This window comes from Mesorhizobium sp. BR1-1-2, from assembly GCF_020165435.1.
Lineage (GTDB): Bacteria > Pseudomonadota > Alphaproteobacteria > Rhizobiales > Rhizobiaceae > Mesorhizobium.
Genome location: NZ_JAIUID010000023.1, coordinates 1 through 55,441 on the forward strand (window position 1 = coordinate 1; position 55,441 = coordinate 55,441).

Consider the following 55,441-nt stretch of genomic DNA (forward strand, 5'->3'; position numbering starts at 1 on the left):
TTCTCGACCTGGCCGGCGACAAGGCCGTCGATGCTCGAGCGGCTTTCGGCCAGCTTGGCGAGATCGTCCTCAAGCGCTTTCGACAAGGTCGAACGGTCCTGGACCAGCTTGTTCATGTGGTCGGCAATGACGCTGTTCACATTCTGCAAGTCGGCCTCGAGAACCCGCGACAACTGCCCACGGTCCTCGGCCAGCCTTTCGGACTGGCTCGATATGACACCCTTGATCGCGTTGAGGTCGGATTCCAGCGCCCGCCTGAGAATATCGCGGCCTTCGGCCAGTTTCTCGACCTGACCGGCGACCAGACCGTCGATGCTCGAGCGGCTCTCGGCGAGCTTGGCAAGGTCGGCTTCAAGGGTCTGCGACAGCAGGCTGCGATCTTCGGCCAGGCGGCCCGAATGATCTTCGATCAGCCCGCGTATGCTGGATAGATCGTCCTCCAGCGAACGGCCAAGCTGCGAACGGTCTTCCGCCAGTTTCGCCGAATGCGCCTCGATGAGGTCCTTGATGCCGGCGATGTCGTTCTCCAGCGCCTTGGCGAGTACCGCGCGGCCCTCGGCGATCTTCTCGACCTGACCGGCGACAAGGCCATCGATGTCGGCGCGCGTGTCCACGAGCTTGCCGAGGTCGGCTTCGAGCGCTCGCGAGAGAATGCTGCGGCCCTCGGCCAGTTTGCCAACATGTCCAGCAACCATTTCGTCAATGATTGTACGGGCTTGAACCAACTTTCCGGAGTCTTCGTTGAGAGCCTGGGAGAGCCGGTTGCGACCTTCTTCCAGCCTTTCGAGGTGGCTGCCGAGCGAAGCGTCGATGGCAGCGCGCGATTCGTTGACCTTGCGCAGGTCTTCTTCGAGAGCGCGCGCGATCAGGCTGCGGCCCTCGGCCAGCTTCTGCACCTGGTCGGTCACCGCGGCATCGATACCGGCACGGCTCTCGGCGAACTTGGCCAGGTCGGCCTGCATCGCGGCCGCCATGCGCTCGCGGCTCTCGGAAAGGCTGCGGCTGTGATTTTCGACCGCTTCCTCTATGCCCACGCGGGCATCGGCAAGCCGCTGGATATCGGCATCGAACGAGCGCGAGACGACGTGGCGCGCCGCTTCCATGCGTCCGGCGAAATCGCTGGCGCGCGCTTCGAGCATGGATGAGGTCGAGGTGACGATATCGGCCATGTCGGCGCCGATCTGGGTCTTGCCCTGGTCGATCATCGCCGTCAGCGTGTCCTTGCTCTCGGCGAAGGTGTGGGCGATTTCGCGCGCACGTTCGACCAGCGTTTCGTTGATCTGCCGGGCGCGGGCTTCGAGCGCTGCGTTGAGCTTCTGCGTGCCGGTGTCGAGGGCCTCGGCACGGGTCTGGAACTCGCTGATCAGCGCTTGGCCGCGCTCGGCGAGTGTGCGCTCGATGCCGTTGAGGCTGGCCTCGAATTCCGAATTGAGTGTGCGCGCGGCGCCCCCAAGCAACGACACCATGCCGTTGGTTCGATCGTCGAGCAGGTCGGTCAGCGACCGGGTCAGGCCGTCTGTCGTGTCCGTCAGCTTGGCGATGCGCGTGTCGAGCAGGCTGGCGAAAGCCTCGCCGGAAGTCGAAAGCTTGTCGGTTATGGTGTCGAGCCGGCCTTCCACCGAATCGAAGATCGACAGCGAGCTTTCGTTGATGCGGTCGATAAGCGTGTCGCCGGAATTGGTGATGGTCATCGACAGTTTGGTCGATGCATTGAGAATGCTGTCGCGGATGAGGTCGCTGGCAGCGCCGATTTCGTCCTTGAGCGTGTCGTGCGCGCCGGCGATCGAGGCGCGAACCCGCTCCGCATGGCTGACAACCGCCTCGCGCTCGCTGCCGAGCCCGTCGACGAGCGAGCGGATGCGGGTTTCGTTTTCCGAATAGGAGCGCTCGATCTGGTTGACCTCGCTGTGGACCAGCGTTTCCAGTTCGACGGCGCGGGCCAGCGTGCGTTCGATGCCTTCGCCCATGGCGGCCACCTCGCGGCGGACGGCCTGGCCGATCATCATGACGCGATCCTGGGCCATGTTTTCCGGCTCGGTGAGGCGGAAGGCCACTTCCGTCATCGACTGGGCGGCGATGCGCATGTCCTGGGCGCGGCGAATCATGGCGGCGAAGGCCCAGAACAGGATGACCGGCACGATGGCCGCGACAGCAAGGCCGATCAGCTCGGGACGGGCAAAGAACTGGTCGAGCGTGCGGATCCTCCAGATGCTCGGCCCGAAGAGGAGGTTCGCCAATCCGCCCGCGCCGGCGATCCAGGCCAGCGACACGAAGGCGATAACCCAGTAGATCGTGTTCGAGGCGCGCCGGTTGAGGCTGTGCAGAAGCGTCTTATAGTCCTTCTGGCGATCGTCATTGGCCGGCGAGAAGCCGGCGGGCTGACCGCCATTGCGTGTTTCGACGGGGCGCAGTTCGGCGGGTCTGGTCTTTGGCGCGGGATTCGCGGCCTGGGCTTGGTTCACGACGGGTGCCTGCGTCTGATTGCGTCCCTCGCGCGCCAATTCGTCGGCGGCCTGGGATATCTGCGCTTCCAGATCTTCCATCGAGGCCGCGATATCGAGGTCGCCGCTGCCGGTGTCGCCGCCGAGGTCGAGATCGAGTGCCTTCTCGAGTTCCCTGGCCACATCATTGTCCAGAGATCTGGTCGTCGTTGTTTTCTTCGCCATGCCTTCGCTACCCTGTACTAGCTGCCGCGGGCTTATGATTCTGGTTGTCGCACCCACGCGCAGGAGGCTGAAAATGGACCCCTCGTATCGTAATGACACAGGGGGGTAAAGAAAACATGCATTCCGCGGGATACGTAAAACTTTAAATATAAGGTTAACGGAAGCGTGATTCCGACGCCGCTTTCGCAACATTTTTCCCGGCCATTCATTAACCCGTTGTCCATTGGATTCGCCTAGTTTTTTCAGGCGGCCGAAGAAGCGGAGTACGAGTTCATGCGTGGCGAAAGCGGCATTGCCTTCTCAATGCCCGGGGGCGATGTATCGGGAACGAGGCGGTCCCGACCGGTCGATTTGGCACACCTTGCGCGGCAGACGATGGGCGACCGCAGCCTCGAACAGGAGGTGCTGGCGCTCTTTGTACAACAGGCGCTGTCGGTGCGCGACAGGATAGTCGATGCAGACATCAAGGACCGGCTGCTCCTGGCGCACGGCCTGAAGGGCTCGGCGCGCGGCGTCGGAGCCTTCGCCATTGCCGATTGCGCCACCGAGATAGAACGGCAGCCGGAAGACAGCCAGACGCTTACGCGACTGGGCAAGCTGATCGACGAAGTGCGCGATTTCATCGCCGCCATCAACCGCTAGACCGGTTTGCGGAAAAACGTCACCGTGCGGCGCTTTCTCGCCGCAGTTGACTTGTGTGCCCGAGTGATTATCTCGGCGGAAACTCCCTCAGGTGACAAATGACCAAACTGACCTTCATTGCCCATGACGGCACACATTTCGACGTGGATGCCGAGAACGGCTCGACGGTCATGGAAAACGCCATCCGCAATGCCGTGCCGGGTATCGAAGCGGAGTGCGGCGGCGCCTGCGCCTGTGCAACCTGCCATGTCTATGTCGACGAGGCCTGGACGGCGGAAGTCGGCGAGCCGGAAGCGATGGAAGAGGACATGCTGGACTTCGCCTACGACGTCCAGCCGAATTCGCGGCTGTCGTGCCAGATCAAGGTGCGCGACGCGCTCGACGGACTGGTGGTTCGGGTGCCCGAGCGCCAAGGCTAAAAGCCGATTTTGCCCGAGGCAATGAATCCGGTAGGGGGCTCCTTAGGGGCCTTCGCCGGCTGTTGATGGCGCCTTGAATGGAAAACCCGCCTGTGCGGCGGGCCCTGGCGCAACTCAACACCATAACCGAATATCTACCATAGCTGCCTTCACCCAGTCAAGAAAAAATTCCTATCGTGAGAAGCTGCCTGCCGTGAAAAGCTGGCGGGGCTGCCGGACTTGCGGTCGTCAAGCCTTGTAGCCCGAGTTCGGAGCCTGATTTTTGCCGCTACCGCTTGGCAGCAAGCCGGTGGTCATGCAGTCTCACGCCAATCCAGCAGCGAGGCGCGCATCATGACCGGCATCACCAGGACAGACGTACTCATTGTCGGGGCAGGGCCGGTCGGCCTGTTCGCCGTGTTCGAGCTCGGCCTGTTCGACATGAAGTGCCACCTGATCGACATTCTCGACCGGCCCGGCGGCCAATGCGCGGAACTCTATCCGGAAAAGCCGATCTATGACATTCCCGGCTGGCCTTCGATCTCGGCGCAAGGCCTGGTCGACAAGCTGCTCGAGCAGATCGCGCCGTTCAAGCCCGATTTCACCTACAATCGCATGGTCTCCAGCCTGGAGAGACTGGAGGACGGCGGCTTTCGCGTCACCACCGACGAGAATGAGGTGTTCGAGGCCAAGGTGGTGGTGATCGCCGCCGGCGGCGGCTCCTTCCAGCCAAAACGCCCGCCCATCCCGGGCATCGAGCCCTATGAGGGCAAGAGCGTCTTCTATTCGGTGCGCCGGATGGAAGATTTTCGCGGCCACGACCTCGTTATCGTTGGCGGCGGCGATTCGGCGCTGGACTGGACGCTCAATTTACAGCCTGTGGCAAAAAGCGTGACGCTGGTCCACCGGCGCCCGGAGTTCCGCGCCGCGCCCGACAGCGTCAACAAGATGTACGCCATGCAGGAGATGAAGCAGCTGGATTTCCAGGTCGGGCAAGTGACCGGCTTGACCGGCGCCGACGGCCAATTGTCGTCCGCCCTGATCAAGGGGCCGGAGGGCGACATCGAAGTTCCTTGCTCGCGGATGCTGCCCTTCTTCGGCCTGACCATGAAGCTCGGACCGATCGCGGAGTGGGGGATCAACCTTCACGAGAACCTGATTCCGGTCGACACCGAGAAGTTCCAGACGTCGGTCCCGGGCATCTTCGCGGTCGGCGACATCAATTGGTATCCAGGCAAGCTGAAGCTGATCCTGTCGGGCTTTCACGAGGTCGCGCTGATGGCGCAGGCCGCCAAGCGTATCGTCAGCCCGGGCGAACGCATCGTTTTCCAGTACACGACCTCCTCCTCCAGCCTGCAGAAGAAGCTCGGCGTGGTGGAGGCCTCCTGACGCGTATTGCTTCAGTCCGCCAGCACGGGGGCCTCGGGATGGCCGCGCAGCGGTTTTTCCGGCATCAGGCTTAGCGTCAGCAGCGCCATGATCAACATCACCACGGCGGCGAGGAAGATCAGCCCGAAGGCGGCAGCTTCAGCACCGGCGCCGGTCGCCTGCGCGCCTTCGCCCGCCAGCGGCAGCCCATTGCCCAGTGCGACCGCACCGAGGATCGCAACGCCGAGCGCGCTGCCCAGCGAGCGCAGGAACGTCAGCACGCCGGTGGCGACGCCGAGGTGCCTGGGGTCGACGGCGTTCTGAACAGACACCGTGGCCACTGGAAAGGTGGTTCCGCTGCCCAGCCCGACGCACGTCGTCAGGATCTCGACAACCAGCAGCGAGGCGTGCCCCGCCACCAGGCTGAGAACGCCGAGGCATAGAACGGCGAAGCCCAATCCGACCATGGCGATCCGCTTGTAATGGACGAAACGCGGAATGGTGCGCCCGCTGAATGTCGCGCCCGCCACCGTGCCGAGCATCAGCCCCAGGAGGGCGGTTCCGGATTCGCTCGCCGACAGGCCGATGACGGACTGGAGATAGACCGGCAGGTAGACAGACAGGCCGATATTGGCCGCCTGCAGAAGGAACATGGAGAGCGTGCCGGCAAGGACGATCGGGTTGCTCAGTACCTCGAGCGAAATCAGCGGCTCGGTTGCGCGCAGCAGGCGCAGCGCAAAGGCGCCCCACAAGATCAAGGAACCGGCGACCAGCCCGAGGATCGCCGTCGAGAGCCAGGGATATTCGCTGCCACCCCAGTTCAGCGCCAGAAGCAGCAGGGCCGTGGCGGCGACGAGAAGCAGCGCGCCGAGCCCGTCTATGCGGTGCTGTCTTGCCGCGACCGGAAGCTTGCGCAGTGGCTTGTTGATGATGGCCATGGCCACGATGCCGAGCGGAATGTTGATCCAGAAGATCAGCGACCAATGGAGATGTTCGGCGAACGTGCCGCCGAGCAACGGCCCGGCGATGCTGGCGACCGCCCAGGTGCCCGAGATCCAGGCCGCGTAGCGTGCCCGTTCGCGTGGCGGCACGAGGTCGCCGATGACGGTCTGCGCCAGGGCGAAAAGCCCGCCGCCGCCGGCGCCCTGGATCGCGCGGCCGATCACCAGCACGAACATGTTGGGCGCCATGGCGCTGACCAGCGAGCCGGCGAGGAAGATGAGGATCGCGCCGTACACGGTCGGCCGGCGGCCGTAGACGTCGGAGATCTTGCCGTAGAGCGGCGCCATGGCGGTTGCGGTCAGGAGATATCCGGTCACGATCCAGGGCAGGTACTCGGCGTGGCCGAGCGCTCGCGCGATGGTCGGCATGGCCGGCGCCACAATGGTCTGGTCAAGTGCTGCCAGCAGCATCGACAGGAGAACGCCGCCGATAATGGCGTTCTTTTCGCTTTCCGTCAGCGGCGCGCTCGCGGCCGCCACGGCCTGCTTGTCGACAGCCTGGTCCATAGTCCTTCGTCCATATGCTTGCGCGCCGTCCGGTGCATCGGCTGGGCTTGCCGGGTTGCATGCGCGGCGCGATCGGTCGTGATGCTCGTGATTGAAAGGTCGTGCCCTTGCCAACCCTTGATATGTCGTCCCGTATAGGCCGATTTCGACCGTTGCCCGAAAATTTTTCGAAGCTGGCACTACGCTTCGGCCCGGTTGGCTCGCATCGCCGCCTTAGGCGACATGCATCAGGACATTCAGGTCGGCGGCAACCGGCCGTTCCCGATGCGCTCGACGCGATAACGCAGGAGCCGCAGGATGCGGCTTTCGAAATTGATGCTTTCGACACGATCGAACTGCACCTGGGCACGGTCGTGTCTGGCCAGAATGGCGGCGGTGATCTGGGCGGCCTTGGCCTTCGCCGCATCGCAGTCCTTCTGCGGGTATGCGGCTTTCAGCGCGTCTTCCAGTTCGCGGGCGTGATTCTTGGCGATCTCGACATGGCGTTCCTCATGGCGCTTGATATCGGCCGACAGCGTGTCCCAGAACAGCCGCACATCCGCGTCGGCCTTGCGCGGACGGCGCCATTCGGGAAGGATGACCTTGACCTTGACGGTCACGGCGGCGTCGGCGATCCGGCAGGAGCCGGACTGCCCGGCATAGCTGATGCGCGTGGTGAAGGCCATCTGCGTGGCGCCGGGATGCCGCGAGCCCGTGCTCTTCACCTGCGGACCGCGTTTGGAAAGCTGTGCCTCGATGTCTTCCAGCGTCCTGCCGCCAACGGCGAAGTAGCTATATGTCTTGACGAGATTGGCCGCACCCGCCGGAACGGCGGTGGCGGCAAGCAGCAATGCGCAAAGCAGGGTTCGTGTCATCAGGTTGCCTCTCGACCTACCTTGCTTTACGGCCATTGCCGGCGCAACGGAATTGATATGGTGCGGATCACACATGGTTGATGAGCCACACGGTTGATGAGCCCCATGGTTGATGAGCAATGACGGCGAGGCGATGGCAGTTGGCGCACGGACGTCATCTCGACCTTGGCGACAAGGCCGTGGTGGTCGGCATTCTCAATGTCACGCCCGACAGTTTTTCCGACGGCGGTCTGTTCGATGCCGCCGAAACCGCGCTGGTCCAGGCGCACCGCATGCTGGGCGAAGGCGCTCTGGTCGTCGATGTCGGCGGTGAATCGACCAGGCCGGGCGCATCCGCGATCACGGCAGGCGAGGAGCAGGCGCGCATCCTGCCGGTGATCGAGGCGCTGGCGGGTTCCGGCGAAGTGCTGATTTCGGTCGACACCTATCGCGCCGAGACCGCGCGGCTGGCCGTCGCGGCCGGGGCGCATATCGTCAACGACGTCTGGGGCTTGCAGCGCGAGCCGGACATTGCGCGTGTCGCAGCCGAAACCGGCGCGGGGCTCATCATCATGCATACCGGGCGGGATCGCCGGAAACTGCCCGACGTCATCGCGGACCAGTTCGCGTTCCTCGAAAAATCACTGGAAATCGCCCGCCGGTACGGCATCGCCGACGATCATATCGTTCTCGATGCCGGCTTCGGCTTCGCCAAGGAGACCGCCGAGGATAACCTCGACCTGATGGCGCGGTTTTCCGAGCTCAACGCCCTCGGATTTCCGCTGATGGCCGGAACCTCGCGAAAACGCTTCATCGGCACCGTCACGGGCCGCGATGCCGCCGAAAGAGGGGCCGGGACTGCGGCAACGAGCGTCATACTGAGATTGAAGGGCGCCGACCTGTTTCGCGTCCACGATGTCGCAATCAACGTGGACGCGCTGGCCGTGGCGGATGCTATGCTGGCGCGCGAAACCGCTGCTTCGGAACGCTGAACCATGTATGTCATCCGCCTGAAGAACTGCGCCTTCTTTGCCCGGCACGGCGTGCTGGACGAGGAGGAGGCGCTCGGCCAGCGCTTCTATGTCGACGCCTCGCTCACCGTGGAGCCCGGGCGCGCGCTGGTCGATGATGCCATCGGGGAAACCGTCAATTACGGCGTTGCCTTCACGGTGATCGAGGAGATCATCACCGGACACAGGCGCTTCCTGATCGAGGCGCTGGCCCTGGAAGTCGCAAAAGCCCTGACAGAACGCTTCCCGCAGATCAGGAAAGCCGAAATCACGGTCCGCAAGCCGAATGCGCCGGTGCCCGGCGTGCTCGATTACGTCGAGGTGACCGTTGTCTGGCCGCAGTAACACCGTCTATCTCAGCCTTGGCGGCAATCTCGGCGATCCGGCAAGTTCGATGGCGGCGGCGCTGCGCCTGCTCGACGCCGATCCCGCCACTCGCGTGGCCTCGGTGTCCTCGCTCTACCGCACGCCGCCCTGGGGCAAGCTCGACCAGCCCGACTTCCTGAATGCCGCCGCGGAACTCTCGACCCGGCTCTCGCCGCGAGCATTGCTCGACCTGTGCCTCGATGCCGAGCGCAAGCTCAAACGCGTGCGCGAGGAGCGCTGGGGGCCGCGCCTGATCGATATCGACATCCTGGTTTTCGGCGACCGCATCATCCACGAAACCGGCCTGGAAGTGCCGCATCCGCGCATGCTTGAACGTGCCTTCGTGCTGGCGCCGCTGGCCGAGATCGCGCCCGATCTTGCCGTAAGCGGGCGAAGCGTCTCGGAGCGGCTGGCCGCCGTCGATGCGGCCGGCATCGAACGCCTGCCGTCGGGCCGCGACTGGTGGCTGGCTAGAGCAGGGTCAGCCTGAGAACCCGCCATCGTCCAGAAAGGCTTTTTCCTCCGGCGTGGTTTCGCGGCCGAGCATCTTGTTGCGGTGCGGAAAACGGCCGAAGCGCCGGATGATGTCGAGGTGTTCCTCGGCGTATTTGAGGTAGTCCGGCGCATTGGCCGCGGTGAGTTCGACCGACCGTTCCTGGTCGGCGAGCAATTCCGAATGTTCGAACGGCAGATACAGGAACACCCGCAGCTCCGGTTCGAGCGCCAGGTCCTGGCCGGCCGCTACCGCTTTTCGGGCGAAATGCTTCGCCAGCGGGTCGGTGGCGTACATGTGGCCGGTGCCGCGAAAGCAGTTGCGCGGAAACTGATCGAGCAGGATCATCAACGCCAGCGAGCCTTCGGCATGCTCCGACCAGTCGTCGCATTCGCGCCGTGCAGCCGCGTAGTGCAGCTCAAGAAAGCGATTGCGGAAATCGCCGTCGAAAACATCGCTTTTTTCGAACCATGCGTCCGCTCCGGCATCACGCCAGAATCTGGTTACCGACAGGGCTCTGCTGTCCAAATCCATGCTTTTCTCCTATCGATCCGCCGGCTCGGACTTGTGCAGAACGCCGGCCGTTTCCTCGTTGAGCGCCTGGCCGGGACGGCGCGGCGTGGAGAGCGGCGTCGGGATCGGCGTGCCGATATTGCCCTTCAGGAAGCGCTGTCCGGAGCGGATGCCTTCGGCGAGTTGCGTCTCGAAGCGGGCGGTGTCGCGGCGGCGGACGTCCTCTACCACCTCGGCGACGTCTTCCGGGTCGACGCCAAGGGCCTCCAGCGTCGAACCGCCAAAAACCAGCGCCGATTCGAATGTTTCACGCAGCTGGTAGTCGACGCCGGTACGGATGAGCTGTAGCGCGGTGCCTCGGTCAAAGGCGCGCGCCAGCACGGTGAGCAAGGGAAACTCGGCTTTGACGAGCTCGGCAATGCGCACGGCTGCATCGGGTTTGTCGACGCAGATGAGCACGGCGCGTGCACGCCCGGCACCGGCGGCGTGCAGGATGTCCAGCCGCGTGCCGTCGCCGTAATAGACCTTGAAGCCGAAATCGGCCGCCGCCTGGATCATCTCGACATCGTTGTCGATGATCGACACGTCGATGCCGCGCAGCAGCAATGGCTGGCTGGCGATCTGGCCGAAGCGGCCGAATCCGATGATCAGCACGCTGCCGGTCAGCCCTTCGGCGACGTCGACGCCATCCAGCGACAGCTCGTCGCGCGGCGTCAGATACCGCAACGCGACGATCGCCAGCGGCGTCAGCACCATGGAGATGATGACGATGGCCGTCAGCGTCGCGTTGGCCTGGCCGTCGATGATGCCGACGGAAGCGGCAGCCGAATAGAGGACGAAGGCGAATTCGCCGCCTTGCGCCATGAAGACGGCGCGTTCCAGCGCCTCGCGATGGCCCGACTTCAGGATGCGGGCGACGATGTAGATGCCGAGCGCCTTCATGACCATGTAGGCAACGACATAGACGGCGATCAGCCGCCAGTTCTGAACCACCACATGCAGATCGAGCGACATGCCCACGGCGAGAAAGAACAGGCCGAGCAGGATGCCGCGAAACGGTTCGATGTCGGCTTCGAGCTGGTGGCGGAAGGTCGATTCGGACAGCAGCACGCCGGCCAGGAACGCGCCCATCGCCATCGACAGGCCGCTGAGCTGCATGGCAAGCGCGGATCCGAGAACGACCAGAAGGGCGGCCGCCGTCATCACCTCGCGGGCGCGGGCATCCGCCAGGATGCGGAAGAAAGGGTTGAGCAGAAAGCGTCCGGCCAGCACCAGGCCGATGATCGCGGCAAGGCCGATGCCGACCTCGGCCAGCCGCTCCGACAGGCCGGTGTCGGTGCCCCCTGGCGCCAGGAACGCGATCAGGGCCAGCAGCGGCACGATGGCCAGATCCTCCAGCAGCAGGATGGAGACGATGCGCTGGCCCTTGGGCGAGGCGATTTCGCCGCGCTCTTCCAGAAGCTGCATGACGATCGCCGTCGAGGTCAGCACGAAGCCGGCTCCGGCGACGAAGGATTGCGCGATGGAAAAGCCCCCGGCTATTCCCACACCGGTCAGCAAGACCGCGCAGACCCCGACCTGAAGCGCGCCCAGGCCGAAGATCTCGCGTCGCAAGCCCCAGAGCCGCGACGGCTGCATCTCCAGCCCGATAATGAACAGGAACATGACGACGCCGAGCTCGGCGACGTGGAGGATGGCTCCCGATTCGGAAAACACACCGATGCCGAACGGGCCGATCACCACGCCCGCGGCCAGATAGCCGAGAATCGAGCCCAGGCCCATACGCTTGAAGATGGGAACGGCGACAACACCAGCGGCGAGCAGCGCCACCACCTGAACAAGCTCGCTGCCCGCTGCCTCTGCCGCCATTTCCCGCCATTCCGCTCGTTTGAGGACCGCAGCCTGTGCGGTCGGGTCAAGACGCCTCGATCGGGCGCCAGTGTCCCAAGGATAGGGGCTTCGGTGAGCATGTAACAGCCCGAATCCCGCCGGCGGGTAATGTTGCAGGCACGTTACGCAAGTTGAGCGCGAGACCGCGTTGCATCCGGCTGCAATCGGAGGTTAAGCACGCTCGGCTTCGGCCAGTGGAGGGTGTGACGATCAAGTCGCGCCCTTTTTGAGGAGATGACTGACATGAAGAAGTTTTTGCTTGTTGCCGTCGGCCTGGCGGTGCTTGCCGGTTCGGCTTGCTCCAAGGCGCCTGAGTGCACTGCCGAGGTCGCGACCAAGAAGGCGCAGGACATGGCCGCCGCGCTGCAGGAGGCGGTTACCAAGGATCCGTCCAAGGCGGCCGATCTGACGGCCAAGGTGCAAGAGGTGACGACCAAATATCAGGGCACCACGACCCTGGCCGACGCCTGCAAGGCCTATGACGAGGTGACGGCGGCGATCAAGGGCTGATCGTCCTCGACGTCTTCAAAGGAGGCTGCGGCGATGGGCCGCCGCCTCTTTTTCGTGGTTGGTTACAGGCGGTTGATACCCGCTCAGTTCGGCGCGATGGAGCCGACTTCGATCGCGTCGACCCGCTTCAGGCTCATGCCGATCACCGGCACCAGCTGGTCCGCGACGCGGACGGCAACTGTCACCGTCATCGAATTGTCGTCGGGGATGCGGGCCTGCATGACGCCGCGCAGCTGGTTGCGGTTGATGGTGAACACCACCTTGCGGGCGTCGACCACATTGCCGCCGATGATATCGAGGCCGGCACCGGCCGCGCCGCCCATGAAGGAGCCCTTATAATCGCGACCCTTGCGCTCGATCTTGGCCGACATCGGCTGGGTGAACATGCCGACCCGGCAGCCGCCGTCGAGCGTCATGCCCATCTTGCCGTCGGGCGTCGAGCCGGTGAAGCTGCAATTGAACTTCGTGCCCTTGTATTTGCCGGCGACGATCTCGCCCGGGCCCACCCATTTGCCTTCGGCGGACCGGAAGAACTGCTTGTCCGGCTCCGCCGCGGACGCCTGTGCGGCAATGCCGGCGACAGTGGTGATCGCGACCGCCAGGGGCAACAGGCTGGACAGAATTACGCTTTTCATCGACGACACCCGGCAACAAAGAGGCTGTTTTGGAACCAGTGCGACCATGAACAAGATTGGTTAATGCTTCGTCACTGCCAGGGTCGTCGTTCACTTGCCAGGCGGGGTGTTCTCCCTTTCCTTCCTGCTTGCGAACGATGTCAGCGCGGAGAGGAAATCGCCCAGTCCCGGCCGTTTTGCCGTACTGAAGGGCAGGGGGCGCGCCGTCTCCATCGCGGCGATGCCGATGCGCGCCGTCATCATGCCGTTGACGACGCCTTCGCCGAGCTTGGCCGAGAGGCGCGCGGCCAGGCCGTGGCCGACGATCTGCTGGACGAAACTGTCGCCGACGGCGATCGAACCGGTGACCGCCAGATGCGCCAGCACGCTGCGCGCCAGGCGAAAGAAACCCAGCGTTCCCGGCCGCCCGCCGTAGAGTTCCGAAAGGCGCCGGATGAGGCGCCCGGCCTCGAACACGACATAGGCCACGTCCACGAGGGCACGGGGACTGACGGCCGTCACCAGCGACACGCGTTTGGCGGCTTCCAGGATCATGATCTTGGCCCTGGCGTCGAGAGGACCCAGGATCTCCGCTTCAGCGAGACGCACCAGATTGGCGCCATCAATGATCTCGTCGCGCAGATCGGCCAGCGCGCGCCTGCCGGCAGCCGTTTCGGGTTTGGCTGCGACGAACGCCGACAGTTCGTCGACCACCAATCGCGCCGCCTTGGGATCGTCGCGCGCAATCGCATCGAGCGCACGCTTCTGCAGCTTTTCGACCTCGGCAAGCCGGGCGATCGCCAGGAACTCGCGAATCAGGATCACCACCAGCGCCAGCAGGGCGATGGCCGCCATCCCGGCGGCCAGCCAACCCAGCCACTCGGCGCGCGCGAACAGATCGCGAATGAGCCGATCGGTCCACAGGCCGACGGCCAGCGAAACCAGCACCCCGAACGCGCCGAAGAAGATGGAGCCAAGCAATGAACGTTCCCTGCGAGCGACCGCCGGCGGCGGTTCGGCGGCAACGATGTCCGGCTCGTCGAACACGTCGATCTCCGACGGGATGACCAGCGCGACATCGCTCTTCACCGCGCGGGGCTTGCGCTGTGTGTCGGTCTGGACACGGCGCGCCTCCGGCGCCCCGGCCTGGGCACGGCGTGTCTGCGCCGCGTCCTGCTGCGATGTGGCCTCCGGTTCGATGCGGAATGCCGCCGGCTTGCGGGGCGCGGTCATGCCAGATGGTCTCCAATCAGGAACTGCAAGGCACGGTCGAGCCGGATATGCGGCAGCGACAGCGTGACGCCCTCGGCCGTGCGCTCGAGTTTTGGCGGGCGAAAACGCACGAAGCGGATTGCCGGGTCGGTATTGTCCTGCCTGTGAGCTCCCTCGGGGGCTTCGAAGACGGCATCAATTTTCTCCGGTAAATCACCGGGAAATATGGCTGTTTCAGCTTTCCCGTCAAAGGTGTCGCCATTGATCGTCTCGCCCGCGAGCGGTGTGCCGATGATGACCGGCAATGTCTCGCGGCCCTGTTTGACGGTGCCTTCCCGTGTTGCGCGCACCGCCGCCATGGCGACGACGTCGACGCCGGCGCCGGTGAAATTCGCCCGCGCCACGGCGCGGTCTGCCAGCCGCCGCACGATCGCCTGCAAGCGGTCATGGCTGTCGTGATGCAGGTGATCGGCCTTGGTGGCGGCGATCAGGATACGATCGATGCGCCGCGAGAAAAGATCGGTGAGGAAGCTCCCGCGTCCAGGACGGAAACAGGCCAGGATCTCGGTCACCGCGCGCTCCAGGTCGGCCATGGCTCCGGGGCCGGCGTTCAGCGCCTGCATGGCGTCGATCAGCACGATCTGGCGGTCGAGCCGGGTGATGTGTTCGCGGAAGAACGGTTTGACGACGTGGGTCTTGTAGGCCTCGTAGCGCCTTTCCATCATGGCGTGCAGCGAGCCGCTGCGCGGGCGCTTGTCGCCCAGGCCGGCCAGAGGCGCGAAGGTCAATGCGGGCGAGCCTTCGAGATCGCCAGGCATCAGGAAACGGCCCGGCGGCAAGGTCGAAAGCGCCCGCTCGTCGAGCTTGCAGGCTTTGAGATAGGCTGCGAAATCCTCGGCCAGGCGGCGCGCCGTCATCTCTTCGGCATCGGCGTTCGGGTCGATCTCGGCCGATAGCGCCCGCCAGGCCCGGGACAGGTCCTCGCGTACCGGCAACGCAGCCATTTCAAAGGCTTCGCGCGAAAAATCGGCGAAGGATTTGGCGAGCAGTGGCAGGTCGAGCAGCCATTCGCCGGGATAGTCGACGATGTCGACCGACAGTTTTCCGGAGGAAAACATCCTGTTCCAGCCGGAGGCCGATTCATATTCGATGGTCAGCCGCAATTCGGAGATGGCGCGTGTCGAATCGGGCCAGACCCGGTCGTTCACCAAGGCGGCGATATGGTCCTCGTACTGAAATCGCGGCACCGCGTCGTCGGGCTGCTCTTCGAGGAAAGCGCGCGCGATGCGCCCGGATTTCTGCGCCTCGAACAGCGGCAGGCGCCCGCCGTGAATAAGGTTGTGGACCAGGGCCGAGATGAAAACCGTCTTGCCCGCCCTGGAAAGCCCCGTGACGCCCAGCCGCAGCGACGGCGAAAAAAGCCCGCTGGCGCGGCCCGAAAGCGTGTCGAGGGCAATTCTCGCCTCGTCGGTGAAAGTGGTCAGCGATGATGCCAAAATTGTTTCTCGAGGCTGCGACAGGTCCGATATAGGCGTTGCCGTGCTGGTTTGGAATGGCGTCAGAGGTCGGCCGGCGTCAGGAATGCCTCGAGATAGCCGGCACCCTGGGCGGCCGCGGCAAGGTCGCCGCTGAAGCGCACGACCGCCAGGCCCGAGGTCGGGAAACCATAATTGAGCATGGCGCGGGCGCTTTCCTCGCCATCGCCGGACACCGCCATGGCGAGATCCTCCATCATCGGATTGTGGCCGACGAGCAGCATCGAACCCACCCCACCATTGTCCCGGATGAGGCTGAGGTACGCGGCCGCGTCCTCGCCATAGAGCGCGTCGACGAACAGAACCCGGCCGGTGTCGGCCCGACCGGCCACGCCTTCCAGCGTCTCCTTCGCGCGCCGGGCTGTGGAGCAAAGCGTCAGATCGGGTACATAGGCGCGCGACCGCATGGCGATGCCCATCGCCTCGGCATCAGCGCGGCCGGACGCATCGAGCGGGCGATCGAAATCACGCATGCCGGGCAGCGCCCATCCGGCCCTGGCGTGCCTCAACAGATAAAGCCTGCTCACCCAACCTCCACCGTGCCAACAGCCCGAACCGTGCCGTGATTAGCCACAAGAACGGCGCGGCGCACAATGGCAGTCGTTTTTCGGACATGACGAATCATCAGCCGGCGGCCGCCAGTTCCAAGGATTCAGTGCCTAAGACCAGCCCGAATCACCCCAATCGCGCTCATCGAGGCAGATTAACAATTGCGTGAATCGGTAATCGATTGCGCTTGTGCAGGCGTTTGACCGCGAATATATAGGCGCCAAATTTGGGGCTGTTTGGGTGAGTCGAATGAACGATGCCGTTACCGCCGATTACGTACCCTCCGAAGACGAGCCGTTCATGAACGAGCGGCAGAAATCCTACTTCCGCTCAAAGCTCGTCACCTGGAAGAATGACATATTGCGCGAAGCGCGCGAAACTCTCGAAATCCTGCAGCAGGAAAACGCCAATCATCCCGATCTAGCCGACCGCGCCTCTTCGGAAACCGACCGCGCCATCGAACTCCGGGCGCGTGACCGCCAGCGGAAACTCATCGCAAAGATCGATTCGGCCTTACAGCGGATCGAGGAAGGCACTTACGGCTATTGCGAGGAGACCGGCGAACCGATCGCGCTGAAGCGGCTGGATGCTCGCCCGATCGCAACCTTGTCGATCGAAGCGCAGGAGCGGCACGAGCGCCGTGAGAAGGTCTATCGCGACGACTAGTCTGCGGTCTGCATTCAAGAAGATTTCAGCGATATCGCTGTCGAAATGGCCGGTTTTCCGGCCATTTCTTTTTCAGACCCGGGTGATGCGCTCAAACCCCGATCGGTTTTTCGGGCCGGGCGCAAGCTCATCTTTTCTGGCTGGAGAGTTCGCCCAGAAGCCTGGTCATCTCATCGTCGAGCGACGGCGGTGTTTTTGCCACCGGCTTATTCGCCGGGCTGCTCGAGCGGGGCTGGTCGAGCGAAACCTCGAGTTCCTTCATCAGCGTTTCGTCGATGCTTTCCTGCCCCGGTGGTGGTGAAGCCGGAGGCGGGGCATGCCGGACGGCATTGGCGTTTGCGGAGCCGTAGGAAGGCAGCGGCATGACATTGGTCGGCTGATAGCCCTGCGCAGCAGCCGGCTTCGGCGGCTCCGGAGCGCGCTGACGGGCGGGCGGCGTTGCGTTCACCGGCTGCGGAGCAGGTGCCTGTCTCGCCGGCGCCGGGGTGGGCTGAGGCGGACGCGGCTTTGCCACCGCGACAGGCTGCTGCGAGCCGCCATCTCCGGTCAGCGCGGGACGGCGTGGCGCAGAAAGGCGGATGTCACGCTCGACGACGACATCGGTCGGGCCGCCGATCAAAAGCAGATGCTCGATGTCGTCGCGGCGCACCAGCACCAGGCGGCGATGGCTGTCGACGGCGGTGGCGTCCATGACCGCAAGCCGCGTCTTGCGGTTCCGGCCGCCCGCGACAAAGGTGCCGAAGGTCAGGTTGCGGACGAGTTTGACGATGATGAGGACGATGACCAGCAGGACCAGCGCCGCGAAGGTCCACAGCAGTGCCGCTACATAGCCGGGGCCCGCTACGCTATCCAGCCATTGCAGCATTGGTTCCCCCTGATCGGTTTGGAAGTGACGCGACACTAGACCGTTGCGGCAGGCTACCGCAAGTTGCCTTTCACGCTTCATGAACAGCTTGAAACACAGGAGGGCCGGCCGACATCATTTTTATCTGACATTTGCGGCGCGGGCCTTTTCGCGACCAGGAGAATATGATTCAACCCGACAGGGGCGGGCGTCGGCACATATTTGCGGCGAGTATCGGAACACCGGACTTCAAGAGCAGGGGGCACATGGCCAAGGAAGCGCGCGGCGATTTCTATCCGGTACCGATCGTCGATCAGAACACGCGGCCCGGCGCCGTCACCCGGCTCGTCATCTTCATTGCCGTCCTGACGGGGGCCGCGATCGTTTTCGGCCTGTTCCGCGAGCGGCTCGGCGACCCTTTCCTGCTGGGGATGCTCGGCGTGCTGGCGATGATCGGCGTCGGCTTCCTGTTCGCCACGGCAATCGGCTTCGTGCAGATCACGCCGCGCTCGACGGGCGACGAACTGTCGAAGGCATTCGTCGATTCGATGTCGCAGGGCCTTCTGGTGACGGACACCAAGGGCCGCGTGGTCTATGCCAACCGCGCCTATGCCGATATGACCGGAGCCTCTTCCGCGGCCGACCTGAAGACGGTCGAAGGGCTGCTTTCGGATGTTCCGGAAGCTTCGGTCACCATCTACCGACTGGCCTCCGGCCTGCGTGACGGCCAGCCGGGCGACGGCGAGTTTCGGCTCGCGCAGTCGATCAAGCCCGGCGCTGAGCCCGGCGCGCGCTGGTATCGCGCCCGCGCCCGCACCTTCAGCGTGCCGGGCCAGCGGCTGCCGATGCTCGCCTGGCAACTTGCCGATATTTCGCAGGAACGCGCCGAGCAGGAGCGTTTCTTCCTGGACCTGCAGAAGGCGATCGATCATCTCGACCACGCGCCCGCCGGCTTCTTTTCCGCCGACCAGGAAGGCCGCGTCACCTACATCAACGCCACGCTCGCCGAATGGCTGGGTATCGACCTTGCCAGCTTCACGCCCGGCGCCGTCTCCCTGCCGGAGATCGTCGCCGGCGACGGCATGGCGCTGGTGCGCTCGGTCAAGGCCGACCCCGGCACGACGCGCAACGCGGTCATCGATCTCGACCTCACGACGATGACGGGCGAGGCGCTGCCGGTGCGCTTCATGCATCGCGTTTCAGCCAGCCGCGAAGGTCTCAACGGTCCGACGCGCACGATCGTGCTCAACCGCACGCAAGGCGAGGACGCCTCGGCGGACCTGCGCGCCTCGGAAGTGCGCTTTACCCGCTTCTTCAATTCGACGCCGATGGCAATCGCCGGCGTCGACGCCAGCGGGCGCATCCTGCGCACCAATGCGCCGTTCCTTTCGCTGTTTTCATCGGTCGTCGACCGGGACGCCGTCGACCGCCGCATGCGGCTCGACACGGTCATCCACGAACGTGACCGCCCGGCCTTTGCCGCGGCCTTCGAAAAGGCAAGGCAGCGGCAGGCCGATATCGAGCCGATCGACACGCTCCTCCCCGGCAACGAGGAGCGCCACATCCGTTTCTACGTCAATGCGGTCGCCGACGGCACAGGCGGCGAGGGGGCCGAGGAGTCGGCCATCGTCTACGCCGTCGAGACGACGGAGCAGAAGGCGCTTGAAGGGCAGATGGCGCAAAGCCAGAAGATGCAGGCGGTCGGCCAGCTTGCCGGCGGCATCGCGCACGACTTCAACAATGTGCTGACCGCCATCATCATGGCGTCTGACCTGCTTCTGACCAACCATCGGCCGTCGGACCCATCCTTCCCCGACATCATGAACATCAAGCAGAATGCCAACCGGGCAGCCTCGCTGGTGCGGCAGTTGCTGGCGTTTTCGCGCAAGCAGACGCTGCGGCCGGAAGTGCTGAACCTCACCGACGTGCTCGCCGATCTCAGGATGTTGCTCGCCCGTCTGGTCGGCAACGACATTAAGCTGAAGATCGACCACGGTCGCGATCTTTGGCCGGTCAAGGTCGATATCGGCCAGTTCGAGCAGGTGGTGGTCAACCTGGCGGTCAACGCGCGCGATGCAATGCCGGCGGGCGGCGACCTCACGGTGCGCACCCGCAATGTGACCGCCGAGGAGTGCAAGACCTTCCCCTACCGCGAACTCACTCCGGCAGACTATGTGGTGGCCGAGGTCGAAGACACCGGCAGCGGCATCGCGCCCGACGTGCTGAAGAAGATATTCGAACCGTTCTTCACCACCAAGGAGGTCGGCAAGGGCACCGGCCTTGGCCTGTCCATGGTCTACGGCATCATCAAGCAGACCGGCGGCTTTATCTTCTGCGATTCCGAGGTCGGCAAGGGTTCGGTCTTCCGCATTTTCCTGCCGCGCCACATCGCCGAGGCGAAGAAGGCAGACGAATCCGGGGAAGCACCGGCAGCGGTGCCTGCCAAGTCGGCCGAGACAGGCAAGGATTTGTCGGGGTCGGCCACTGTGCTGCTGGTCGAGGACGAGGATGCGGTGCGCATGGGCGGCATGCGGGCACTGACCTCGCGCGGCTATACCGTGCACGAGGCGTCCTCCGGGGTCGAGGCGCTGGAAGTGTTCGAAGCGCTCGGCGGCAAGGTCGACATCGTGGTTTCGGATGTGGTGATGCCGGAGATGGACGGGCCGACGCTGCTCGGCGAGCTGCGCAAGCGCCAGCCGGACATCAAATTCGTCTTCGTGTCCGGCTATGCCGAGGATGCTTTCGCCAGGAACCTGCCGGCGGACGCGCATTTCGGATTCCTGCCGAAACCGTTTTCGCTCAAGCAGTTGGCGACGATCGTCAAGGACATGCTGGAGTCTTAAGCCGTGAACCCATAAGTCGCGAATGGCCGAGATTGGTGGTTCCCCGGAGGGCAGCTTAGGAGGCGGAATCGCCGAATAGCGGCCGTTCAGCAAATCCGAGCAGCAAGGTTTTTGCGATCTCTCGCGCCTTCGAGGCAAGCGCCTCATCCGGCAGTTCGCCGGCGGTCCAGAACGACAGAACCCCACGAAAGGCAAATGCGAGCTGCTCCGGCAAACTGCGCAGCGCCTCCTGCCTGCTGGCCGCGACCAAGCCTTCGCCCGCTCCAAGGGCCAGCGACCACAAGGTTGCGGAGTGCGCCAGGACCTTTCCGGGGGACGGGCCGGCCGTGCCGATCCACCCCATCACGGCCCGGTTTATCTCCGGCTCCTCCAGCATCACCTCGACCGCCGTATCGATGGCCAACAGCACGCGGCCGGCGGCATCGGCAGGCGGTGACATCCCGGCAAAGCGCTGGGCCATCGTATCGATCCGCCGCCGCGAAAGGGCGTGCATGATCGCGGCCTTGCTCCCGAACTGATTGAACGGCGTCGCGAAACTGACGCCGGCTTCGGTGGCGAGGTCGCGCATCGAGAAATCGGCCTTACCCTGTCGGAGCAGTCGCTCCGCCGCATCGATCACACGCTGGCGAAGCGGCTCACCCCGCGTGGCGGTCGGAGCGACCTTGGTCTTGTTCGGTGTCATGCTGCTATCTATATCATGATATAGTTTCAATCATAGCCTGGAGTTGAATCATGACTTCCACCCCTAAGACATTCCTTATAACCGGTGTAAGCTCCGGGCTGGGGCGAGCATTTGCAAGAGGCGCGCTTGAAGCGGGCCATCGGGTGATCGGCACCGTGCGGCGGGAGGCCGACGCCGAGATCTTCGCCGCGCTCGCGCCCGATCGCGCCCACCCGCTCTTGCTGGACATGACCGATTTCGAGACGGTCCCGACGGCTGTCACCGCGGCCGAACGGCAGGCGGGTCCAATCGACGTGCTGGTGAATAACGCCGGTTACGGCCATGAGGGCGTGCTGGAGGAGTCCTCCATGGACGATCTCCAGCGCCAGTTCGCCGCCAACGTCTTCGGGCCGGTCGCGATGATCAAGGCGGTGCTGCCGGGCATGCGCGAGCGGCGTTGCGGCCATATCATCAACGTCACGTCCATGGGCGGCTTCATCACCATGCCCGGGATCGCCTTCTATTGCGGAAGCAAATTCGCGCTCGAAGGCATTTCCGAAGCGCTCGGCAAGGAAGTGGCAGGCTTTGGAATTCGGGTGACGGCGCTCGCTCCCGGCCAATTCCGCACGGATTGGGCAGGACGCTCGATGGATCGCACGCCGCGCTGCATTGCCGACTATGACGCGGTCATGGACCCGGTGCGCGCCGCGCGACAGGCCAAGAGCGGCAACCAACCGGGCAATCCGGCCAAGGCCGCGCAGGCGTTGCTCGTGCTGGTCGATGCTGCGAACCCCCCGGTACGGCTGTTCCTGGGCGACGACGCGCTGGGGCTGGTCGACCAGAAGCTCGACGCGATGCGGGACGAAATCAGCGCGTGGGAGGAGCTTTCGCGCTCAACCGGCTTCGTATCATGAGCGCTTCGAATGCGTCGGCTGATGAAGACGCGCCGCGCGTCTTCATCAGCCTGCAATTGGGGCGGCTCGGCCTGACCGGCGGCCGAACATCCCGCCGAAAGCAACCAAGTGAAGCCTTGCTTCAGCAAGCGGCTCTATCGCGAGCGCAACCTGATCGAGCGGTTCTTCTCTGAGCTGAAGCACTTCCGGCGTGTCGCCACCCGCTACGACAAGCTCGCCGCCAACTTCCTCGCCATGGTCCAGCTCGCCTCGATGCGGCTGTGGCTCCGTGCTTATGAGTCTACGTCCTAGAACAGTTCAGCTTTGATGGAGTCGCCGACCGCTTTAACTCTTTGTTTTCGTGATATTGTCGCCCTGAAACGAAGTTTCCGTGTATTAGCGTTCCCGAATGCCTCTTGCGCAATACTGCGACAAGGCCATGATTGTGGATGAAACGGCAGGGACGAGCTGTTGACGCCACATATCGAAGCCAGCAAGGGTGACTACGCCGACATTGTGCTGTTGCCGGGCGACCCCCAGCGCGCCGAATGGATGGCCATGACATTCCTGGAGGCCCCACGCTGCATCAACCGCCGACGCGGTGCCCTTGGCTTCACTGGCCAGTTTCGTGGTCAGCCGATCAGCATCCAGGCGACAGGCATCGGCGGGTCTTCCTTTCTGATCTATGCGCATGAGCTGCTTGACGGCTACGGCGTGCGGACTTTGATCCGTACCGGCACCTGCGGCGGGCTGACCGCTGACGTAAAACTGCGCAGCCTCGTCATCTCGCAATCGGTGCGGCCCGAAAGCGCCCGAAGCGGTCAAGTTTTCGGCCTCTATGACGCTGCTGCCGGGCCGGACCCGGCGCTGTTTGCTCGCGCATTGGCGAAGGCGGCCGAACTCGGCATCGACCATCGTGCCGGGCTGACGGCATGCAGCGACGTCTTCCACCATCCGGAGGGACGCGCCCGTTTTGCAGATGCGCAGGCAGCCGGCGCGCTTGCCGTGGACATGGAGACCAGTGCGCTTTATCGGATCTCCAGGCATTTCGGCGCCCGTGCGCTATCGATCTGCACGGTGGTCGACAATATCGACAGCGGCGAACAGACCCAATATGCAGAGCGCCAGGATCTTTTTGCCGACATGACGCGGCTGGCGTTGGAAATCGCCGCCGCCGAGCGGCCCGGTGCGTGACAGGCCCGCCGAGCCGTTCCAATTCCTGGTGCAATTCCGAACGGACATTTCAGTCCTTCGTGCAGGTCGAGGCGGTGAAGGCGCCGTCGGGCTGTCTCATGATGATGTCGAATGAGGGCGGGCCCTGACCATCCAGAGTCGCCTGAGTGAGCGACAACGAGTTGCCGCCGGCGGTGTAGCCGCCGAGCGGTCCCAGCCAGGAGATGACCCCGTTTGCGTCCATCTGGTAATTGTAGCCCTGCTGGGCCGTCCCGAAGGTGACTGGGCCGGTATAGACATTTCCCTTGATGGTGATGTCGCCGAGGTTGAGGAACATGCCGAGCAGGTAGACCTCGCAATGATAAATGCCGTCGGGCATCTTGCCGTCGCTGAAGTCGGCTCGCGCCGCCCCGGTCGCCGCCGCCAGAAACAATAGGCCGGTAGAGATGCGTGAAATTCCGGATGCCATGACGTCGCTCGGTTGAGGAGCGAACTTGCCCCATTTGTGTGCCGTGCCGCAATATTGTCGCGTGCTGCCCTCTTGCGGAGATCAAAATCTAGGCATTTGGAAAAATTGGACGAAAATTAGGCAAAACCCGTGTGCGCTGCGCAAATTTCTCTCAACCAATTTTTAACCGGCCCTCACGATTTCTCTAAGTACGATATGTCAACCCACTGATAATATTGAGCATTAACTTCTCCCGCGAGACCGCCTCGGCGATTGGCATGGGGGTTGCTTCGTAGTGTTGCGTTGCAATCAATCAGCTTGGGAGTGTCAGGCATGAGGGGTAATTTCTCGACAATAACAAAAATGTTTTCGGCGGGGGTGGTCGCTGCCGGCCTGTCGATGTCGGCGCCCGCGAAGGCGGCCGACGACACGATCAAGGTCGGCATCCTCCATTCGCTGTCCGGCACGATGGCGATTTCGGAGACGACGCTGAAGGATGCCATGCTGATGCTCATCGACGAGCAGAACGCCAAGGGCGGCCTGCTCGGCAAAAAGCTCGAAGCGGTCGTCGTCGATCCGGCGTCCAACTGGCCGCTCTTCGCCGAGAAGGCGCGCGAGCTGATCTCCAAGGACAAGGTCGCGGCGGTGTTCGGCTGCTGGACCTCGGTGTCGCGCAAATCGGTGCTGCCGGTGTTTTCGGAACTCGACAACATCCTGTTCTATCCCGTCCAGTATGAGGGCGAGGAGAGCGAGCGCAACGTGTTCTATACGGGCGCGGCGCCGAACCAGCAGGCCATTCCGGCCGTCGACTATCTGATGAGCGAGGATGGCGGCTCGGTGAAGCGATGGGTGCTGGAAGGCACGGACTATGTCTATCCCCGCACCACCAACAAGATCCTCGAGGCCTATCTGAAGGCCAAGGGTGTCGCGGCGGAAGACATCATGGTCAACTACACGCCGTTCGGTTTCTCCGACTGGCAGACCGAAGTCTCGGCGATCAAGAAGTTCGGCTCGGCCGGCAAGAAGACCGCCGTCGTCTCCACCGTCAACGGCGACGCCAACGTGCCGTTCTATAAGGAACTGGGCAACCAGGGCATCAAGGCCGAGGACATCCCGGTCATGGCCTTTTCTGTCGGCGAGGAGGAGCTTGCCGGTCTCGACACGGCGCCGCTGGTCGGCCATCTCGCCGCCTGGAACTATTTCGAGAGCGTCGACACGCCCGAGAACAAGAAGTTCATCGCCGACTGGCACAAGTTCATCAAGAACGACAAGCGCACCACCAACGACCCGATGGAGGCCCACTATATCGGCTTCAACATGTGGGTGAAGGCGGTCGAGAAGGCCGGCACCACCGATCCGGACAAGGTGATCGACGCCATGGTCGGCGTCTCGGTACCGAACCTGACCGGCGGCTATTCGACGATGATGCCGAACCATCACATCACCAAGCCGGTGCTGATCGGTGAAATCCAGGCAGACGGCCAGTTCGAGACGGTCTCGCGCACGCCGGGGCTGGTGATGGGCGACGAGTGGTCGGATTACCTGCCCGATTCCAAAGACCTGATCTCCGATTGGCGGGCGCCTCTGTCCTGCGGCAACTTCAATGTCGCCACCGGCAAATGCGGCGGCAAGGGCACAAACTGATCCGCCCGGGCTGGACCTTCAGGTCCATGACTCGGTCTGGACTTCTAAGTCCATGCCCCCGGTCTGGACTGTTAAGTCCATGACCCGGTCTGGACTGTTAAGTCCATGCCCATGACCGCGAGCGTCCGGACGGTTCCTCCGCCGTCCGGACGTCCAACTCAACCCAGAAGAGTCGCCTGACGCCGATGAACCTTTTCCGCGCACTTGGCCTGACGCTGCTGTTCTTGCTGGCGACGCTGTCGTCGTCGGGCGCTGGCGAAGCCGATCTGCGTGGCATCATCGCCAAGTTCGCCGCCGCCAAGGGTTTTTCGGAGACGGGAGCTGTCGTTCACGACCTGGCGGCCACAGGCGATCCGGCGGTGGAGCGGCCGCTTGCGGCGCTGGCCGATGGTAATCTTTACGTCCGCAAGGTCGATTCCCTGGTCTTCGTCGGCAAGGAAGTCGGCGAACGGGTCCAGCTTTTCGACCCGCTGAGCGGTGAATCATCCGGTGAAGCGGCCAAGGACGACATCACCAAGATCAAGGTCAACAACACGCTGCGCCGCGCCATCCGCGATGCGCTGGGCACGCTGACGCTCGGCGCCAAGGATCCGGCCGTGCGGCTCGCCGCCGCCGACACCATGTTCAAGACGCCCGATGCCGCAAACATCGAGCCGCTCGATGCCGCGATCGCCAATGAGACGGTCGCCAGTGTCAAGACCTTGCTGGAACAGGCTCGTGCCGCGTCGATTCTGAGCTCGGATCGGCCGGAGGCCGACAAGCTCGCGGCAATCGCCCTGATCGGCGCGCGCGGCGACCGCGATGCGGTATCGCTGCTTACCTCGGTAGAGGCCAATGCCTCGGGCGCAGCAAAGGAAGCCGCGGCAGCGGCAATCGCCAACATCGATTCGACACTGGCCCTGTGGGACGCCGGACAGAACATCTGGTACGGCATTTCGCTGGGCTCGGTGCTGCTGCTGGCGGCGATCGGGCTTGCCATCACCTTCGGCGTCATGGGCGTCATCAATATGGCGCATGGCGAGATGGTGATGCTCGGCGCCTACACGACCTTCGTCGTCCAGCAGGTGATCCGCACGTCCTTTCCCGGCCTGTTCGACTGGTCGCTGGTGATCGCACTGCCGCTTGCCTTCCTGGTCGCGGGGCTTGTCGGCTTCGCCATCGAGCGCGGCGTTATCCGCTTCCTCTACGGCCGGCCGCTGGAGACGCTGCTGGCGACATGGGGCGTTTCGCTGATCCTGCAGCAGGCAGTGCGCTCGATCTTCGGGCCAACCAACCAGGAGGTCGGCAATCCCTCCTGGATGTCGGGTTCGTTCGATGTCGGCCAGCTTGCCATCACCTGGAACCGGCTCTGGATCCTGGTCTTCGCGCTCACCGTCTTCGCGATGCTGCTCTATGTGATGAAGCGCACCCCCTGGGGGCTGCAGATGCGCGCCGTCACCGCCAACCGCCGCATGGCCGCCTCGATGGGCATCAGGACGCCATGGGTCGATGCGCTGACCTTCGCGCTCGGCTCCGGTATTGCCGGCATTGCCGGCGTGGCGCTCAGCCAGATCGACAATGTCTCGCCCAATCTCGGCCGCGGCTACATCATCGACAGTTTCATGGTCGTCGTTTTCGGCGGCGTCGGCAATCTGTGGGGCACGCTGGTCGGCGCCTTTTCGCTGGGCATCGTCAACAAGTTCCTCGAACCCTATGCCGGGGCGGTGCTCGGCAAGATCGTCGTGCTGGTGCTGATCATCCTGTTCATCCAGAAGCGCCCGCGCGGCCTGTTCGCGCTCAAGGGCAGGGCGGTGGAAGCATGATGTCGGGACGCTTCTTCGCCGCGGGCGCGGACCGCCGCATCGCCATCACCATCCTCATCCTGCTGGCGGCGGCCATCATCGTGCCGCTGCTCAACCTGGTTGTTTCGCCTACGAGCGCATTCTACGTGCCGCCCTTTATCGTGGCGCTGACCGGCAAATATCTCTGCTACGCGCTGCTGGCACTCGCGCTCGATCTGGTCTGGGGCTATTGCGGCATCCTCTCGCTCGGCCACGGCGCCTTCTTCGCGCTCGGCGGCTACGCGATGGGCATGTATCTGATGCGCCAGATCGGCTCGCGCGGTGTTTATGGCAACCCGGTCCTGCCTGATTTCATGGTGTTCCTGAACTACAAGGAACTGCCCTGGTTCTGGACCGGCTTCGACCATTTCTGGTTCGCCGCGATCATGGTGCTCGCCGTGCCCGGCCTGCTCGCCTTTGTCTTCGGCTGGTTCGCCTTCCGCAGCCGCGTCACCGGCGTCTATCTCTCGATCATCACACAGGCGATGACCTATGCGCTGCTGCTCGCCTTCTTCCGCAACGACATGGGCTTCGGCGGCAACAATGGCCTGACCGACTTCAAGGATATTCTGGGCTTCAGCGTGCAGGCCGACGCGACCCGCTCGGCGCTGTTCGCGGCCAGCGCGGTGACGCTGGCGCTCGGCGTCTTCGTCACCTGGGCGATCGTCGGCTCCAAATACGGCAAGCTGCTGATGGCGGTGCGCGATGCCGAAAGCCGCACCCGCTTCCTCGGCTGGCGGGCTGAGAACGTGAAGTTGTTCGCCTTCACGGTTTCAGCCGTCATGGCCGGCATCGCGGGCGCGCTTTACGTGCCGCAGGTCGGCATCATCAATCCGGGCGAATTCGAACCCTCCAATTCGATCGAGGTGGTGATCTGGGCAGCGGTCGGCGGGCGCGGCACCATTGTCGGGCCGATCATCGGCGCATTGCTGGTCAACGCCGGAAAATCCTGGTTCACCGGCGTGCTGCCTGAACTGTGGCTGTTCGCACTCGGAGGCCTGTTCGTCGCCGTGACGCTGCTCTTGCCGAAAGGCATCATCGGCATGTGGGATAGCTGGCGCGGCAACGCCAAGGCGCTGCGCGCGGCATCGTTGGCCGAGGAGGCCGGCGCCGATGGTGAAATCGCGCCGTCCAAAGTCGTGCAGTCGGCGGCCAGAACACCCGGCGAATGGTCCTCGTCCAGCCTCGAACCTCAGCCGGCGGAGTGACGGGCGATGTCGAAGTCGAACACCATTCTCTACCTCGACGGCGTTTCGGTTTCCTTCGACGGATTTCGCGCCATCAACAATCTGTCGCTGGTGCTCGACAAGGGCGAGATGCGCGCCATCATCGGCCCCAACGGCGCCGGCAAGACGACGATGATGGACATCGTCACCGGCAAGACACGGCCCGACGAGGGCGAGGTGTTCTTCGACGGCCAGGTCGATCTCACCCGGCATGACGAGGCCGAGATCGCCATGATGGGCATCGGCCGCAAATTCCAGAAGCCGACCGTTTTCGAAAGCCACACGATCGAGGAAAATTTGATGCTGGCGCTGAAGGGGCCGCGCTCGATCTTCCCGGCGCTGTTCCATCGACGCTCACCCGCCGAGGCGCGGCGGATCGATGACATCCTCGGTACCATCCGGCTCGGCGACAAGCGCGACGAGCTCGCCGCCAATCTCAGCCACGGCCAGAAGCAGTGGCTGGAGATCGGCATGCTCCTGGCGCAGGACCCGAAGCTGCTTCTGGTCGACGAGCCGGTCGCCGGCATGACCGACGCCGAAACCGAGGAGACCGCGCGTCTGCTCAAGGAGATCGCCCGCGACCATTCGGTGATCGTCGTCGAGCACGACATGCATTTCGTGCGCGAGCTCGGCGTCAAGGTCACCTGTCTGCATGAGGGCTCGGTGCTTTCCGAAGGCACGCTCGATTTCGTATCGGCCGACGAGCGTGTCGTCGAAGTCTATCTGGGGAGATGATCATGGTTTGGCGGGTGCAATTCCATCGCTTCGATCTTGCCTTCCTCCGTTTCTGGAGAAGGCGCTGACATGCTCGAAGTTTCCGATGCCACGCTCCACTACGGCGCCGCCCAGGCGCTGCGCGGCGTGTCGCTGAAGGCGGGCGCCGGCAAGATCACCTGCGTGCTTGGCCGCAACGGCGTCGGCAAGACCAGTTTGATGAGATCGATCGTCGGCCATCACAGGCTGACGAGCGGAAGCGTTGCCTTCGAGGGGAAGGCGCTCGACCGGAGCGCGGCGTATGACCGCGCCCGGTCGGGCATCGCATTCGTGCCGCAGGGCAGGGAGATCTTTCCGCTGCTCAGCGTGCGGGAAAACCTCGAATCGGGATTCGCGCCCTTGAAATGGGCCGACCGCAACGTGCCGGCGCATGTCTTCGAATTGTTTCCGGTGCTCAAGCAGATGCTTGGCCGCCGCGGCGGCGATCTCTCCGGCGGCCAGCAGCAGCAACTCGCCATCGGCAGGGCGCTGGTGATGCGGCCGAAGCTCTTGGTGCTCGACGAGCCGACGGAAGGCATCCAGCCGTCTGTTATCAAGGATATCGGCCGTGCCATCCGCTATCTACGCGACCAGGCCGGCATTGCGGTGCTTCTGGTCGAGCAATATCTCGACTTCTGCCGCGAACTCGCCGACGAGGTCAACATCATGGACCGCGGCCAAATCGTGCATACTGGTCCTGCCGAAGATCTCGACCGGGCGGATGTCAGGAAGTTCCTGACGGTTTAAATCCATCTCCTTATGAAAGATTTTTCAATCTTTCTTCAACACCCGCTGGTACGCCCAATACTAGATGCTAGTCTTCTGATGGCTTTGTGAGTCGGCCGCTTCCGTATCAGTCTGGTTTGTCGCAGATCGAGGTGGGCGCCGGGCAAGTTCCGCGCAAGCATGCGTTCCTAGCATCCTCCCTGCGATTTCTGTCGTTCAACGCGTTTGGGCACACAGGCTAAGGGGCAGCCATGGAACGTTACGTCGAGGACTACCAGAAACGGCGGCTTACCGAGCGCGTCGACATCATCACAGCCATCAATATCCTGAAATCCCAAGGCTATGACCACGACGAGCTGATCGAGGAGATCACCAAGGTCTTCTATGTCGACCTCGATGCCTTCAATGAAATTGTCATGGCGGCGTAAAGGCCGCATTCGCCCATTCAACAGTCATGGTCACGGCATTGATGCGTTTGGTCAGCTGGCGCGCCGGAATGGAGAGGCGGTGACGCGGTTGCGGCCGCCGCGCTTGGCGGCATAGAGCGCCTTGTCGGCGGCGCTGAGCACCTTGTCGAAGCTCAGGCCCTCTTTGGTGCCGAAAGCAAAGCCGGCGCTGACGGTGCACGTCAGGGGACCGTTCTCGGTGTCGATGCGGCGCGCGGCGAATGAGGTTCGTATCGCCTCGGCCGTGTTTTCCACTGTTTCGGGCAAAGTCCGCTTCAGTACCACCGCGAACTCCTCGCCGCCCATGCGCGCGGCGACATCGGTCGGGCGAAGGTTGCCGGCAAGCACCTTGGCGAACACTTTCAGCACCTCATCGCCCGTCGCGTGGCCGAACTCGTCATTGATGGCCTTGAAGCTGTCGAGGTCGAACACGACCACGGCGGTAAAGGCGCCGACGGGAGAATCGCCAAAGAGGTCGAACAGCGCGCGGCGGTTGAGCAGGCCGGTCAGCTGATCCGTCAGCGCGTTGCGGCGGTGATGCCTCGCCAGACGCCCCTGGTTGAGGGCCAGCGACAAGGCGCCGATGCCGGTCATGCTGGCGATGACGACGATGAGGCTGAGATCCTCGGCCCAGTTCCTCGGCGCATGGCTCAGGATCAGCTTGCCGTCCCAAGCCAAAACCGTCGCGCAAAGCAGGAAGGACATGGCGGTCGCCGAATAGAGTGCGGCGGCGCCGATGGTAAGCGCTGGGGCCTCGGCACGGCCCTTCCAGTATTCGGCGGCGGTTGCGAACAGGAGCAGGGCCGCGAACAGATTCTCGAACATGAAGCCGAGCCCGTTATAGCCGAGAGCCATGGGCGGCAGCGCCACTGCCAGCGAAATGCCGCCCCCGATCAAAACTCTGGGGATCGGCGAGCCGCCGCTTCTGAATTGGTAGGCGGCGCCCAGCATCATCGAGAAGCCGACCAGCAGCAAGGTGAAGGTGGCGATGCCGAGGCCGCGCCTGGGCGCGTCGATATAGGCGTCATAGGTGAAGACCTCGCCCACCACCAGCAAGGCGCTGAGCGCCCAGGTGAGCAGGAACTTGTCGGTGCGGGCGGTGAGCCATGTGCCGAACAACGTCAGGCTCAGGCAGGCAGCGGAGAAACCGACCGCCAGCAGAAGTGAGTTGTAGTCGAGCGACATGCCCCTCGTTCCTTGCCCGCGACGACCCTGCAGCCTGACGTTGCTGGAGTCATGACGCAAGGAAGTGTCGATAAGGTTACGATAGCGACGAAGATGCGACGGTTCAGGCCCGGCGCCGCCGCCAGTGGGCCGTCTGCGCAGAGTTTTTTCAGGCGACCCGCTTCATAAGCGCCATGGCGCCGAACGGCGCGCGCACCTTGCCCTCGGTGATGAAGTAAACGAACACGTCGCGCGGTTGCACCGGTGCGTCGGTGGCAGGGTCGGCGCGCCGCAAATCGGTCGGCTGCTTGCCTTCCGCCCAGACCTTGGCCCGCGCCGCCCACTCATCGAGGCCTTTTGGGGTGTAGCAGTCGGGATTGTCATCCGAGCCGGTCTGCAGCCGCGCATAGATGAAATCGCCGGTGATATCGGCGATATCAGGATATTTTGCGTGATCGGCATAGACGATGGCCGCCTTGTATTTGCGCGCGAGCGCCGGGAATTCCGGCACGATGAAACTGTCGCTGCGGACTTCGAGCGCATGGCGCAGTGCAACGCCATCCTGCCTTTCCGGCAGCAACTTCAGAAAAGCCTCGAAATCGTCGGGATCGAATTTCTTGGTCGGCGCGAACTGCCAAAGGATCGGCCCAAGCTTGTCGCCGAGCGCGGCGACGCCGGAGCCGAGGAAACGCATCATCGATTCACCTGCTTCGCCCAGCACGCGGCGGTTGGTGACGAAGCGGTTGCCCTTCAGCGAGTAGACGAAACCGTCGGGAGCCTCATTGGCCCATTTGACGAAGGTCGGTTCCTTGAAGCTGGAATAGTAGGTGCCGTTGACCTCGATGCTCGGCACCTGCCGGCTGGCGTATTGCAACTGCTTGGCCTTGGGGAGTTTTTCCGGGTAGAAGGACGTGTCCCACGGCTCGAAGGTCCAGCCGCCCATGCCGGCGCGGATTGTTCCTGATTTGCTCATTGTCGTCCTCCCGTTTCAGAAGTCTGGCGAGTTCAGAAAAATCACGCCGTCGTGACCTCGGCGACTGGCTTGGCCATGTCGACGAGCACCCATCCCGGCCGGTAGGGATTGGGCCGGCGACCCGTTTCGCGATAGCCATAGGCCAGATAGAGCGCGATGTTGCGCTCCATTTTCGCGTTGGTGTAGAGCCGCACCTCCGGCAGGCGCCACAGGCAGCTCTGTTCGTCCGCATGTCTCAGCAGTGCGATGCCGAAGCCCTTGCCCTGAAATCCTGGCGCCACGGCGACGGAGAAGATCATCGCGTGGTCTTCGTGCCGCTCCAGGACGATCAGCCCGGCCAGTTCGCCGCCGCTCTCCAGCAGCCAGACCTCGCCGCGCGCGATGCGCGGCGCATAGTCCTCGGTGACCGGGATCGGTGGCGCGCCCAACAGCGAGGTGTAGGGCGCGTAGGCATCCGTGGTCAGAGTCATGACGGCGGTGACATCCGTGGCGAGGGCTTTCCTGATCTTCATTCCGGAGATTCCCAATGCCAGCCCGCCATCACTCCGCCGCTTCGCGCTTGCCTCCGGGGCGTCGCTCCAGCAATTCCTTGAGGAACTGGCCGGTGTAGCTGCGTTTTTCGCGCACGATCGCTTCCGGCGTACCGGAGGCAACCAGTTCGCCGCCGCCGTCGCCGCCCTCGGGGCCGAGATCGAGCACCCAGTCGGCGGTCTTGATCACTTCGAGATTGTGCTCGATCACCACCACCGTGTTGCCCTGGTCGACCAGTTCGTGCAGCACTTCCAGCAGCTTGGCGACATCGTGGAAGTGCAGGCCGGTGGTCGGCTCGTCGAGGATATAGAGCGTCTTGCCGGTCGCCTTGCGCGACAGTTCCTTTGCGAGTTTTATCCGCTGCGCCTCGCCGCCCGACAACGTGGTCGCCTGCTGGCCGATATGGATGTAGCCGAGGCCGACCTGCTTCAGCGTGTCGAGCTTGTCGCGCACACCGGGCACGGCGGCGAAGAAGTCGACGCCTTCCTCGACGGTCATGTCGAGCACGTCGGCGATCGACTTGCCCTTGAACAGCACGTCGAGCGTTTCGCGGTTGTAGCGCTTGCCGTGGCAGACGTCGCAGGTGACGTAGACGTCGGGCAGGAAGTGCATCTCGATCTTGATGACGCCGTCGCCCTGGCAGGCCTCGCAGCGGCCGCCCTTGACGTTGAAGGAGAAGCGGCCCGGCTGGTAACCGCGCGCCTTGGCCTCGGGCAGGCCCGCGAACCAGTCGCGGATCGGCGTGAAGGCGCCGGTATAGGTGGCGGGGTTGGAGCGCGGGGTCCGTCCAATCGGCGACTGGTCGATGTCGATGACTTTGTCGAGGAATTCCAGGCCCTCGATGCGGTCATGCTCGGCCGGATGCTCGCGCGAGCCCATGATGCGGCGCGAGGCCGCCTTGAACAGCGTCTCGATCAGGAAGGTCGACTTGCCGCCCCCCGATACGCCGGTAACGGCGGTGAAGGTGCCGAGCGGAATCTCGGCGGTGACGTTCTTCAGATTGTTGCCGCGCGCGCCGACGACTTTCAGGCGGCGGTTCTTCTTCGCCTCGCGGCGAACCGCTGGTGTCGTCACTTCGAGTTCGCCCGAAAGGTATTTGCCGGTGATCGAATTCGGGTTGGCCATCACCTGCTGCGGCGTGCCCTGGGCAATGATTTCACCGCCATGGATGCCGGCGGCCGGGCCGATGTCGACGACGTAGTCGGCATGCAGGATGGCGTCCTCGTCATGCTCGACCACGATGACCGTGTTGCCGATGTCGCGCAGGTGCTTCAGCGTGTCGAGCAGGCGCGCATTGTCGCGCTGGTGCAGGCCGATCGACGGTTCGTCCAGCACGTAGAGCACGCCGGTGAGGCCGGAGCCGATCTGCGATGCCAGCCGGATGCGCTGGCTCTCGCCGCCCGACAGCGTGCCGGAATTGCGCGACAGGGTGAGATAATCGAGGCCGACGTCGTTGAGGAAGCGCAGCCGCTCGCGGATCTCCTTGAGCACGCGCACGGCGATCTCGTTCTGCTTGTCGTTGAGCTGCGCCGGCAGATCGGTGAACCACTGGTCGGCCTTGCGGATCGACTGTTCGGTCACTTCGCCGATGTGCTTGCCGGCGATCTTCACCGCCAGCGCTTCCGGCTTCAGCCTGTAGCCACGACAGGCCGGGCAGGGGGTGGCCGACATGAAGCGCTCGATCTCCTCGCGCATCCAGGCGGATTCGGTCTCTTTCCAGCGCCGCTCGAGGTTGGGGATGACGCCCTCGAAGGTCTTGGTCGTTTTGTAGGAGCGCAGGCCGTCATCATACTGGAAGGTGATCTCGCGCTCGCCTGTGCCGCGCAGGATGGCTTCCTGGGCCTCCCTGGTCAGATCCTTGAACTTGTCGCCGAGCTTGAAGCCGTAAGCCTTGCCGAGCGCCTCCAGCGTCTGCACGTAGTAGGGCGAAGTCGATTTCGCCCATGGGCTGACGGCGCCATCGCGCAGCGAGACGTTCTCGTCGGGGACGACCAGATTGGGATCGATGGCGCGCTGGCTGCCCAGCCCGTCGCAGGTCGGGCAGGCGCCGAACGGGTTGTTGAAGGAGAACAGCCTGGGCTCGATCTCGGGAATGGTGAAACCGGAGACCGGGCAGGCGAATTTTTCCGAGAACAGGATGCGCTCATGCGTCTCGTTCTTCGACTTGTTGACCGAATCCTCGCCGGTCTGACTGGCATCGAGCGGCTTGTCGGCGAACTCCGCCACCGCCAGCCCCTCGGCGAGCTTCAGCGCGGTCTCCATGGAATCGGCAAGGCGCGTTGCGAGGTCGCCGCGCACGACGATGCGGTCCACGACCACGTCGATGTCGTGCTTGTATTTCTTGTCGAGTGGCGGCACGTCCGCGATCTCGTAGAAGACGCCGTCGACCTTGACGCGCTGAAATCCTTTTTTCTGCAGCTCGAGCAATTCCTTGCGGTACTCGCCTTTGCGGCCGCGCACGATCGGCGCCAGGATGAACAGGCGCGTGCCTTCCTCGACCGCCAGCACGCGATCGACCATCTGCGACACCGTCTGGCTCTCGATCGGCAGCCCCGTGGCCGGCGAATAGGGTACGCCGACACGCGCGAACAGAAGCCGCATGTAGTCGTATATCTCGGTGACGGTGCCGACCGTCGAGCGCGGGTTTTTCGAGGTGGTCTTCTGCTCGATGGAGATGGCCGGCGAAAGGCCGTCGATCTGGTCGACGTCCGGCTTCTGCATCATTTCGAGGAATTGCCGCGCATAGGCCGACAGGCTCTCGACATAGCGGCGCTGGCCTTCGGCGTAGATGGTGTCGAAGGCGAGCGACGACTTGCCCGAGCCCGACAGGCCTGTCATGACGATCAGGCTGTCACGCGGCAGGTCGAGATCGATATTCTTCAGATTGTGTTCGCGCGCCCCGCGAATGGAAAGATATTTATGGTCGGCCATCGCCGGTCGCCGCCTCAGATCTGGAATTTGTGGGATCGGCGGGTTTTCCCCGGCCATCCCCTATGTAGGTATTTTTGCCGCCGCGTCGAGAGACGCCACAATTCTCGACCAAGTCGTTTAACCGTCTTTCGCGCGAACGGGCAAGCGGAAAGAACAAAGACCGAACACGCTCCTGACAAAAGCAATGGACCAGGCGGGCCTTGTCGATTGATGGATGTGTCGGTCGATCACATTTTTCCCGTTCGGCCATCGGGCGGTTGACGTCCCCGGCCGAGGGGAGCAGACTCCATACGTCAATGAAGCCGGCTGTCTTTCGATGGCCTCGCTGCCCAAAGGCGGCCTGCGAGACGCCGCGGGCTTTGCGATCAGTGCTTCTGACGACGATTGTCGCAACGGACACAGGAGTGGAGCATGACGCCACCGGACAGTCCCTTGAGGCTCCAGCAGTGATTGGAGCCGCGGCAGGCATAAATGCCGGGGGAGGCGCGAGCGCCTTCCGACGTGACCCTGCCGGATGCACCAAAATCAGAGACTACTGGTCGGATCGTCGGCTGAACGCCGCGTAGCATCCGAAATCGAAAGCCGGTAAAACATTCCCGGCGAAAGATTGGATTATAGATCCAGAAAAGCCCCGTCCGTTTGCTAAAGCACGGCGGGGCTGCTCTTTTGGGGGAACGCGCAGGTACTGACGGCCCGCGACATGTCAGCTACCGCGGCGGTTTGATCCCGCCGGCGCCGATGTCGACCGTGATGCTGCCGGAAATCCTGACATCGGTATCGCCGATCTTGAACTGGCCGTTGCCGTTGGCTGGGAAGGCGTCATCGGGCTCGGGCTGCGGGGCCGGCTTGGCGATGCGGTAATCGCCGGCCACCCCGGGCAGGCTGCCTTTCGGGCTTTCGCCGGCAAAGGCGCCGCCGGCCAGCATGAGCGCCCCGGCGAAAATGGCGACGGCAAGACGCCGAGGTCGGAATGAGCGGCTGTCGATCATCGGCCCGTTATAGCGCCGCCACGCCGTAGGGGCCAGACCGGCGGTCACCAAATCGCCGGATGGCGGGGCCGTCGCGGCTCAATTCATCGTGCTCGTGCCGGTCACGCCGCCTTTTTGCGGGTGTCGTAGACATGATCGACGAGACCCCATGCCTTCGCTTCCTCGGCGGTCATGAAATAGTCCCGGTCGAGCGTCCGCTCGACCTCTTCATAGGTGCGGCCGCAATGGCGCGCATAAAGCTCGGTCATCTGCCGCTTGGTACGCAGAATGCCTTCGGCGTGACGCTGGATGTCCGATGCCTGACCCTGGAAGCCGCCCAGTGGCTGGTGCAGGACGAGGCTGGCGTTGGGCAGCGCGATGCGCCGTCCGGGCGTGCCAGCCATCAGCAGGAACGAAGCCATCGAGGCGGCAAAGCCCATGCACACCGTCGACACCGGACAGCTGACATATTGCATGGTGTCGTAGATGGCGAAGCCGCTGGTCACCACGCCCCCAGGCGAGTTGATGTAGAGCGAGATCTCCTTGTCGGGATTATCGGATTCCAGCGACAGAAGCTGGGCGCAGACCAGCGCCGACATGCCGTCGTTGATCTCGCCGTTGATGAAGACGATGCGCTCGCGCAGCAGCCGCGAGAAAATGTCGAAGGCGCGCTCGCCGCGGCTCGATTGCTCGATCACCATCGGCACCAGATTGGCAAAACCGGTCATCGTCTCTCTCCGTTTTTCATTGTGTCGGCCAGTCAAGCGGCGCGCTGCAGAAGGCAAAATGAATTGGCTGCGGGGCGGCGGCCGGAGCCACGCGCAGCGAATGAAAGCCGGCAGCCGGCGCCTGCCATGGTCACCATGGGCCCGGCGGCGGATGTCGCCGCACGGGCAAAGCCTTCATGGATAATATGCAGATGCGTGCCGCCCGAAACGGTGCGGGCGAGCGTGAAGGTGACGATGCTGTCGAGCGGGTTCCGTTTCTCGTCCGGCCGCGGCTGTTCCCGCCAGGTATAGCGAAGCCTTTTTCCGGGCTCGGCATCGAGGATCTCGCATTCGATCGGCGCTTCGGGGCCGGCAAAGGCGAAATTGCTGCCGATCTCAGGATTGATGTCGTTGGGCATCATCCAGGCCGCAAGCAATTCGGGCACGGTCAGCGCCCGCCATACCTTTTCCGGCGGCTCGGGAAGATCGCACTCGAACTCGATCGCGTCGGGGGCGGTCCGCGCATGGCTTTCGTCGGTCACTGGTGCGTGCGTCATTGGTCCATGTCCTTGAGAACCGTCTTCAGTCTTTCGATGCGTTCGGGCCAGAACGTCCGGTAGCGTTCGATCCAGCCGAGCAGCGGATCGAGCCCTTTCGGATCGGCGCGGTAATAGGCGTTGCGGCCCGCCCGCCGCTCGACCACCAGCCCTGCGCCGCGCAGCACGGCCAGGTGCTGCGACACAGCCGGCTGCGACACCGTCATGCCGGTGCGCAGTTGCGACACCGTCATCTCGCTGGTGGCGAGGCGTTCATAGACGGCGCGTCGGGTGGGGTCAGCCAGCGCCCGGAAAATTTCCGCTTCGATCATGGCAAAAGCATAAGTCGATACTTATCGGTTTGGCAAGCGGTCTTTTGCGGCCCATATGAAAGGGAGCGGGCTGCTGCGGCATTGCTGCCAATCCTTGACAATGAGCGGCGATGCATGTAGGAACGAAAAGAGAACAAAAACCTTGTGGGAAAAGGCAGCCACAGCAGGCAAGGGGTGTGCGCAACCTGTAAGGTGCTGCGACAAAAATTTGTTTCGGACGAGCGCGGAGAAGTATCATGGCGGGTAGCGTCAACAAGGTCATTCTGGTCGGCAATCTCGGAGCGGACCCGGAGATCCGCCGCCTGAATTCGGGCGAGCCGGTCGTCAACATCCGCATCGCAACGTCGGAAAGCTGGCGCGACAAGAATTCCGGCGAGCGCAAGGAAAAGACCGAGTGGCATAATGTCGTCATCTTCAATGAAGGCATCGCCAAGGTTGCCGAGCAGTATCTGAAGAAGGGCATGAAGGTGTATGTCGAAGGCCAGTTGCAGACCCGCAAATGGCAGGACCAGACCGGTGCCGACAAATACACGACGGAAGTCGTGCTGCAGAGATTCCGCGGCGAGCTGCAGATGCTTGACGCGCGCGGCCAGGGAGAGGGCGGTCAGGTCGGCGGCTATTCCGGCGGCAGCAGCCGCGGTTCCGACTTCGGCCAGTCCGGCCCGAACGAAGGTTTTAGCCGCGGCGGCGGCGGTCCCAAGGGCGGTGGCGGCGGCGGTTCTTCGCGCGAGCTGGACGACGAGATCCCGTTCTGAGAGACAGATAAATCATAGCATAGACCGGCACGCGGCGAGCGCGCCGGCCGATGGATTCCAGCGAGAGACACATTCAGTGAAAGCACGGGTAAAGTGGGTCGAGGAGCGCACCTTCGTCGGCGAATCCGGCACGGGTCACAAGGCCGTGCTGGGGACCGCGTTTGGCCCTGAAGGGAGAACGCCGGGGCCGAGCCCGATGGAACTGGTGCTGATCGGCACCGGCGGCTGCTCGGCCTATGATGTCGTCCATATCCTCGAAAAAGGGCGCGAGGCGGTCGAGGATTGCGTGGTCGAGCTCGATTCCGACCGGGCCGAAACCGACCCGAAGGTGTTCACCCGCATCCACATGCATTTCATCGTCAAAGGCAGGGCGTTGTCGCACGACAAGGTGAAGCGGGCGATCGATCTCTCGATCGAAAAATACTGTTCGGCCTCGGCCATGATGGCCAAGACGGCGACGATTACCCACGACTTTGAAGTCATCGATACGACCGCAAAATAAGCGGCCTACGAGGCCATCAGTGCCTTGATGCCGTCGGCCACGAACTGCACGGCAAGGGCGGCCAGGATGACGCCGAGCAGGCGGGTCAGGATCGAACGGCCGGTCTGGCCGAGGATGCGGTCTATGCGCTCCGACAGCACGAACACCAGATAGGTGATGGCGAGGCAGACGAAGATGATGCCGACCAGTGCCGCCTGGGCGCCAAAACCCTGAAACGAGCCGGAGAGCAGCACAGTCGCCGAAATCGCGCCGGGGCCGGCGATCAGCGGGATCGCCAGCGGGAAGGCGGCGATGTTGTGGATCATGTCCTTGGTGATGGCGACGTCGCCGATCTTCTCCTTGCGGTCCTGCCGGCGCTCGAACACCATTTCGAAAGCAATGAAGAACAAGAGGAAGCCGCCGGCGACGCGGAAGGCCGGCAGCGTGATGCCGAACACCGACAGGATCGAAGCGCCGGCAACCGCGAACAGCGCCATCACCAGGAAGCCGATGACCGAGGCGCGGACCGAGACCTGCTGGCGCTCCTCGCGGTTCATGCCGCGTGTTATCGCCAGAAACAGCGGCGCCAGCCCCGGCGGGTCGATGGTCACCAGAATGGTGACGAAGGCGTTGAACAGGCTGTCGAAACTCGGCATTTCTCACCCTCCCGCCGGGCCGAGCCCGCAGCATTGCATTGGTAGAGCAAAGCTCAGTCGGTGGGAACTGCAGGACAACGAATGACTGGAAGTTCAACCTTTTAGTACTGGCGGGCAGCGCCCCCCTCTGTCCTGCCGGACATCTCCCCCACAAGGGGGGGGAGATCGGCTGTAATCGCCGCTTTCGCCTATCTCAAACGTTGCAGGAAGGGTGCCGTCGCTTAAGCTGCCAATCTCCCTCTCGTGGGGGAGATGGCCGGCAGGCCAGAGGGGGGCGCGAAGATCGCTACGGCTCTCATTTCGTATCGCTGCGGCGTTCAAGATGATCAATTTCCACCCATGCGCCGCGCCAGAAACTCCACTTCGAGCCGCCATGTCGCGCCATTATCGTGCGAGCGCTCGCCGAGCCAGCGGAAGGAATTTTCCGTGACCCGCGAAAAGCTCCAGCGTACGGAGGAACCGGTGCCGTCGGCGCCCACTTGGACAATCGTGTCGCCTTCGGCGCGGCCGAGCTGACGGCTGTAATACTGATTGCGCGGATCGCTCCAGAAGATGTGCCAGGCGTTTGCGCCGGGATCGTAGACGCGCAAGGTCGTGCCATAAAACGTCCATTTGCCGAGGGAAGGCGAAGGGCCGGCGTCGCGTGCGGGCAGGATCCAGACGTCCTGGATCGCGCGGCCTTCCAGTACCCAGCCGAAATGCACCTCGCCGCGCCCGGTCAACACCGTCCCGTCCTCGAGATGACGGCTGGCATCGAAAGCCCAGGCGCCGACAAAGCGGCCGTAAAGATCGAGATACTCGGCAAGGCCGGGGGCGGGCCCGGCACTGTGCAGGACTTCGGCAAAGGAGGGCTGGTTGGCCATGGACGGTGCCTTCATGCTGTCAGGAGACTGCGAGCGATAGGCCGGGGCGGGGTTCTGCGCTTGGGAAAAATTGCTATCTTTCGGGCCATGACGACGAGCGACAGGGTCATTGCCTCAGGACCAGGCTGGCAGGTGTCGGACGTGGTGTGCACGGCAGGCGCCGGCGACCGGCCGTTCGAGGAAGAGCACCGGACGTTCTGCATCGCCGCGGTGACCAGCGGCACCTTCCGCTACCGGGCCAGCCAGGGCATCGCGATGCTCGCGCCAGGCGCGGTGCTGCTGGGCAATCCCGGCACATGCTACGAATGCGGCCACGAGCACGGCGCCGGCGACCGCTGCCTCTCCTTCCATTTCAGTCCAGCCTATATGGAACGGATCGTTGAAGGCGTGCCGGGCGCCAGGGCGCTGGCCTTCGAGACGCCGCGCCTGCCGCCCTTGCCGGCGCTGATGCCGCTGCTGGCCGAAGCGGAGGCCGCGCGCGATGTGGGCGAAACTGCCGCCTTCGAGGAACTTGGCTTGCGCATTGCCGGGGCGGTGGTCGCCGCGAGCTCAGGGCCCACTAAGATGGCGCGGACACCCAGCCGCCGCGACCAGAAACGGGTCGCAGAGGCGGTTCGGCGTATCGAGATCGATGCCGACCGGCCACTTTCGCTGGCCGTGCTGGCCCGGGAGACGGCGACCAGTCCGTATCATTTCCTGCGCACATTCCGGCAGGTTGCCGGCATGACGCCTTACCGGTTTCTGCTGAGGACCAGGCTGCACCGGGCGGCGGTGCGGCTTTGCGCTTCGGACGAGGCGATCTCGACCGTCGCCTTCGAGGCCGGCTTCGGGGACCTGTCGACCTTCAATCGCCGCTTCCGGCGCGAAATGGGGGAGACACCCGGTGGCTATCGCGCCCGCCGCGCGGGCCGCCGCTGACACGAGATGGCGGGCCTCTGCGTCGACGGCTCCGAAAAGCATCTCGGCCATATCGTCGCAATCACCGGTATCCTTTTGAAATCACCGCCAAAACCGACACTGGAAAAGTGCCGGCGACATTGGAGTTTCGGCCGCGCTTCCTATATATACGGCAAGTGATTCCTGTTTAGATTGTGATCCGATTTGACCGACCAAAAAACACCGCGCGGCGCCGACGGCGGCCCCACCGGCATCGAGCCGATATCGATTATCGAGGAGATGCAGCGCTCCTATCTCGATTACGCCATGAGCGTGATCGTCAGCCGCGCGCTGCCCGACGTGCGCGACGGCCTGAAGCCGGTGCATCGCCGCATTCTCTTCGCCGCGCATGAGAGCGGCTATCACTGGAACCGCAAATATGTGAAGTCGGCGCGCCCGGTCGCCGATGTGATGGGTAAATACCATCCGCATGGCGACGCCTCGATCTATGACGCCTTGGTGCGCATGGCGCAGGACTGGTCACTGCGCGTGCCGCTCATCGACGGGCAAGGCAATTTCGGCTCGATCGACGGCGATCCGCCGGCGGCCATGCGCTACACCGAGTCGCGGCTGACCAAGGTCGCGCATGAACTGCTGGAGGATATCGACAAGGATACGGTCGATTTCCAGGACACTTACGATGCTTCCGGCAGCGAGCCGAAGGTTCTGCCGGCGCGCTTTCCCAATCTGCTGGTCAATGGCTCGGGCGGCATCGCCGTCGGCATGGCTACCAACATCCCGCCGCACAATCTGGGCGAAGTCTGCAACGCCGCGATCGCCATCATCGACAATCCGGCCATCGACCTGCCGGCGTTGATGGAAATCATTCCGGGGCCGGATTTCCCGACCGGCGGCATCGTGCTCGGCCGCTCCGGCATCTACAGCGCCTATTCGACCGGCCGCGGCTCCATCGTCATGCGCGGCAAGGTCAACATCGAGGCGCGCGGCAATGACCGCGAATCGATCATCATCACCGAGGTTCCCTACCAGGTGAACAAGTCGTCGATGATCGAGAAGATGGCCGAACTGGTGCGCGACAAGCGTATCGAAGGCATTTCCGACATTCGCGACGAGAGCGACCGCCAGGGCTATCGGGTCGTCGTCGAGCTGAAGCGCGACGCCGTGGCCGACGTCATCCTTAACCAGCTCTATCGCTTCACACCGCTGCAAACCTCTTTCGGCGCCAACATGGTGGCGCTGAATGGCGGCAAGCCCGAACTGCTGACGCTGACCGACATGCTGAGGGCATTCGTGTCCTTCCGCGAGGAGGTGGTCACCCGGCGCACGAAGTTCCTGCTGCGCAAGGCGCGCGACCGGGCCCATGTGCTGGTCGGCCTCGCAATCGCCGTCGCCAACATCGATGAAGTGATAAAGCTGATCCGTACCGCGCCGGACCCGCAGACGGCGCGCGAGCAGTTGATGGAGCGGCGCTGGCCGTCCGGCGACGTCGAATCGCTGATCCTCCTGATCGACGACCCGCGCCACCGCATCAACGAGGACGGCACCTACAATCTGTCCGAGGAACAGGCGCGCGCGATTCTTGAATTGCGCTTGCAGCGCCTGACCGCTCTCGGCCGCGACGAAATCGCCGACGAGTTGAACACGATCGGCGCCGAGATCGTCGATTATCTCGACATCCTGTCGTCCCGCGCCCGCGTCCAGCAGATCGTCAAGGACGAGCTCGCGGCCGTGCGCGACGAATTCGGCACGCCGCGCCGCACCGAGCTCAGCGAAGGCGGCGCGGATATGGAAGACGAGGACCTGATCCAGCGCGAAGACATGGTCGTGACGGTGAGCCACTCCGGCTACATCAAGCGCGTGCCGCTGTCGCTCTACCGGGCGCAACGCCGCGGCGGCAAAGGTCGCTCGGGCATGTCGACCAAGGAAGAGGATTTCGTCACCCGCCTGTTCGTGGCCAACACGCACACGCCGGTGCTGTTCTTCTCCTCGCGCGGCATCGTCTACAAGGAGAAGGTCTGGCGCCTGCCGATCGGCAATCCGCAGTCGCGCGGCAAGGCGCTGATCAACATGCTGCCGCTGGAGCAGGGCGAGCGCATCACCACCATCATGCCGCTGCCGGAAGATGAGACGAGCTGGGGCGAGCTCGACGTGATGTTCGCCACCACGCGCGGCACGGTGCGCCGCAACAAGCTCTCCGACTTCGTCCAGGTCAACCGCAACGGCAAGATCGCCATGAAGCTGGAGGAGGAGGGCGACGAGATCCTCGGCGTCGAGACCTGCACCGACAATGACGATGTGCTCCTGACTGCCAGCTCCGGCCAGTGCATCCGCTTCCGGGTCAGTGACGTGCGCGTCTTCCAGAGCCGCAATTCGGTCGGCGTGCGTGGCATCGCCATGTCCGATACCGACCGGGTGATCTCGATGGCGGTGATCGAACATGTCGAGGCATCGCCCGGCGAGCGCGCATCCTATCTCAAGCGTTCGGCCGCCGAACGGCGTCTCGCGGCGGGCATCGCAGCCGGCGAAGAGGAAGAGATCACGCTGACCAATGAAGAGGTTGGCGAAGAAGCTGAACTTCCAGATCTCCGCTATGAAGAGTTGAAAGGGCATGAGCAGTTCGTGCTGACGGTCACCGAATTCGGTTACGGCAAGCGCTCGTCGTCCTACGATTTCCGTCTGACAGGACGCGGCGGCAAGGGCATCCGCGCCACCGATGTGTCGAAGGTGGCCGAGATCGGCAGGCTGGTGGCGACTTTCCCGGTCGGCAATGACGACCAGATCATGCTGGTGTCGGATGGCGGTACCGTCATCCGGGTGCCGGTCAACGGCATCCGCTTCGCCAGCCGCGCCACCAAGGGCGTGACCATCTTCAACACGGCGGAAGGCGAGAAGGTGGTTTCGGTCGAGCGGATTTCCGAGCCGCAATCGGACGAGGAAGAAATCGTCGAGGTTGGTGTCGAGATCGATCCGACGGCGGATGCCGGCCCGGAAGACGCGCAATAAGTCTGGCTTGGCCCAGACATGGCAACGCCGGCCAATCGGCCGGCGCGTCGCAACAAATTCGGGTAAATTCAGTAGTGACGGTACGGCTTGCGGGGGCCAAACCCTTCGAAGCGTTTGGCGTTGGTCTTGATGCGGACGCGCTGGGCCTCCTGATGCAGCCCAAATACGGTGGCGATCAGCATGGCGACGGTCATTGCGGTGGCGAGCATGTAGATCAGCATTTGCGTGTTCTCCTGCGCCTTACAACGGTTAAATGGGACTTTGGTTTCATCTTCTTAAAGGGGCAAGGTAGTGAACGCTGCGTGAAGCGTTCGTGATCGGCGCATTCATCTGTCGTTCATCCCGGCAAAAGGTTCACGGGGATCGCATCAATGAGATTTGCCTTCCGTCCGCGCGCCCGTTAGAAGCACCGGCATGACCGAGCGCATTGCCCTTTATGCCGGCTCCTTCGACCCGTTGACCAACGGCCATCTCGACGTGCTGAAGGCGTCGCTGGCCGTGGCCGACATCGTCTATGCGGCGATCGGTATCCATCCCGGCAAGAAGCCGCTGTTTTCCTTCGAGGAACGGGTCGAACTGATCGAGGCCGCGACCAAGGCCGAATTGGGCCGCGACGGCACGCGCATCAAGGTGGTCGCCTTCGACGGGCTGGTCATCGATGCGGCCAGGAAACAGGGCGCCTCGATCATGATCCGCGGCCTGCGCGACGGCACCGATCTCGATTATGAGATGCAGATGGCCGGCATGAACGAAACCATGGCGCCTGAGCTGCAGACGGTTTTTCTGCCCGCCAGCCCCTCGGTGCGCACCATTACCGCCACACTTGTCCGCCAGATTGCCTCGATGGGCGGCGACATCCGCCCCTTCGTGCCGGCCGCCGTTGCCGGTGCGCTCACCGCTAAATTCGCAAAATAGGTTTCTCGGAGAAGACCATGCAGCTGAAAAAGCTCGCCTCGTTCCTCATCGTGCTTGCCGGTCTTGTGACCGCATCGGTCTCGGCCTATGCCGCCGACCCGGAAAACACCATGATCATAACGTTGAAGGACGGCGACGTGACCATCGCGCTGCGTCCCGATCTCGCGCCCAAGCATGTCGCGCAGATCAAGAAGCTGGTGCGTGAGCATGCCTATGACAACGTCGCCTTCCACCGGGTTATCGACGGCTTCATGGCGCAGACCGGCGACGTCAAATTCGGCAACATGAACAAGGGCTTCAACCCCCAGGCCGTCGGCACCGGCGGCTCCGACCTGCCGGACCTGCCGGCCGAATTCTCGCAGACCGAGCATTACAAGCGCGGCGTGGTCGGCATGGCCCGCTCGCAGGATCCGAACTCCGCAAACTCGCAGTTCTTCATCATGTTCGCGCCGGCGCCGCCGCTCGACGGCCAGTACACCATCGTCGGCAATGTCGTCAGCGGCATGGAACTGGTGGATCATATCAAGAAGGGCGACGAGGCCGACAACGGCACCGTCACCGATCCCGACCGGATGATCAAGGTGCGCATCGCCGCCGACAAATAGTTCTGTTTTTGAAAAGGATATCAGACATGGCCGACATCAAGGATCGCGAAAACGCGCTCATCATGGAAACGACCAAGGGCGAGGTCGTCATCGAACTGTTTCCCGACCTGGCGCCCGGCCATGTCGCCCGTATCAAGGAACTGGCACGCGAAGGCGCCTATGACGGCGTGGTTTTCCACCGCGTCATCGAGGGCTTCATGGCGCAGACCGGCGACGTCAAGTTCGGCAATTCGAGCAAGCCCTCTTTCGCGCCTTCTCGCGCGGGCATGGGCGGTTCCGACAAGCCGGATCTCAAGGCCGAATTCTCAAATGCCAACCACGGCCGCGGCACCTGCTCGATGGCGCGCTCGCAGAATCCGAACTCGGCCAATTCGCAGTTCTTCATCTGCTTCGACGATGCAGCCTTCCTCAATCGCCAGTACACGGTCTGGGGCCAGGTCATCGAAGGCATGGACAACGTCGACAAGATCAAGCGCGGCGAGCCGGTGCAGGATCCCGACAAGATCGTGTCGTTGAAGGTCGCGGCCGACGTCAAGTAAGGCGACGGGACAATGATGGGCGTCGTCTGGTCGCTTCTCGGCATCCTGTCCGGCGCCTTCATAGCCATTCAGGCGCCGATCAATTCGCAGTTGGCGCGCGGCCTGGGGCTCCCGGTCGCGGCGGCTGCGTTTTCGTTCCTGTCGGGCGCCATCGTGCTCGGCATCATTGCCGTCGCGGTGGTGAGACTGCAAGGCATCTCGCTCGACTGGAAGGCGCCCGCGCCCTGGCTGTTCATCGCCGGCGGCATGCTGGGCGGCTTCTACGTCACGCTGTCCACCATTCTGACGCCACGCATCGGCGCCGCCGCCCTGATGGCGTTCCTGGTCGCGGGCCAGTTGCTGGCGGGCATGCTGATCGACCGCGTCGGGTTCCTCGGCGTCGCGGTTCGCGAAATCTCGCTCGGCCGCGTGGCCGGCGCGGTGCTGCTTCTGGCCGGGGCGCTGCTTATCAGGCTCTTCTGATGCGTGTCGATCTGTTCGATTTCGACCTCTCGGAAGAGCGTATCGCGCTTCGCCCGGCAGAGCCGCGAGACAGCGCCAGGATGCTGGTGGTCAGGCCGGGCGAGGGGTTTTCGGACCGGACGGTCAGCGACCTGCCTTCCCTGCTCCAAGCCGGCGACGTGCTGGTCTTCAACGACACCAAGGTCATTCCGGCGCAGCTCAAGGGCATCAGGCGGCGCGGCGAGGCGGCGGCGCAGGTCGAAGCCACATTGCACATGCGGGTGGCGCCGGACCGCTGGCTGGCCTTCATGCGGCCGGGCAAGCGCGTTGCCGTCGGCGACCGCATCCATTTCGGCCATGACGGCAATTCCTGTTTCCTCGGCCAGCTTGACGCCACGGTGATCGAAAAGGGCGAGGCGGGTGAGGCGCTGCTCGGTTTCGACCTGTCGGGCCCTTTCCTCGACGAGGCGCTGCATGCGGTCGGCCACATCCCACTGCCGCCCTATATCGCCTCGAAGCGCGACGACGACGAGCGCGACCGGGCCGACTACCAGACCATCTATGCCCGGGAGGAAGGCGCCGTCGCAGCGCCGACGGCCGGCCTGCATTTCACGCCCGAGCTGTTTGCCGCGCTCGACGCCAAGGGCATCGAGCGCCGCTTCGTCACCTTGCATGTCGGCGCCGGCACGTTCCTGCCGGTGAAGGCGGACGACACCGCCGACCATAAGATGCATGCGGAGGTGGGCTCGGTCAGCGAGGCAACTGCCGACGCGTTGAATGCGGCGAAGGCGAGGGGCGGGCGCGTCATTGCCGTCGGTACGACGTCGCTGCGCCTGCTGGAAAGCGCCGCGCGAGAGGATGGCGTGCTGGCTGCATGGTCCGGGCCGACCGATATCTTCATTACGCCCGGCTACCGTTTTCGCACCGCAGACATGCTGATGACCAATTTCCATCTGCCGCGTTCGACGCTGTTCATGCTGGTTTCGGCCTTCAGCGGCCTCGAGACGATGCGCGCCGCCTATGCGCATGCCATTGAGCACGATTACAGATTCTACTCCTACGGAGATGCAAGCCTGCTTTATCGAGCGGAGATGAGCGATGGACGATGACCTCGACAGGCTGGACCGCGACAGTTTGATCGCCGAAGTCAAAAAATTGCGCGCCGGCATTCGCCAGCATCGCGATGCATCGGGGCACGATCTTTGCTGGCATCACCCCGATTTGTGGGAGCTGCTGCCCGAGAAGATCGATCCGGCAATCGCCGTGCCGCCCTGGCCAAAATTCATGCGCGGCTGCATCCACTATCGCCAGTCGCTGGACGAACAGGCTCCGGGCGCACCGGCACACGACAAGGAATTCAATGGCTGAGACGTTCACCTTCAAGGTGCTGGCGACCGAAGGCAAGGCGCGGCGCGGCCTGATCAGCATGCCGCGCGGCGAAATCCGCACGCCTGCCTTCATGCCGGTCGGCACCGGCGGCACGGTCAAGACGATGTACATGGATCAGGTGCGCGGCGTCGGCGCCGATATCATCCTGGGCAATACCTATCATCTGATGCTGCGGCCCGGCGCCGAACGTGTGGCGAAGCTCGGCGGCCTGCACGAATTCGCCCGCTGGCCGCATCCGATCCTGACCGACAGCGGCGGCTTCCAGGTGATGTCGCTGTCGAAGCTTCGGAAATTGACCGAGAAGGGCGTCACCTTCCGCTCCCATATCGATGGCGCTGCATACGAAATGTCGCCGGAACGTTCGATCGAGATCCAGGGCCTGCTCGATTCAGACATCCAGATGCAGCTCGACGAGTGCACCGCTTTACCCGCGGAGGGCAAGGAAATCGAGCGCGCCATGGAATTGTCGCTGCGCTGGGCCGAGCGCTGCAAGACGGCGTTCGGCGACCAACCCGGCAAGGCGATGTTCGGCATCGTGCAAGGCGGTGACAATGCGGATTTGCGCGTGCGTTCTGCGCAAGCGCTGAGCGCGATGGATCTGAAAGGCTATGCGGTTGGCGGCCTTGCCGTCGGTGAACCGCAGGCGGTCATGCTCGACATGCTCGACATCACCTGCCCGGAACTGCCTGATGACAAACCCCGCTATCTCATGGGCGTCGGCACGCCGGACGACATCTTGAAATCGGTGGCGCGCGGCATCGACATGTTCGACTGCGTAATGCCAACGCGGGCCGGCCGGCATGGGCTTGCCTATACAAGGCGCGGCAAGGTCAATCTACGCAACGCCCGCCATGCCGACGATCCGCGCCCCCTCGACGAGGAAAGCGACTGCCCGGCGGCACGCGATTATTCCCGCGCCTACCTGCACCATCTCGTGCGCTCGCAAGAGGCGCTCGGTGCGATGCTTCTGACCTGGAACAATCTGTCCTATTATCAGAAGCTGATGCAGGACATACGCGCCGCGATCGAGACCGGCACTTTCGAGGCACGCGCTGCCGAAATTACCGAGGGCTGGGCGAGGGGCGATATCCCGGCGCTATGACGGTTCAGGTGCTCAGCGAATTCGACGCGCGCAGGCTGCAGCCGGTGATTTGGAACGTGCCGTCGGGCTGTCGCTCCAACGTGTAGACAGCTTCGTAGTCCTTGCCGTCAGGGCCGACGATCAGCACCTGCTGGATGATCGAGGTCGGACCCGTCTCCTCGACCTTGCCGAACGAGTAGCTCCGTGGGTTGCGCACCGGCGCGTAGCCGTTGGTCACCATGTTCATGAAGGTGTCGACGGTCGGGAAGATCCGCTTCACGTTTGGTGCGGCGAAGCTGTAGGCGGTGGCGCCGTCGTCGGCGAGGAACGCTTTCAGCTGGCCGTCAATGGCCGCTTGCGCCGCCTTGACCTCAGCCTCGCCGGCAAACACCGACGATGGCAGGAAGAGAGGAACGAATGCGAATGCGAAAAACGTGCGGCGCATAGCTGTTTCCGTTGTCTTTCGAGAACTTGCCTTCGAAAAAATCCTGCCGTGCAGGCATCCTAACATACGTTTGGTAGCGCTTCAGGGTTTCACCGGCGGCGAATATTCAGTGTTGTCCCGCGAGGAAGTCCAGGCAGCCTTGGCGGAATTGCGGGAGCGTGGCCAACGCCCCGAACTGGCTAAGTACCGTTCCAGCGCTTGAAAGCCCGCCTCCAGTCTGCCAGAAGGGCCGCTTGGATTGGACGTTTAGCAGGGCGAAGCCATGAAGGCGTTTTTCGTGCAGATCAAATGCGAGCTTGGCAAGTCGTATGAGGTTGCCAGTGCGCTCGCCGATGCCGAGATCGCCTCGGAAATCTACTCCACTGCCGGCAATTACGACCTGCTCGCCAAGTTCTATGTCGACGACGAGGAGGATGTCGGCCACTTCGTCAACGAGAAGGTGCAGATTCTCCCCGGCATCAAGGACACGTTCACCGTCGTCACCTTTCGCGCCTTCTAGCGTCGGAGCGCATTTGCCCGAGCATGAGGCAAAGCCTGACCAAGCCCGTATTTCAGCTGCCTCAATTTTAGGCAGGGGCGACATACTGATCGCCCGCATTCCTCAAATCACCGATTGCGCTTGATTTTCTCCAGCGGCGCCAGTGAAATGGCGTCACAGGGGAGTATGCGATTGGCAGCGTTCGATGAAATGCTTCCGGAGGTCTCCGGACTTAGAAGACCGTATTCGGCTTACGATCGCTGGCTGAAAGAGCAGGACCCGGCCAGGCTTACCGAGAAAATGCAGGACGCCGAACGCGTCTTCCGCAAAACCGGCATCACCTTCGCCGTCTATGGCGAGCAGGAGGCGTCCGAGCGGCTCATTCCCTTCGACATCGTTCCGCGCATCATTTCTGGCAATGAGTGGCGCCGCCTTACCCAAGGCATCGAGCAGCGCGTGCAGGCGCTGAACGCCTTTCTCGACGATATCTATCACCGCCAGGAAATCCTGCGGGCCGGACGTGTTCCCCGCGACCTGATCGCCAGGAACGAAGCCTTCCTGCCCGAGATGATCGGGGTCAGGCCGCCAGCGGGCGTCTACACCCACATCATCGGCGTCGACATCGTGCGCATCAGCGAAAACGAGTTCTACGTGCTGGAGGACAATGCGCGCACCCCGTCGGGCGTTTCCTACATGCTGGAAAACCGCGAGACGATGATGCAGCTCTTCCCCGAGCTGTTCCAACAGATCAAGGTGCGGCCGGTGGAGAACTATCCGCAGCTTTTGCGCCAGTCGCTGGCGGCGGTGCGGCCGCAGAACGCCAAGGGCACGCCGACCATCGCCGTGCTGACGCCCGGCAGTTACAACTCCGCCTATTTCGAACATGCCTTCCTGGCCGATCAGATGGGGGTGCAACTGGTCGAGGGACAGGATCTGCGCGTGGTCGACGGCCATGTCGCGATGCGCACGACCGAAGGCTACAAGCAGATCGACGTGCTCTATCGCCGGGTGGACGATGCCTTCCTCGATCCGCTGACCTTCCGGCCGGATTCCGCGCTTGGCGTGCCGGGCATCATGGATGTCTACCGCGCCGGCAACATCACGATCGCCAATGCGCCGGGGACCGGCATCGCGGACGACAAGGCGATCTATTCCTACATGCCCGAGATCGTCGAATTCTACACCGGCCGCAAGGCGATCCTCGGCAATATTCCGACCTGGCGCTGTTCCGAGCCGGACAGCCTGAAATACGTGCTCGAACATATTGATGAACTGGTGATCAAGGAAGTGCATGGCTCCGGCGGGTACGGCATGCTGGTCGGACCGGCGGCGACCAAGAAGGAATGCCAGGATTTTGCCAAGAAGCTGCAGGCCAAGCCGTCCAATTACATCGCCCAACCGACGCTGGCGCTCTCGACCTGTCCGATCCTGACGGAAAAGGGCCTGTCCCCGCGCCATGTCGATCTGAGACCCTATGTGCTGGTCTCCGACCGCATCCAGATCGTGCCGGGCGGGCTGACGCGCGTCGCGCTCAAGGAGGGCTCGCTGGTGGTCAATTCCTCGCAAGGCGGCGGCACGAAGGATACGTGGGTGCTGGATGATTGAAAGAGCGAATAGCGAGTAGCGAGTAGGGAGTAGGGAGTAGCGAATAGGGAGTAGCGAATAGGGAAGTAGGGAGTAGGGAGTAGGGAGTAGGAAGTGGGAAGTGGGGAAAGAGGGGATACGACAACGATTAATTCCTACAGGGACCTTATTGTTTGGAAGGCGGCCCTAGCGTTGGCAGTGAATTGCTACGCGGCCACGAAAGGCTTTCCGAACAGCGAAGTATACGGAATGACCTCTCGGATACGACGCTCGGCGGCTTCCATCGCAGCGAACGTCGCTGAAGGTCATGGACGAGAAAGTACAGGAGCCTTCATTCAGTTTCTTCGCGTGGCACAGGGCTCCTTAAAGGAGTTGGAGACACATTTCATCCTGTGTGGGGAGGTAGGATTGATGATCGAAGCGGAGGCCGCCAACTTGCTTGGCCAGACTGACGAAATTGGGAAGATGCTGCGTTCGATGATCAGGAGCCTGCAACAGAAATCATGAAAATTTCTTTGCGCTATTCGCTACTCGCTATTCGCTATTCGCTCATCGGGGCACGTTGACATGCTTCTCGGCCGCACCGCCAACGGGCTCTACTGGATGAACCGCTATATCGAGCGTGCGGAAAACATGGCACGTCTGGTCGATGCGGGCCTGCGCATGGCGCTGACGCGCACCCAGAGCGCGTCGGAAGAGTGGAATTCGGTGCTGCTCAGCGCCGGCTCCGACGTCGCCTACACGCAGAAATACCAGGACTATACGGCGGCCGATGTAGCCGACTTCCTGTTGCGCGATACGTCGAACCCGTCGAGTACGATGTCGTCGATCGAGACGGCACGCAACAATGCCCGCATGGTGCGCACCGCGCTGACGCGCGAGACCTGGGAAAGCATCAACGAGGCCTGGATGGCGCTGAAGCGCATGCTGGCAAGGCCGATCGACGAGCGTGACCTGCCAAGCGTGCTCGATGCGATCAAGCGCGAAACGGCGCTGATCCGCGGCTCGTTCTACGGCACCATGCTGCGCAACGAGATCTTCGATTTCTCGCAGCTCGGCACCTATGTCGAGCGCGCCGACAACACGGCGCGCATCCTCGACGTGAAGTACTACGTGCTCTTGCCGTCGATTTCCTGGGTCGGCTCGACGCTCGACAATTACCAGTGGGAATCGATCCTGCGCTCGGTATCGGCGCATCGCTCCTATCGCTGGGTCTACGATGCCGACTACAAGCCGACCAACATCGCCGACTATCTGATCCTCAACGTGCGCATGCCGCGATCGCTGACCTTCTGCTATCGCTTCCTGGCCGAGCACCTGAAGTTCCTCGGCGACGACTATGGCGAGCGCCATGCCTGCCATGCGACGGCGGAAAAAACCCAGGCCATGCTGCGGGCAGGCTCGATCAAGGATATTTTCGACGCCGGTTTGCACGAATTTCTTGCCGGCTTCATTCGCGACAACACCAGGCTCGGCGACGAGATCGCGCAGGATTACAGGTTCTATTGAGGAGGCCATGCGGCTCAAGATCACCCATCGGACCGAATACCGTTACGATGCACCGGTGCATTACCTGCTGCAGCGGCTACGGCTGCTTCCGGTGAGCGGGCGGACGCAGACGGTGCTGTCCTGGGCCCTGAAGGTGGACGGCGCGCGCGAGGAAGTGCGATTTACCGACCATTACGGCAATGACACCCGATTGTTGAGCGTCGAGGGTGACCATGATTTCATTACGGTCGAGGCATCGGGCGAGGTGGTGACGCGCGATACATCGGGCGTTTGCGGGCCGCATCAGGGCTTTGCGCCGCTCTGGCTGTTCGCACAGGAGACGCCTTTGACCATGATCGGCGACGGCATTCGCGCACTTGCCGAGACGGCCGGCAAGGGCACCGACATCGAAAGACTGCACCGTCTGATGGCGATCATCTCCGAGCGGGTCGCCTACACGCCGGGCGCCACCAATGCGACGACACCAGCGGAGGAGGCACTGGGGCTGAAAACCGGAGTTTGCCAGGACCATAGCCACATCTTTGCAGCCACCGCGCGCGCCATGGGTTTTCCGGCCCGCTATGTCAGCGGCTATCTGATGATGGACGCCGCCGTAGAGCAAGCCGCAAGCCACGCCTGGGCCGAAGCGCATGTCCAGGGCCTCGGCTGGGTTGCTTTCGACGCCTCCAACGGTATTTCTCCCGACGAACGCTATGTGAAGGTGGCCATCGGCCGCGACTATCGCGACGCCTCGCCGGTTTCGGGAATTCGGCTTGGGCAGGCGGAAGAACAGCTTGCGGTCACGGTCACGGTAGAGCAGTAATCCCGCAAGGATTGACCGCCGGAAGAGTAATCATGACCTATTGCGTCGGCCTCAAGATCGATCGGGGGCTCGTGTTCATGTCGGACACGCGCACCAATGCCGGCATGGATTCGATCTCCACCTTCAAGAAGATGCATGTCTGGGAAGAGCCCGGTGAGCGCGTCATCGTGCTGATGTCGGCAGGCAATCTGGCAACGACGCAAGCCGTGATCAGCATGCTCGACGAGCGCCCGAAAGCAGTGGCGGATCGCCACGCGGCAGTGCTCGAAACGCCGTCCATGTATCAGACGGTGCGGCTGGTCGGCGATACCGTCAAGGACGTCATCGCCCATTCCTCGCCCGCCGGCGACAAGGCCGATTCCTACTTCAACGCCTCCTTCATCCTAGGCGGCCAGATAAAGGGCAGCGCACCGCGCCTGTTCATGATCTATCCCGAGGGCAATTTCATCGAATCGACGGATGACACGCCCTTTTTCCAGATCGGCGAGACCAAATACGGCAAGCCGATCATCATCCGTGCCTATGAACGGTCTATGAGTCTTGCGGAGACCGTGAAGCTGCTTCTGGTGTCGTTCGATTCCACGCTGAAGTCGAACCTGTCGGTCG

The 55,441-nt window shown here is 63.3% G+C and carries 57 protein-coding genes and 2 pseudogenes (1 of these 59 cut by a window edge); 35 read left to right on the forward strand and 24 right to left on the reverse strand.

The annotated features are described in order from the left end of the window. A pseudogene (locus LB551_RS28300) lies at positions 1-2,666 on the reverse strand (kinesin); the annotation flags it as partial. A 273-nt stretch (positions 2,667-2,939) separates the two neighbouring features. Between LB551_RS28300 and LB551_RS28305 the strand changes: the two are divergent. From LB551_RS28305 to LB551_RS28315, 3 genes are all read left to right on the forward strand, one after another. Further along, the gene (locus LB551_RS28305) at positions 2,940-3,308 is read left to right on the forward strand and encodes an Hpt domain-containing protein (RefSeq protein WP_140548187.1); all 369 of its coding nucleotides are present in this window, start codon (positions 2,940-2,942) and stop codon (positions 3,306-3,308) included. A 98-nt stretch (positions 3,309-3,406) separates the two neighbouring features. Further along, entirely contained in the window at positions 3,407-3,727 is a 321-nt protein-coding gene (locus tag LB551_RS28310; protein WP_137931040.1) for a 2Fe-2S iron-sulfur cluster-binding protein, read from the forward strand. Positions 3,728-4,060: 333 nt separating this feature from the next. Beyond that, positions 4,061-5,095 carry an NAD(P)/FAD-dependent oxidoreductase gene (locus tag LB551_RS28315; RefSeq protein WP_224661256.1) on the forward strand — a complete coding sequence of 345 codons (1,035 nt, stop codon included), beginning with the start codon at positions 4,061-4,063 and terminating at the stop codon, positions 5,093-5,095. Positions 5,096-5,106: 11 nt separating this feature from the next. Here the strand turns inward: LB551_RS28315 and LB551_RS28320 are convergent, their stop codons facing one another. After that, positions 5,107-6,582 carry an MDR family MFS transporter gene (locus LB551_RS28320; RefSeq protein ID WP_224661257.1) on the reverse strand — a complete coding sequence of 492 codons (1,476 nt, stop codon included), beginning with the start codon at positions 6,580-6,582 and terminating at the stop codon, positions 5,107-5,109. A 236-nt stretch (positions 6,583-6,818) separates the two neighbouring features. Further along, complete coding sequence (locus tag LB551_RS28325; RefSeq protein WP_224661258.1) at positions 6,819-7,436, reverse strand: DUF922 domain-containing Zn-dependent protease; 618 nt, start codon at positions 7,434-7,436, stop codon at positions 6,819-6,821. Positions 7,437-7,555: 119 nt separating this feature from the next. On the opposite strand from LB551_RS28325, the gene folP reads away from it, so the two are divergent. Genes folP through folK form a run of 3 tightly spaced genes read left to right on the forward strand, consistent with a single transcriptional unit; the run spans position 7,556 to position 9,281 of the window. Further along, positions 7,556-8,407 (forward strand): dihydropteroate synthase, encoded by an 852-nt coding sequence (folP, locus tag LB551_RS28330; protein WP_224661259.1) that lies wholly within the window; start codon positions 7,556-7,558, stop codon positions 8,405-8,407. 3 nt (positions 8,408-8,410) lie between these two features. Beyond that, complete coding sequence (gene folB / locus LB551_RS28335) at positions 8,411-8,770, forward strand: dihydroneopterin aldolase (RefSeq protein WP_140498905.1); 360 nt, start codon at positions 8,411-8,413, stop codon at positions 8,768-8,770. Beyond that, positions 8,754-9,281, forward strand: a complete 528-nt coding sequence (gene folK, locus LB551_RS28340) for a 2-amino-4-hydroxy-6-hydroxymethyldihydropteridine diphosphokinase (protein WP_224661260.1) — start codon at positions 8,754-8,756, stop codon at positions 9,279-9,281. Before folB ends, folK begins: the two co-directional genes overlap by 17 nt. On the opposite strand, the gene LB551_RS28345 is transcribed toward folK, so the two are convergent. Both LB551_RS28345 and LB551_RS28350 read right to left on the reverse strand, forming a co-directional pair. After that, positions 9,273-9,818, reverse strand: a complete 546-nt coding sequence (locus tag LB551_RS28345; RefSeq protein ID WP_140548199.1) for a DUF924 family protein — start codon at positions 9,816-9,818, stop codon at positions 9,273-9,275. The two genes, folK and LB551_RS28345, sit on opposite strands and share 9 nt — an antisense overlap. Before the next feature lie 9 nt (positions 9,819-9,827). Continuing rightward, positions 9,828-11,666 carry a monovalent cation:proton antiporter-2 (CPA2) family protein gene (locus LB551_RS28350; RefSeq protein WP_224661261.1) on the reverse strand — a complete coding sequence of 613 codons (1,839 nt, stop codon included), beginning with the start codon at positions 11,664-11,666 and terminating at the stop codon, positions 9,828-9,830. A gap of 264 nt (positions 11,667-11,930) precedes the next feature. On the opposite strand from LB551_RS28350, the gene LB551_RS28355 reads away from it, so the two are divergent. Next, entirely contained in the window at positions 11,931-12,197 is a 267-nt protein-coding gene (locus LB551_RS28355) for a hypothetical protein (protein ID WP_140547541.1), read from the forward strand. An 83-nt stretch (positions 12,198-12,280) separates the two neighbouring features. Here the strand turns inward: LB551_RS28355 and LB551_RS28360 are convergent, their stop codons facing one another. The 4 genes from LB551_RS28360 to LB551_RS28375 form a co-directional block, all read right to left on the reverse strand. Further along, on the reverse strand, positions 12,281-12,832 hold the full coding sequence (locus LB551_RS28360) for a hypothetical protein (RefSeq protein ID WP_140498896.1): 552 nt from the start codon (positions 12,830-12,832) through the stop codon (positions 12,281-12,283). A gap of 90 nt (positions 12,833-12,922) precedes the next feature. Continuing rightward, entirely contained in the window at positions 12,923-14,044 is a 1,122-nt protein-coding gene (locus LB551_RS28365) for a YcjF family protein (RefSeq protein WP_224661262.1), read from the reverse strand. Further along, positions 14,041-15,519: a YcjX family protein gene (locus LB551_RS28370; RefSeq protein ID WP_224661263.1), complete on the reverse strand. Its 1,479-nt coding sequence runs from the start codon at positions 15,517-15,519 to the stop codon at positions 14,041-14,043. Before LB551_RS28370 ends, LB551_RS28365 begins: the two co-directional genes overlap by 4 nt. A 62-nt stretch (positions 15,520-15,581) precedes the next feature. Beyond that, positions 15,582-16,085, reverse strand: coding sequence for a SixA phosphatase family protein (locus LB551_RS28375; protein ID WP_224661264.1), 504 nt, complete (start codon positions 16,083-16,085; stop codon positions 15,582-15,584). A gap of 271 nt (positions 16,086-16,356) precedes the next feature. On the opposite strand from LB551_RS28375, the gene dksA reads away from it, so the two are divergent. Next, positions 16,357-16,773 carry an RNA polymerase-binding protein DksA gene (gene dksA / locus LB551_RS28380; protein WP_140498888.1) on the forward strand — a complete coding sequence of 139 codons (417 nt, stop codon included), beginning with the start codon at positions 16,357-16,359 and terminating at the stop codon, positions 16,771-16,773. A gap of 127 nt (positions 16,774-16,900) precedes the next feature. On the opposite strand, the gene LB551_RS28385 is transcribed toward dksA, so the two are convergent. Beyond that, positions 16,901-17,638, reverse strand: a complete 738-nt coding sequence (locus tag LB551_RS28385) for a flagellar biosynthetic protein FliO (RefSeq protein ID WP_224661265.1) — start codon at positions 17,636-17,638, stop codon at positions 16,901-16,903. A 245-nt stretch (positions 17,639-17,883) separates the two neighbouring features. Here LB551_RS28385 and cckA point away from each other — a divergent pair, with 245 nt between their 5' ends. Then, positions 17,884-20,460 (forward strand): cell cycle histidine kinase CckA, encoded by a 2,577-nt coding sequence (gene cckA, locus LB551_RS28390; protein WP_224661266.1) that lies wholly within the window; start codon positions 17,884-17,886, stop codon positions 20,458-20,460. Positions 20,461-20,515: 55 nt separating this feature from the next. Here cckA and LB551_RS28395 read toward each other — a convergent pair whose 3' ends face one another. Continuing rightward, entirely contained in the window at positions 20,516-21,142 is a 627-nt protein-coding gene (locus LB551_RS28395; protein WP_140548213.1) for a TetR/AcrR family transcriptional regulator, read from the reverse strand. A 50-nt stretch (positions 21,143-21,192) separates the two neighbouring features. Between LB551_RS28395 and LB551_RS28400 the strand changes: the two genes are divergently transcribed. From LB551_RS28400 to LB551_RS28410, 3 genes and pseudogenes are all read left to right on the forward strand, one after another. Continuing rightward, the gene (locus LB551_RS28400; RefSeq protein ID WP_224661267.1) at positions 21,193-22,035 is read left to right on the forward strand and encodes an oxidoreductase; all 843 of its coding nucleotides are present in this window, start codon (positions 21,193-21,195) and stop codon (positions 22,033-22,035) included. A gap of 132 nt (positions 22,036-22,167) precedes the next feature. Next, positions 22,168-22,326: pseudogene (locus LB551_RS28405) on the forward strand (transposase); the annotation flags it as partial. A gap of 159 nt (positions 22,327-22,485) precedes the next feature. Then, positions 22,486-23,208 carry a DeoD-type purine-nucleoside phosphorylase gene (locus LB551_RS28410; RefSeq protein ID WP_224661268.1) on the forward strand — a complete coding sequence of 241 codons (723 nt, stop codon included), beginning with the start codon at positions 22,486-22,488 and terminating at the stop codon, positions 23,206-23,208. A gap of 49 nt (positions 23,209-23,257) precedes the next feature. On the opposite strand, the gene LB551_RS28415 is transcribed toward LB551_RS28410, so the two are convergent. Then, positions 23,258-23,656, reverse strand: a complete 399-nt coding sequence (locus LB551_RS28415) for a hypothetical protein (protein ID WP_140548219.1) — start codon at positions 23,654-23,656, stop codon at positions 23,258-23,260. A 312-nt stretch (positions 23,657-23,968) separates the two neighbouring features. Here LB551_RS28415 and urtA point away from each other — a divergent pair, with 312 nt between their 5' ends. The 6 genes from urtA (at position 23,969) to LB551_RS28445 (ending at position 30,232) form a co-directional block, all read left to right on the forward strand. Beyond that, positions 23,969-25,279: an urea ABC transporter substrate-binding protein gene (gene urtA, locus LB551_RS28420; RefSeq protein WP_140498870.1), complete on the forward strand. Its 1,311-nt coding sequence runs from the start codon at positions 23,969-23,971 to the stop codon at positions 25,277-25,279. 185 nt (positions 25,280-25,464) lie between these two features. After that, positions 25,465-27,081 (forward strand): urea ABC transporter permease subunit UrtB, encoded by a 1,617-nt coding sequence (urtB, locus tag LB551_RS28425; protein WP_224661269.1) that lies wholly within the window; start codon positions 25,465-25,467, stop codon positions 27,079-27,081. Next, positions 27,078-28,307 (forward strand): urea ABC transporter permease subunit UrtC, encoded by a 1,230-nt coding sequence (urtC, locus tag LB551_RS28430; RefSeq protein WP_224661270.1) that lies wholly within the window; start codon positions 27,078-27,080, stop codon positions 28,305-28,307. The genes urtB and urtC overlap by 4 nt, the downstream gene beginning before the upstream one ends. 6 nt (positions 28,308-28,313) lie before the next feature. After that, complete coding sequence (gene urtD / locus LB551_RS28435; protein WP_224661271.1) at positions 28,314-29,060, forward strand: urea ABC transporter ATP-binding protein UrtD; 747 nt, start codon at positions 28,314-28,316, stop codon at positions 29,058-29,060. 69 nt (positions 29,061-29,129) lie between these two features. Continuing rightward, positions 29,130-29,825, forward strand: a complete 696-nt coding sequence (gene urtE / locus LB551_RS28440; RefSeq protein WP_224661272.1) for an urea ABC transporter ATP-binding subunit UrtE — start codon at positions 29,130-29,132, stop codon at positions 29,823-29,825. Between the two features lie 230 nt (positions 29,826-30,055). Next, positions 30,056-30,232 carry a hypothetical protein gene (locus tag LB551_RS28445; RefSeq protein ID WP_140498860.1) on the forward strand — a complete coding sequence of 59 codons (177 nt, stop codon included), beginning with the start codon at positions 30,056-30,058 and terminating at the stop codon, positions 30,230-30,232. A 51-nt stretch (positions 30,233-30,283) separates the two neighbouring features. Here the strand turns inward: LB551_RS28445 and LB551_RS28450 are convergent, their stop codons facing one another. The 8 genes from LB551_RS28450 to LB551_RS28485 form a co-directional block, all read right to left on the reverse strand. Then, a complete protein-coding gene (locus LB551_RS28450; protein ID WP_224661273.1) occupies positions 30,284-31,435 on the reverse strand; it encodes a GGDEF domain-containing protein in 1,152 nt (383 codons plus the stop codon). Positions 31,436-31,583: 148 nt separating this feature from the next. Then, entirely contained in the window at positions 31,584-32,387 is an 804-nt protein-coding gene (locus LB551_RS28455) for a DUF72 domain-containing protein (RefSeq protein ID WP_224661274.1), read from the reverse strand. A 41-nt stretch (positions 32,388-32,428) separates the two neighbouring features. Further along, a complete protein-coding gene (locus LB551_RS28460; RefSeq protein ID WP_224661275.1) occupies positions 32,429-32,899 on the reverse strand; it encodes a GNAT family N-acetyltransferase in 471 nt (156 codons plus the stop codon). Positions 32,900-32,927: 28 nt separating this feature from the next. Next, positions 32,928-35,849 (reverse strand): excinuclease ABC subunit UvrA, encoded by a 2,922-nt coding sequence (gene uvrA / locus LB551_RS28465; protein ID WP_224661276.1) that lies wholly within the window; start codon positions 35,847-35,849, stop codon positions 32,928-32,930. A gap of 707 nt (positions 35,850-36,556) precedes the next feature. After that, on the reverse strand, positions 36,557-36,838 hold the full coding sequence (locus tag LB551_RS28470) for a hypothetical protein (RefSeq protein WP_224661292.1): 282 nt from the start codon (positions 36,836-36,838) through the stop codon (positions 36,557-36,559). A 101-nt stretch (positions 36,839-36,939) separates the two neighbouring features. After that, positions 36,940-37,545 (reverse strand): ATP-dependent Clp protease proteolytic subunit, encoded by a 606-nt coding sequence (locus LB551_RS28475; protein ID WP_140498846.1) that lies wholly within the window; start codon positions 37,543-37,545, stop codon positions 36,940-36,942. A 32-nt stretch (positions 37,546-37,577) separates the two neighbouring features. Continuing rightward, complete coding sequence (locus LB551_RS28480) at positions 37,578-38,081, reverse strand: SRPBCC family protein (protein WP_140548237.1); 504 nt, start codon at positions 38,079-38,081, stop codon at positions 37,578-37,580. After that, entirely contained in the window at positions 38,078-38,392 is a 315-nt protein-coding gene (locus tag LB551_RS28485) for an ArsR/SmtB family transcription factor (RefSeq protein ID WP_224661277.1), read from the reverse strand. Before LB551_RS28485 ends, LB551_RS28480 begins: the two co-directional genes overlap by 4 nt. Before the next feature lie 236 nt (positions 38,393-38,628). On the opposite strand from LB551_RS28485, the gene LB551_RS28490 reads away from it, so the two are divergent. Both LB551_RS28490 and LB551_RS28495 read left to right on the forward strand, forming a co-directional pair. After that, entirely contained in the window at positions 38,629-39,147 is a 519-nt protein-coding gene (locus LB551_RS28490; protein ID WP_224661278.1) for a single-stranded DNA-binding protein, read from the forward strand. A gap of 76 nt (positions 39,148-39,223) precedes the next feature. After that, complete coding sequence (locus tag LB551_RS28495) at positions 39,224-39,649, forward strand: OsmC family protein (protein ID WP_224661279.1); 426 nt, start codon at positions 39,224-39,226, stop codon at positions 39,647-39,649. A 5-nt stretch (positions 39,650-39,654) separates the two neighbouring features. Here the strand turns inward: LB551_RS28495 and LB551_RS28500 are convergent, their stop codons facing one another. Next, a complete protein-coding gene (locus tag LB551_RS28500; RefSeq protein WP_140498833.1) occupies positions 39,655-40,284 on the reverse strand; it encodes a MarC family protein in 630 nt (209 codons plus the stop codon). Between the two features lie 326 nt (positions 40,285-40,610). Beyond that, complete coding sequence (locus tag LB551_RS28505) at positions 40,611-41,147, reverse strand: hypothetical protein (RefSeq protein WP_224661280.1); 537 nt, start codon at positions 41,145-41,147, stop codon at positions 40,611-40,613. Positions 41,148-41,234: 87 nt separating this feature from the next. On the opposite strand from LB551_RS28505, the gene LB551_RS28510 reads away from it, so the two are divergent. Next, a complete protein-coding gene (locus tag LB551_RS28510) occupies positions 41,235-42,065 on the forward strand; it encodes a helix-turn-helix transcriptional regulator (RefSeq protein ID WP_224661281.1) in 831 nt (276 codons plus the stop codon). Between the two features lie 183 nt (positions 42,066-42,248). Then, the gene (gene gyrA, locus LB551_RS28515; RefSeq protein ID WP_224624690.1) at positions 42,249-45,047 is read left to right on the forward strand and encodes a DNA gyrase subunit A; all 2,799 of its coding nucleotides are present in this window, start codon (positions 42,249-42,251) and stop codon (positions 45,045-45,047) included. A 68-nt stretch (positions 45,048-45,115) separates the two neighbouring features. On the opposite strand, the gene LB551_RS28520 is transcribed toward gyrA, so the two are convergent. Beyond that, positions 45,116-45,268: a hypothetical protein gene (locus LB551_RS28520; RefSeq protein WP_140548251.1), complete on the reverse strand. Its 153-nt coding sequence runs from the start codon at positions 45,266-45,268 to the stop codon at positions 45,116-45,118. 193 nt (positions 45,269-45,461) lie between these two features. Between LB551_RS28520 and coaD the strand changes: the two genes are divergently transcribed. The 7 genes from coaD to tgt all read left to right on the forward strand — a co-directional run bounded on the left by coaD (position 45,462) and on the right by tgt (position 50,038). Continuing rightward, on the forward strand, positions 45,462-45,962 hold the full coding sequence (gene coaD, locus LB551_RS28525; RefSeq protein WP_224661282.1) for a pantetheine-phosphate adenylyltransferase: 501 nt from the start codon (positions 45,462-45,464) through the stop codon (positions 45,960-45,962). A gap of 110 nt (positions 45,963-46,072) precedes the next feature. After that, on the forward strand, positions 46,073-46,567 hold the full coding sequence (locus tag LB551_RS28530; protein ID WP_224661293.1) for a peptidylprolyl isomerase: 495 nt from the start codon (positions 46,073-46,075) through the stop codon (positions 46,565-46,567). Positions 46,568-46,593: 26 nt separating this feature from the next. Then, positions 46,594-47,106, forward strand: coding sequence for a peptidylprolyl isomerase (locus LB551_RS28535; RefSeq protein WP_140548255.1), 513 nt, complete (start codon positions 46,594-46,596; stop codon positions 47,104-47,106). A 12-nt stretch (positions 47,107-47,118) separates the two neighbouring features. Beyond that, positions 47,119-47,568: a DMT family transporter gene (locus LB551_RS28540; protein ID WP_140515312.1), complete on the forward strand. Its 450-nt coding sequence runs from the start codon at positions 47,119-47,121 to the stop codon at positions 47,566-47,568. Beyond that, complete coding sequence (gene queA, locus LB551_RS28545; protein ID WP_224661283.1) at positions 47,568-48,656, forward strand: tRNA preQ1(34) S-adenosylmethionine ribosyltransferase-isomerase QueA; 1,089 nt, start codon at positions 47,568-47,570, stop codon at positions 48,654-48,656. The genes LB551_RS28540 and queA overlap by 1 nt, the downstream gene beginning before the upstream one ends. Then, on the forward strand, positions 48,646-48,915 hold the full coding sequence (locus LB551_RS28550; RefSeq protein WP_140548259.1) for a hypothetical protein: 270 nt from the start codon (positions 48,646-48,648) through the stop codon (positions 48,913-48,915). The genes queA and LB551_RS28550 overlap by 11 nt, the downstream gene beginning before the upstream one ends. Further along, positions 48,908-50,038, forward strand: a complete 1,131-nt coding sequence (tgt, locus tag LB551_RS28555) for a tRNA guanosine(34) transglycosylase Tgt (RefSeq protein ID WP_140548261.1) — start codon at positions 48,908-48,910, stop codon at positions 50,036-50,038. The genes LB551_RS28550 and tgt overlap by 8 nt, the downstream gene beginning before the upstream one ends. A 4-nt stretch (positions 50,039-50,042) precedes the next feature. Here the strand turns inward: tgt and LB551_RS28560 are convergent, their stop codons facing one another. Further along, on the reverse strand, positions 50,043-50,462 hold the full coding sequence (locus LB551_RS28560) for a DUF4864 domain-containing protein (protein ID WP_224661284.1): 420 nt from the start codon (positions 50,460-50,462) through the stop codon (positions 50,043-50,045). 262 nt (positions 50,463-50,724) lie between these two features. On the opposite strand from LB551_RS28560, the gene LB551_RS28565 reads away from it, so the two are divergent. The 6 genes from LB551_RS28565 to LB551_RS28590 form a co-directional block, all read left to right on the forward strand. After that, positions 50,725-50,961 carry an Lrp/AsnC family transcriptional regulator gene (locus LB551_RS28565; protein ID WP_010909609.1) on the forward strand — a complete coding sequence of 79 codons (237 nt, stop codon included), beginning with the start codon at positions 50,725-50,727 and terminating at the stop codon, positions 50,959-50,961. A 171-nt stretch (positions 50,962-51,132) separates the two neighbouring features. Beyond that, positions 51,133-52,545 (forward strand): circularly permuted type 2 ATP-grasp protein, encoded by a 1,413-nt coding sequence (locus tag LB551_RS28570; protein ID WP_181172323.1) that lies wholly within the window; start codon positions 51,133-51,135, stop codon positions 52,543-52,545. 93 nt (positions 52,546-52,638) lie between these two features. Then, on the forward strand, positions 52,639-53,031 hold the full coding sequence (locus LB551_RS28575; protein WP_411970971.1) for a four helix bundle protein: 393 nt from the start codon (positions 52,639-52,641) through the stop codon (positions 53,029-53,031). A gap of 60 nt (positions 53,032-53,091) precedes the next feature. After that, entirely contained in the window at positions 53,092-54,033 is a 942-nt protein-coding gene (locus LB551_RS28580; protein WP_224661285.1) for an alpha-E domain-containing protein, read from the forward strand. Positions 54,034-54,040: 7 nt separating this feature from the next. Then, complete coding sequence (locus tag LB551_RS28585; RefSeq protein WP_224661286.1) at positions 54,041-54,835, forward strand: transglutaminase domain-containing protein; 795 nt, start codon at positions 54,041-54,043, stop codon at positions 54,833-54,835. 32 nt (positions 54,836-54,867) lie between these two features. Further along, on the forward strand, positions 54,868-55,441 hold the 5' portion of the coding sequence (locus LB551_RS28590) for a peptidase (RefSeq protein WP_224661287.1). Its footprint extends 158 nt past the window's final position; the window shows 574 of its 732 coding nt (coding positions 1-574); it begins with the start codon at positions 54,868-54,870; its stop codon lies off the right edge, out of view.

What these genes read in the sequence shown, in the direction of transcription:
- LB551_RS28305 (WP_140548187.1), top strand. Translation starts at nt 2,940, where the DNA reads ATGCGTGGCGAAAGCGGCATTGCCTTCTCAATGCCCGGGGGCGATGTA.
- LB551_RS28310 (WP_137931040.1), top strand. Translation starts at nt 3,407, where the DNA reads ATGACCAAACTGACCTTCATTGCCCATGACGGCACACATTTCGACGTG.
- LB551_RS28315 (WP_224661256.1), top strand. Translation starts at nt 4,061, where the DNA reads ATGACCGGCATCACCAGGACAGACGTACTCATTGTCGGGGCAGGGCCG.
- LB551_RS28320 (WP_224661257.1), bottom strand. Translation starts at nt 6,582, where the DNA reads ATGGACCAGGCTGTCGACAAGCAGGCCGTGGCGGCCGCGAGCGCGCCG.
- LB551_RS28325 (WP_224661258.1), bottom strand. Translation starts at nt 7,436, where the DNA reads ATGACACGAACCCTGCTTTGCGCATTGCTGCTTGCCGCCACCGCCGTT.
- folP (WP_224661259.1), top strand. Translation starts at nt 7,556, where the DNA reads ATGACGGCGAGGCGATGGCAGTTGGCGCACGGACGTCATCTCGACCTT.
- folB (WP_140498905.1), top strand. Translation starts at nt 8,411, where the DNA reads ATGTATGTCATCCGCCTGAAGAACTGCGCCTTCTTTGCCCGGCACGGC.
- LB551_RS28345 (WP_140548199.1), bottom strand. Translation starts at nt 9,818, where the DNA reads ATGGATTTGGACAGCAGAGCCCTGTCGGTAACCAGATTCTGGCGTGAT.
- LB551_RS28350 (WP_224661261.1), bottom strand. Translation starts at nt 11,666, where the DNA reads ATGGCGGCAGAGGCAGCGGGCAGCGAGCTTGTTCAGGTGGTGGCGCTG.
- LB551_RS28355 (WP_140547541.1), top strand. Translation starts at nt 11,931, where the DNA reads ATGAAGAAGTTTTTGCTTGTTGCCGTCGGCCTGGCGGTGCTTGCCGGT.
- LB551_RS28360 (WP_140498896.1), bottom strand. Translation starts at nt 12,832, where the DNA reads ATGAAAAGCGTAATTCTGTCCAGCCTGTTGCCCCTGGCGGTCGCGATC.
- LB551_RS28365 (WP_224661262.1), bottom strand. Translation starts at nt 14,044, where the DNA reads ATGACCGCGCCCCGCAAGCCGGCGGCATTCCGCATCGAACCGGAGGCC.
- dksA (WP_140498888.1), top strand. Translation starts at nt 16,357, where the DNA reads ATGAACGATGCCGTTACCGCCGATTACGTACCCTCCGAAGACGAGCCG.
- LB551_RS28385 (WP_224661265.1), bottom strand. Translation starts at nt 17,638, where the DNA reads ATGCTGCAATGGCTGGATAGCGTAGCGGGCCCCGGCTATGTAGCGGCA.
- cckA (WP_224661266.1), top strand. Translation starts at nt 17,884, where the DNA reads ATGGCCAAGGAAGCGCGCGGCGATTTCTATCCGGTACCGATCGTCGAT.
- LB551_RS28395 (WP_140548213.1), bottom strand. Translation starts at nt 21,142, where the DNA reads ATGACACCGAACAAGACCAAGGTCGCTCCGACCGCCACGCGGGGTGAG.
- LB551_RS28400 (WP_224661267.1), top strand. Translation starts at nt 21,193, where the DNA reads ATGACTTCCACCCCTAAGACATTCCTTATAACCGGTGTAAGCTCCGGG.
- LB551_RS28415 (WP_140548219.1), bottom strand. Translation starts at nt 23,656, where the DNA reads ATGGCATCCGGAATTTCACGCATCTCTACCGGCCTATTGTTTCTGGCG.
- urtA (WP_140498870.1), top strand. Translation starts at nt 23,969, where the DNA reads ATGAGGGGTAATTTCTCGACAATAACAAAAATGTTTTCGGCGGGGGTG.
- urtB (WP_224661269.1), top strand. Translation starts at nt 25,465, where the DNA reads ATGAACCTTTTCCGCGCACTTGGCCTGACGCTGCTGTTCTTGCTGGCG.
- urtC (WP_224661270.1), top strand. Translation starts at nt 27,078, where the DNA reads ATGATGTCGGGACGCTTCTTCGCCGCGGGCGCGGACCGCCGCATCGCC.
- urtD (WP_224661271.1), top strand. Translation starts at nt 28,314, where the DNA reads ATGTCGAAGTCGAACACCATTCTCTACCTCGACGGCGTTTCGGTTTCC.
- urtE (WP_224661272.1), top strand. Translation starts at nt 29,130, where the DNA reads ATGCTCGAAGTTTCCGATGCCACGCTCCACTACGGCGCCGCCCAGGCG.
- LB551_RS28445 (WP_140498860.1), top strand. Translation starts at nt 30,056, where the DNA reads ATGGAACGTTACGTCGAGGACTACCAGAAACGGCGGCTTACCGAGCGC.
- LB551_RS28450 (WP_224661273.1), bottom strand. Translation starts at nt 31,435, where the DNA reads ATGTCGCTCGACTACAACTCACTTCTGCTGGCGGTCGGTTTCTCCGCT.
- LB551_RS28455 (WP_224661274.1), bottom strand. Translation starts at nt 32,387, where the DNA reads ATGAGCAAATCAGGAACAATCCGCGCCGGCATGGGCGGCTGGACCTTC.
- LB551_RS28460 (WP_224661275.1), bottom strand. Translation starts at nt 32,899, where the DNA reads ATGAAGATCAGGAAAGCCCTCGCCACGGATGTCACCGCCGTCATGACT.
- uvrA (WP_224661276.1), bottom strand. Translation starts at nt 35,849, where the DNA reads ATGGCCGACCATAAATATCTTTCCATTCGCGGGGCGCGCGAACACAAT.
- LB551_RS28470 (WP_224661292.1), bottom strand. Translation starts at nt 36,838, where the DNA reads ATGATCGACAGCCGCTCATTCCGACCTCGGCGTCTTGCCGTCGCCATT.
- LB551_RS28475 (WP_140498846.1), bottom strand. Translation starts at nt 37,545, where the DNA reads ATGACCGGTTTTGCCAATCTGGTGCCGATGGTGATCGAGCAATCGAGC.
- LB551_RS28480 (WP_140548237.1), bottom strand. Translation starts at nt 38,081, where the DNA reads ATGACGCACGCACCAGTGACCGACGAAAGCCATGCGCGGACCGCCCCC.
- LB551_RS28485 (WP_224661277.1), bottom strand. Translation starts at nt 38,392, where the DNA reads ATGATCGAAGCGGAAATTTTCCGGGCGCTGGCTGACCCCACCCGACGC.
- LB551_RS28490 (WP_224661278.1), top strand. Translation starts at nt 38,629, where the DNA reads ATGGCGGGTAGCGTCAACAAGGTCATTCTGGTCGGCAATCTCGGAGCG.
- LB551_RS28500 (WP_140498833.1), bottom strand. Translation starts at nt 40,284, where the DNA reads ATGCCGAGTTTCGACAGCCTGTTCAACGCCTTCGTCACCATTCTGGTG.
- LB551_RS28505 (WP_224661280.1), bottom strand. Translation starts at nt 41,147, where the DNA reads ATGGCCAACCAGCCCTCCTTTGCCGAAGTCCTGCACAGTGCCGGGCCC.
- LB551_RS28510 (WP_224661281.1), top strand. Translation starts at nt 41,235, where the DNA reads ATGACGACGAGCGACAGGGTCATTGCCTCAGGACCAGGCTGGCAGGTG.
- LB551_RS28520 (WP_140548251.1), bottom strand. Translation starts at nt 45,268, where the DNA reads ATGCTGATCTACATGCTCGCCACCGCAATGACCGTCGCCATGCTGATC.
- coaD (WP_224661282.1), top strand. Translation starts at nt 45,462, where the DNA reads ATGACCGAGCGCATTGCCCTTTATGCCGGCTCCTTCGACCCGTTGACC.
- LB551_RS28530 (WP_224661293.1), top strand. Translation starts at nt 46,073, where the DNA reads ATGATCATAACGTTGAAGGACGGCGACGTGACCATCGCGCTGCGTCCC.
- LB551_RS28535 (WP_140548255.1), top strand. Translation starts at nt 46,594, where the DNA reads ATGGCCGACATCAAGGATCGCGAAAACGCGCTCATCATGGAAACGACC.
- LB551_RS28540 (WP_140515312.1), top strand. Translation starts at nt 47,119, where the DNA reads ATGATGGGCGTCGTCTGGTCGCTTCTCGGCATCCTGTCCGGCGCCTTC.
- queA (WP_224661283.1), top strand. Translation starts at nt 47,568, where the DNA reads ATGCGTGTCGATCTGTTCGATTTCGACCTCTCGGAAGAGCGTATCGCG.
- LB551_RS28550 (WP_140548259.1), top strand. Translation starts at nt 48,646, where the DNA reads ATGGACGATGACCTCGACAGGCTGGACCGCGACAGTTTGATCGCCGAA.
- tgt (WP_140548261.1), top strand. Translation starts at nt 48,908, where the DNA reads ATGGCTGAGACGTTCACCTTCAAGGTGCTGGCGACCGAAGGCAAGGCG.
- LB551_RS28560 (WP_224661284.1), bottom strand. Translation starts at nt 50,462, where the DNA reads ATGCGCCGCACGTTTTTCGCATTCGCATTCGTTCCTCTCTTCCTGCCA.
- LB551_RS28565 (WP_010909609.1), top strand. Translation starts at nt 50,725, where the DNA reads ATGAAGGCGTTTTTCGTGCAGATCAAATGCGAGCTTGGCAAGTCGTAT.
- LB551_RS28580 (WP_224661285.1), top strand. Translation starts at nt 53,092, where the DNA reads ATGCTTCTCGGCCGCACCGCCAACGGGCTCTACTGGATGAACCGCTAT.
- LB551_RS28585 (WP_224661286.1), top strand. Translation starts at nt 54,041, where the DNA reads ATGCGGCTCAAGATCACCCATCGGACCGAATACCGTTACGATGCACCG.